A 56117-nucleotide genomic window follows, 5' to 3' on the forward strand; every position below is an offset into this window, starting at 1 on the left:
ACGACGCCCCGGAGGCCGCCGGGCTGCTCCCGCTGGCCCGGGCGCTCGACGTGTCGCCCTACCGGCTCAGCCGCGAGTTCCAGGCCCGCACCGGGGTGCCGCTCACCCGCTACCGCAACCGGCTGCGCGTCGCCCGGGCGCTGGACCGGATCGAGCAGGGGGACGTACGCCTGGCCGACCTCGCCGGCGAGCTGGGCTTCAGCGACCAGGCGCACCTGACCCGCACGGTCCGTGCCCACCTCGGCCACACGCCGGGCGAGCTGCGCCGGCTGCTCGGCTGACGTCGTCGCCTTTCGTCCGCCGGCCGCTGTTCGACGGAAAGTGCCGTGCGGTCGCCTCGGTGTCACCTGACGGCCATCGGCGCTCGCGAGGCTGCCCGGAGTCGACGAACCGGACTCCGGGGAGGAAACCGTGGCACTGTCCCGACGTACCATCCTGCTCAGCGGCGCGGCGCTCGGCGCCGCCGGCGCGGCAGCCGGCCTGCCGGTCGCGGCCGCCGCGTCGCCCGGCCCGCTGCGCCGCGACCCGTTCACGCTCGGGGTGGCCTCCGGCGACCCCGACCACGACGGCTTCGTGCTCTGGACCCGGCTCGCGCCGGAGCCGCTGGCCGAGGACAGCCTGGGCGGCGTGCCGTCCCGGGTGGTGCCGGTGTCCTTCGAGGTGGCCGCCGACGAGCGCTTCCGGCACGTCGTGCGGCGCGGCGTCCGGTTGGCCCGGCCGGAGTCGGCGCACAGCGTGCACGTCGAGCTGGACGGACTGCTCCCCGGGCGGGAGTACTTCTACCGGTTCCGGGCCGAGCGCTGGCTCTCCCCGGTCGGCCGCACCCGCACCGCCCCGGCGCCGTGGCTGATGCCGTCCGCGCTGGCCATGGGCTTCGTCTCCTGCTCGCAGTACGAGCACGGCTACTTCACCGCCTACCGCCGGCTGGCCGAGACCGAGCCGGAGCTGATCCTGCACCTCGGCGACTACCAGTACGAGTACGCCAAGGACACCTACACCGTGCCCGGCGGCAACGCGCGCGACCACGAGGGCCCGGAGACCCGGACGCTGGCGAACTACCGGCAGCGGCACGCCCAGTACAAGACCGACACCGACCTGCAGGCGGCGCACGCGGTCGCGCCCTGGGTGGTGGTCTTCGACGACCACGAGGTGGAGAACAATTGGGCCGACGAGGTGCCCGAGGCGCCCGACCCGGACTTCCTCACCCGGCGGGCGGCGGCGTTCCAGGCGTACTACGAGAACATGCCGCTGCGCCGCACCTCGATCCCACGCGGCATCGACATGCAGCTCTACCGGCGGGTGCGCTGGGGCCGGCTGGCCACGTTCCACATGCTCGACACCCGGCAGTACCGGGACGACCAGGCGTGCGGCGACGGCTACAAGGACTGCGCGGCGGCGTCCGACCCGGCCCGGTCGATCACCGGCGCCGCGCAGGAGGCGTGGCTGCTGGACGGTTTCCGCCGCTCCGAGGCCCGCTGGGACCTGCTCGGCCAGCAGGTCTTCTTCGCCCAGCGGGACAACAACGCCGGGCCGATGACGGTCACCAGCATGGACGCCTGGGACGGGTACGTCGCCTCGCGGGACCGGATCACCCGGGGCTGGGTGGCCGCCGGGGTGCGCAACCCGGTGGTGCTCACCGGCGACGTGCACGCCCACTGGGCGAGCGACCTGAAGCTGGACTACGCGGACCCGACGTCGCGCACGGTCGGCAGCGAGCTGGTCTGCTCCTCGATCACCTCGACCGGGGACGGCGCGGACTCGCCCACCGGCTCGCACCCGTGGCTGGCGTTCAACCCGCACCTGCGCTTCCAGAACAACCTGCGCGGGTACGTCCGCACCACGATCACCCCGAAGGACCTGACCGCGAACTTCGACGTGCTCCCGTACGTGAGCCGGCCCGACGCGCCGGCGTACACCCGGGCCACGTTCGTGGTCGAGGACCGGGTCCCCGGGTTGAACCTGACGTACGACCGGCCGCCGGCCGCGGCGCGGACCGTCGCTCCCGGGGCGGACCAGGGCCGGCAGACGGTGGAGGCGGAGACCGTCCGGCCGTGACGGGTCCGGCCGGGCCGGGGCGTCGTCCCGGCCCGGCCGGCTCAGCCGGCGAGGAACGAGAAGCGCACCTGGCGGTCCGGGTTGTCGCCGTTCGGGTCGACCAGGCAGATCGACTGCCAGGTGCCGAGCTGGAGCCGCCCGTCGAGCACCGGCAGCGTCGCGTACGGCGGCACGAACGCCGGGAGCACGTGGTCGCGGCCGTGCCCGGGTGAGCCGTGCCGGTGCCGCCACCGGTCGTCGGTGGGGAGCAGGTCGTCGAGCGCACGGAGCAGGTCGTCGTCCGACCCGGCGCCGGTCTCGATGATCGCCAGCCCGGCCGTGGCGTGCGGCACGAAGACGTGCAGCAGCCCGTCGCCGGCCCCGGCGACGAACCGCTCGGCCTCGGCCGTGATGTCCCGGACGGTCGGCCGGGACCCGGTCCGGACGCTGATCACCTCACTGCGCATACGGCGCATTCTGCCGCAGCGGCTCAGTTCCCGCCGCCACCAGCGCCACCGCAGTCGCCGCCGCCGCCACCGCCACCGTCGCCGGAGCCGTAGCTGGGCATGTCCCCACTCGTGCCGTGCGCGCCGGGTGGGACGTAGTCGAAGGCGTTGCCCCCGCCCGCCGCCTCCCGGTAGCCGGACCGGAAGCGGCGCTGGTGCCGGAGTTCACCGACGCCGCCGAGGACCAGCAGCACGCCACCGCCCAGGACGAAGATCCATTCCGGCCCCCACTCCGGGGTACGCGCGATCTCCCGTGCCAACCCCACCGCGGCGACGAGCGCCACGAGCACCCCCAGCGCCGTCATCACGCCGCCGACCAGAACCGGATCCCGCCGCATGCCGGCAGGGTAGCCGTGGACCGCCACGCGCGACCCGGCTAGCGCATCCGGTGATCGCACAAAGTTACTGGTGGGTACCTGTGTTCAGCGTCGCGTCTGGGGGAGGGAGACGTGACGACGAGCGCCACGAGGGGGCAGGATGGCGCTAGAGACCTATCCCACACAGAACCGAGGGAACGCCTGTGGCTACGGAACGCAAGCGCCCGGTGATCACCGCTGGTCTGCCGAGCCAGCTTCCGGACATCGACCCTGAAGAGACCAGCGAATGGGTCGAGTCGCTCGACGGTGTCATCGACGAGCGCGGAACCAAGCGCGCCCGGTACGTCATGCTGCGCCTGCTGGAGCGGGCCCGCGAGCGCCAGGTCGGGGTGCCGTCCCTGACCACCACCGACTACATCAACACGATCGCGCCGGAGCGGGAGCCGTGGTTCCCGGGTGACGAGCACATCGAGCGGCGGCTGCGGGCGTACATCCGCTGGAACGCCGCCATGCTGGTGCACCGGGCGCAGCGGCCGGAGATCGGCGTCGGCGGCCACATCTCCACGTTCGCCAGCTCCGCGTCGCTCTACGAGGTGGGCTTCAACCACTTCTTCCGGGGCAAGAACCACCCGGGCGGTGGTGACCAGATCTTCTACCAGGGTCACGCCTCCCCCGGCATGTACGCGCGGGCGTTCCTGGAGGGCCGGCTCAGCGAGAGCCAGCTCGACGGCTTCCGGCAGGAGCTGTCGCACCCCGGCGGCGGGCTGCCGTCGTACCCGCACCCGCGGCTGATGCCGGACTTCTGGGAGTTCCCCACCGTGTCCATGGGCCTCGGCCCGCTCAACGCGATCTACCAGGCGCGGTTCAACCGCTACCTGCACCACCGCGGCATCAAGGACACCTCCCAGCAGCACGTCTGGGCGTTCCTCGGCGACGGTGAGATGGACGAGGTCGAGTCGCTCGGCGCGATCGGCGTGGCCGCCCGCGAGGAGCTGGACAACCTCACCTTCGTGATCAACTGCAACCTCCAGCGCCTGGACGGACCGGTCCGCGGCAACGGCAAGGTCATGCAGGAGCTGGAGGCGTTCTTCCGGGGCGCCGGCTGGAACGTCATCAAGGTCGTCTGGGGCCGCGAGTGGGACCCGCTGCTCGCGGCGGACACCGACGGCGCGCTGGTCAACCTGATGAACACCACGCCCGACGGTGACTACCAGACCTACAAGGCGGAGTCCGGGGCGTACGTCCGGGAGCACTTCTTCGGCCGCGACCCGCGCACCCGCAAGATGGTCGAGCACCTCTCCGACGACGAGATCTGGAACCTCAAGCGGGGCGGTCACGACTACCGCAAGCTCTACGCGGCCTACAAGGCGGCGACGGAGCACACCGGCCAGCCGACGGTGATCCTCGCCAAGACGATCAAGGGCTGGACCCTGGGCTCGCACTTCGAGGGCCGCAACGCCACGCACCAGATGAAGAAGCTGACGCTGGAGGACCTGAAGCTCTTCCGCGACCGCCTCTACCTGGACATCCCGGACAAGCAGCTGGAGGAGAACCCCTACCTCCCGCCGTACTACACGCCGGGCGAGAAGTCGGACGAGATCGCGTACCTCAAGGACCGGCGGCAGCAGCTCGGCGGCTACCTGCCCACGCGCAACACCGCGCGCAAGACGCTGGCCGTCCCGGGCAGCGAGCGGTTCTCCGACGTCAAGCGCGGGTCGGGCAAGCAGAAGGTCGCCACCACGATGGCGTTCGTCCGCCTGCTCAAGGACATCATGAAGGACAAGGAGTTCGGCAAGCGCTGGGTGCCGATCATCCCGGACGAGGCCCGCACCTTCGGTATGGACTCGCTCTTCCCGACCCAGAAGATCTACTCGCCGCACGGCCAGCGCTACACCTCGGTGGACCGGGAGCTGTTCCTGTCCTACAAGGAGTCGACCACCGGGCAGATCCTGCACGAGGGCATCAACGAGGCCGGTTCGGTCGCCTCGTTCACCGCCGCCGGCACGGCGTACGCCACCCACGGCGAGCCGATGATCCCGCTGTACATCTTCTACTCGATGTTCGGCTTCCAGCGCACCGGCGACGGGTTCTGGGCGGCGGCGGACCAGATGGCGCGGGGCTTCGTGCTCGGCGCCACCGCCGGCCGGACCACGCTCAACGGTGAGGGCCTCCAGCACGAGGACGGCCACTCGCTGCTGCTCGCCGCCACCAACCCGGCGGTGGTCTCCTACGACGCGGCGTTCGCCTTCGAGCTGGCGCACATCATGGAGAACGGCCTGCACCGGATGTACGGCGAGGAGCAGGAGAACGTCTTCTACTACCTCACCGTCTACAACGAGCCGATCTTCCAGCCGGCCGAGCCGGAGGGCGTGGACGTCGAGGGCATCCTCAAGGGCATCTACCGCTACTCGCCGGCGCCGCAGGTCGGTGACGACGCGCCGAAGGCGAACATCCTCGCCTCCGGCACCGGCATGCAGTGGGCGCTCAAGGCCCAGCAGCTGCTCGCCGAGGACTGGGGCGTGTCCGCCGACGTGTGGTCGGTGACGTCCTGGACCGAGCTGCGCCGCGACGCGGTGCAGTGCGAGGAGCACAACCTGCTCAACCCGGGCGAGGAGCAGCGGGTGCCGTACATCGCGCGGAAGCTGGCCGACGCCGACGGCCCGAAGGTCGCGGTCAGCGACTGGATGCGCGCGGTGCCGGACCTGATCTCCCGCTGGGTGCCCGGTGACTACACCTCGCTCGGCACCGACGGCTTCGGCATGTCGGACACCCGGCACGCGCTGCGCCGCCACTTCCACGTCGACGCCGAGTCGATCGCGGTCGCCACGCTGCGCCAGCTCGCCCTGCGCGGCACGGTGCCGGCCCACGTGCCGGCCGACGCCGCCCGCAAGTACGCGCTGGACGACGTCACCGCCGCCCCGGTCGGCGAGACCGGCGGCGACAGCTGAAAGGAAGGGCCCCTTCTTAACGCCTCCGGTAGAGAAGGGGCCCCTTCTTAACACTTCGGGTACAGACGACGATGGTCCGGCGTCCCTGGCGGGGACGCCGGACCATCACCATCGCGGGCGACGCCGGGACGGGCTCGGTCAGCCGACGGCGGCCAGGTCGGTCAGCCGGGCCAGCGAGTCCTCCAGGTCGGCGCCGACCCGGCGCAGGCCGAGCCGCAGCAGGGCGGCCTTGACGGGGCCGGCGGGCCACCGCACGACGATCAGTCGTACGACGGTGCCACCGTCCTCCTCGTCCGCGGTCAGCTGGACGTAGATCTCGGTGCGCGCCTCGGCCCGGGCGCCCGCGCCCTTGGCCCGTTCGCGCCAGCCGATCAGGGTCGGCTCCTGGTAGGCGATCACCTCGGCCTCGTGCGCGGAGCCGCGTCCGGCCTGGACCAGTTGTCGCCGGCCGAATCCCTCCCCCGACAGGACCTCGGCCGCGCGGACCCCCGCCAGCCAGGCCGGCAGCTGCTCGGCCCGCTGCACGACGTCCCAGACCACTTCCACCGGCGCCGCCACGTGTGCGCTGCGTTCCACGAGGATCATGAGTATCTTTCCCCCACTTAAATCACATCCGCGATATTCGGCACTCTATGTGTAAATCGGACTTAAGCGGACGAGTTTGGAGAAGACACGCCGGAAACCCTTGTGCCGTCGACGCTTTCCGGCCTATAGCGCGGCGGTCGTCCGAGCCCTAGAGTCGCGAACACGCTTCACGTCTCGGGAGGGTGACTTGACGACCGCGCCGATGCCCGACTTCCCCGCCGGCTTCCGCTGGGGGGTGTCCACCTCCGCGTACCAGATCGAGGGGGCGACCACCGTCGACGGTCGCGGGCCGTCCATCTGGGACACGTTCGCCCGCGAGCCCGGCCGGATCGTCGACGGCACCACCGGCGACGAGGCGTGCGACCACCACCACCGGTACGCCGAGGACACCGCGCTGCTGGCCGGGCTGGGGGTGTCCGCGTACCGGTTCTCGATCTCCTGGCCCCGGATCCAGCCCACCGGCGCCGGTCCGGCCCTGACGGCCGGGCTGGACTTCTACGACCGGCTGGTGGACGGTCTGCTCGCAGCCGGCGTGGACCCGGTCGCCACGCTCTTCCACTGGGACCTGCCGCAGGCGCTGGAGGACGCCGGCGGCTGGCTGAACCGGGACACCGCCGCCCGCTTCGCCGAGTACGCCGACGTGACCGCGGCCCGCCTCGGCGACCGGGTGAAGCTCTGGATCACGCTCAACGAGCCGTTCATCCACATGAGCCTCGGCCACGGCATGGGCGTGCACGCGCCGGGCCGGGTGCTGCTCTTCGACGCCTTCCCGGTCGCGCACCACCAGCTCCTCGGGCACGGTCTCGCGGTCGCCGCGCTGCGGGCCCGCACCGCGAGCCCGGTGGCGATCGCCAACAACTACTCGCCGGTGCGGCCGGCCGGGGACGGCGACGCCGACCGGGCCGCCGCCGCGGCGTACGACGCGCTGCACAACCGGCTCTTCACCGACCCGCTGCTCGGTCTCGGCTACCCCGACGCGCCCGGCGTCGACCCGACCGTGGTCCGCGACGGCGACCTGGACGTCATCGCCGCGCCGATCGACGTACTCGGCGTGAACTACTACAACCCGACGGGCATCCGCGCGCCCGAGGAAGGGTCGCCGCTGCCGTTCGAGATCGTGCCGCTGGACGGTTACCCGCGCACCGCGTTCGACTGGCCGGTCGCCCCGGACGGGCTGCGTGAGCTGCTGCTCCAGCTCCGGGACCGGTACGGCGACGCGCTGCCGGAGATCCAGGTCACCGAGAGCGGGTGCGCGTACGACGACGCGCCCGACGCCCAGGGCCGGGTGAACGACCCGGAGCGGATCGCCTACCTGGACGGGCACGTGCGCGCGGTGCACGAGGCGATCGGCGCGGGCGTGCCGGTGACCGGGTACTTCGTCTGGTCGCTGCTGGACAACTGGGAGTGGGCCGAGGGGTTCACCAAGCGCTTCGGCCTGGTGCACGTCGACTACCCGACCCAGCGGCGCACGCCGAAGTCGTCGTACGCCTGGTTCCGTGACCTGGTGCGGCGATGACCACGGTGAACCCGACGCCGGCCTCGCTGCCGGCGGCGCTCGCCGAGCCGACGGTGCCGGTCCGACGGAGCTGGATCGCGCTGATCTTCGCGGCCAACCTGGGCGTCTGGATGGCGTTCTTCACCCCGATCCAGGTTCTGCTGCCGCAGCAGGTGGAACGGATCGCGCCGGGCGACAAGGAGGCCATGCTGGCGGTGGTGACCGGGCTCGGCGCACTCGCCGCGGTGCTGGCCAACCCGCTCGCCGGCGCGTTGTCGGACCGTACCTCGCTGCGGCTGGCCAACCGGCACTTCGGCCGCCGGCACGTCTGGACCGCGACCGGCGCGGTGGTCGGCGCGGCCGCTCTGATGCTGCTGGCCCGTCAGGACAGCATCGCCGGGGTGGCGGTGGCCTGGGTGGCCGCGCAGGTCTGCTTCAACGCCATGCTGGCCAGCCTCACCGCCGCGATCCCGGACCGGGTGCCGGTGGCCCAGCGCGGCGGCGTCTCGGGCTGGGTGGGCATCCCGCAGGCGCTCGGCCTGGTGCTGGGCGCGGTGCTGGTCACCGCCGTGGTGACCGGAAACGCGGCCGGGTACGCGGCGATCGCGCTCGCCGTGCTGCTGCTGTCGCTGCCGTTCGCGCTGCTCACCCAGGACGACCCGCTGCCGCGGGAGCACCGGTCGCCGGTGCGGCTGCGCGCCCTGCTCGCCTCGATGTGGATCAGCCCGCGCCGCCACCCCGACTTCGCCTGGGCCTGGTTCACCCGCTTCCTGGTGCAGACCGGCAACGCGCTCGGCACGCTCTACCTGCTCTACTTCCTCACCGACGGGGTGCGGGTGACCGACCCCGAGGGCTCGCTGCTGGTGCTGATCCTGCTCTACACGCTGGGCATGATGCTCACCGCCGTGGTCGCCGGGCGACTCTCCGACCGCTCCGGCCGGCGTAAGGTCTTCGTGATCGTGTCGGGGCTGATCATGGCGGTGGCGGCGACGCTGCTCGCCGTCGCGCCGGTCTGGCCGATGGCGATCGTGGCCGCGCTCCTGCTCGGCGCGGGCTACGGCGTCTACCTGGCGGTGGACGCCGCGTTGATCACCCAGGTGCTGCCGGCCGCCACCGACCGGGCCAAGGACCTCGGCGTGATCAACATTGCCAACTCGGCGCCCCAGGTGCTCGGTCCGGCGCTGTCCGCACCGATCGTCGTGCACCTCGGCGGCTACCCGACGCTGTACGCGGTGACCGCAGCGGTCACCCTGCTCGGCAGCGCCCTGGTGGTGAAGATCAGGGCGGTGCCCTGACCGGCCCCCTGCCGGAACACGGTCGCGGCCCGCCGTAGGCTGGGGGACGTGACGGTACGTGTACGCTTCGCCCCCTCCCCGACCGGAATGTTCCATGTCGGCGGCGCCCGCTCGGCGCTGCAGAACTGGATCTTCGCCAAGCAGCAGGGCGGGGTGTTCGTGCTCCGCGTCGAGGACACCGACGCGGCCCGCAACAAGCCCGAGTGGACCGAGGGCATCCTCTCCGCGCTCGACTGGATCGGCATCTCGCGGGGCAGCTACGAGGGCCCGTACTTCCAGTCCTCCTACGCCGGCGAGCACCGCGCCGCCGCCCAGCGCCTGTACGACGGCGGCCGGGCCTACTACTGCGACTGCACCCGCGAGGACGTGCAGGCGCGTACCGGTTCGCAGCACCGCGGCTACGACGGCTTCTGCCGCGACCGCGGCCTGGGGCCGGGCGAGGGCCGGGCACTGCGCTTCCGTACGCCGGACGAGGGCGAGACCGTGGTGGTCGACCTGATCCGGGGTGAGCCGACGTTCGAGAACAAGCTGATCGAGGACTTCGTCATCGCCCGTGGCGACGGGTCGCCGGTCTTCCTGCTCGCCAACGTGGTCGACGACATGACCATGGGGATCACCCACGTGATCCGGGCCGAGGAGCACCTGCCCAACACCCCGAAGCAGCAGTTGCTCTGGGACGCGCTCGGGGTCAAGCCGCCGATCTGGGCGCACGTGCCGGTGGTGGTCAACGAGAAGCGGCAGAAGCTGTCCAAGCGGCGCGACAAGGTCGCCCTGGAGGCGTACCGGGACGAGGGCTACCTCGCCGACGCGATGCGCAACTACCTGATGCTGCTCGGCTGGGCGCCGTCGGGCGACCGGGAGATCGTGCCCTGGTCGGTGATCGAGGACGAGTTCCGGCTCGACGAGGTCAACCCCTCCCCCGCCTTCTTCGACGAGAAGAAGCTGCGGGCCTTCAACGGGGAGTACATCCGGGCGCTGCCGGTGGAGGACTTCGTCGCCGCCTGCCAGCCGTGGCTCACCGGCACCGACACGATCGCCCCGCCGCCGTGGCAGCCGGCCGAGTTCGACCCGGCCGCGTTCGCCGCGGTGGCCCCGCTGGCGCAGACCCGGATCGCGGTCCTCAGCGAGATCGTGCCGAACGTCGACTTCCTCTTCCTGACCGACCCGCTGATCGACGAGGCGGCCTGGGCGAAGGCGATGAAGGAGGGCGCCGCCGAGCTGCTGGACGCCGCGATCGCCGCGTTCGACGCGCTCGACTCGTGGGACGCCGAGTCGCTAAAGGCCACGCTGGAGGCGGTCGGCGCGGAGCGCGGGCTGAAGCTGGGCAAGGCACAGGCGCCGGTCCGGGTCGCGGTCACCGGACGCACCGTCGGGCTGCCGCTGTTCGAGTCCCTGGAGGTGCTCGGCCGCGACCGCACGCTCACCCGGCTGCGCGCCGCCCGGGTACGCCTGGTCTGACCCGCCCGGCGCGGCCGCCCCGTGACGGTCGCTCCGCGGACGCCCCGACCGTGCCGTCCGGCGGGGCGGGCCTGGCGGCGCGGCCCGACGGGGTGGGCCCAGCGGCGCGGCCCGACGCGGCACGATCCCGCGGCGTGGCCCGGCTGGCCTGTGGGGAGCCGACCGGCGTGTCGTCCGCAGGCGTGTCGCGGCCGAGAGCCGATACAGGTGCGAGCGATATACCGCTGGGTCATATTTATGACTCAGCGGTATATCGCTCGCACGTTCGTCCTTCTTTCGCGGCCGTCACGCGCCGTGTTCGGCGTGCTCGCCCGGGTCAGCGACGGGTGGCGCGACGGCGCAGCACGAGCGCTCCGACCAGGAGCAGCCCCAGCACCACCACCGGGGCGACGGTCCAGAGCCAGCCCGTACCCCCGTCGTCGTCCCCGGCGGCGGCCGGGGACGGGCTCGCCGCGGACGGCGAGCCGGCGGACGGCGAGCCGGCGGCGGTGGATGCCGGCGCGGTGGTCGGCGTGGCGCTGCCGGGCGCGGCGCTCGCCGACGGCGGCTCGGCCGGCGTGCCCGTGGTCAGGGTGAACCGGATCTCCCCCTTGACCGGGTGTCCGTCGTCGGAGGCGAGCTGGTAGGTCACGATGTAGAGCCCCGCGGCGCCTGGCTGGAACGGCACGCTCACCCGCTTGCCGGCGAACGTCGGCGCGCCGCCCGCGGCGGCCACGTTGTCCGGCCCGGTGACGGTGACCTTCGTCGTGGCTTCCTTCGGTGTGGCCAGGAACCGCAACTCGATCCGCTTCGGCGCGGCGGCCAACCGGGCCCCGTTCTGCGGATCGCTGCCGGTCAGGGAGTTGTGCGCGGCGGCCGGGGCGGCCGGCAGCAGCAGCGACGCTCCCGCCGCCACCCCGAGGACCACCAGCCAGGTACGCGCCACACGGGCAACCGTGCCCCCCATGAACCCCTCCATCCGGGTAAGATCCGGCCGCTGATCATCGGCCGGCTATTGGTCGGTCTCAGCTCGCAGATAGTTCCAAATACTCTTCCACCAGCTGCAACCAGGCGACGTTCTGCGGAGTCTTTGAGGTGGACAGGTCCAGTGTGACCCGCAGCGGAAGCCAGCCATCGAACGGGGCGAGGAGGCGGCGATGGTCCGGAAGGTGAGACGGGTGTTGACCGTCCTGACCGGGGCGGCGGTGGCACTGGTGTGCTCGCTGGCCCTGGCCGGCCCGGCGCCGGCCCAGGCCGCGCCCAAGCCGAAGCTCGCCCCGGGCGGGGTGGACATCACCGGCGACCGGCTCGACCAGCCGCTGCGGCTGCGGGCCGACACCCGCCCGGCCGACGTGAACCTGATCGTCGACCAGGTCAAGTGGCTGGGCGCGACCGGTCAGCTGCGCGGTCCCGCCGCCAAGGACCTCGGTCCGAAGTACACGGTGGTGGTGCTCGTCGCCGGCACCCCGAAGAACACCTTCGACCTCTTCCCGCTGGCCAAGGGCGGTCCCCGGGTCTACCGGCCGGCCAAGCAGCCCGACCTGAGCCGCCCCCGGGCCGGCTGGTTCTTCGGGCGCCTCAACATGTCCGAGACGCTGCGCTCGGTCGGGGTGCCGCTGGCGCCCCGGTTCGACACGCTCTCCGGCGGCATCGGCGGCGGCGAGCGCGTGCTGCCGGAGGACGCGCTCGACCCGGTTGAGGACCTCGACACCGCCCTCGGCGAGTTGCAGCGGCTGCTGCTGCTCAACGTCGGCGTGGTGGTCGTCATCACGGCCGGGCTGGCCGGCATCGCGCTGCTGGTGCGTCGCCGCACCCGCTGAGCGTCGACTCAGACCGTCAGCACGACCTTGCCCCGGACGTGCCCCGCCTCGACGAGGCGGTGCGCCTCGGCCGCCTCGGCCAGCGGGAGCGTACGGGCCACGTGCACGGTCAGCCGGCCCGCGTCGACCAACCCGGCCAGCACCGCCAGGTCCGCCGCGGACGGCTTCACGAAGACGTAGGTGCCGCCGAGCCGGGTCACGTGCTCGGGATCGGCGGTGGACATCATCCGGGCCGGCCGGGTGATCAGCTCCGCGGAGACGTCCAGCGCGTCGCCGCCGAACAGGTCCAGCACCACATCCACCCCGTCCGGCGCCACCGCCCGGACCCGGTCCCGCAGACCGTCGCCGTAGGCGACCGGCTCCGCGCCCAGCGACCGGACGAAGTCGTGGTTGGCCTCGCTCGCCGTGCCGATCACCCGGTCCGCGCCGAGCGCCCGGGCCACCTGCACCGCGAGGTGCCCCACCCCACCGGACGCGCCGTGCACCAGCACGGTGTCACCGGCGCCCGTGCGGGCCAGCTGCAACGCCTGGTACGCGGTGAGCCCCGCCAGCGGCAGCCCGGCCGCCTCCGGCCAGGAGGCCCGCACCGGCTTGTCGGCCAGGCACCGCTCGGGGGCCGGGACCAGTTCGGCGTACGTGCCGTGCTGCACGTCGTCGCGGCGGACGTAGCCGATCACCTCGTCGCCGACGGCGAACCCGGCCACCGCCGGACCGACCGCCTCCACCACCCCGGCCGCGTCCCACCCCGGCACCAGTGGGAAGTGGCTCGGGAAGGCACCGGCCAGGTGCCCCTCGCGGACCTTCCAGTCGACCGGGTTCACCCCGGCCGCCCGCACCCGGACCAGGACCGTGTCCGGCCCCACCGGCGGGGTGGGCAGCTCGCGCGGAGTCAGCAGGTCGGCCGGCCCGTACGCGTCGATCGCGATCGCCTTCACCCCACCCACGCTAACCGCCGGACGGGGGTCGCGTGGTCAGCACCAGCGGCGCGGCGGCCGCTCCCGGCGCGTCGTGCGGTTGCCCGGGCGCACCGCGCCGTGCCGGTGGGCCCCGGCCCAGCCGGCCCGGTCGCTGCGGCAGCTGGGCACCGGTGTCGGATCGGCGGCGTGCGGCGACGGCTCGGCGGCGCGCTGACGCGGCATCACCGGCTCGTCGTCGGCGTGCTCGGGCCCCCGGCCGACCGCGGGCTCACCCGTGTGGGTCAGGCCCGTCCGGCGCGGGTGCCTGGCCGCCGCCGGCTGCTCGTGACCCGGCCGGCAGGGCTCGCCCTGGGCGCAGCCGTGCTCGGCCTCCCCGTGCGCCATCCCGGTCTCCTCCATCTCGCCGTCGCCCGCCGGGCGGAACGCCCCGACGCGCCCTGACACCGTACTGGCCCGGCCGGACGAGATCGTCAGCGCGTACCGGTGGAGATCGTCCGGGCGGGGCGGCCCCGTCCCCTCGGAGTGGAACCGCTGGTCACGGCGTGTCAGGCTGGGACGGTGAGCGAATCGGGCGGGACCGAGACGTCGGCGACGCTGCGCCGCATCGAGCGGGCGGCGGGTGGCCTGGCCACCGCCAGCGTGGCCCGGATGGACGAGACGCTGCCCTGGTTCCGGGAGCTGCCGGCCGACCAGCGCTCCTGGGTCATGCTGGTCGCCCAGGCCGGCGTGCGGTCACTGGTGCAGTGGCTGCGCCAGGGCGGCGGCGCGACCGACCGCACCCAGGAGGTCTCGGACGAGGTCTTCGCCGCCGCGCCGCAGGCGCTCGCCCGCTCGATCACCCTCCAACAGACCGTGGCGCTGATCAAGGTGACCATCGAGGTGGTCGAGGAGCAGGTGTCGGAACTGGCCGTGCCGGGCGAGGAGCAGTCGCTGCGGGAGGCGGTGCTGCGCTTCTCGCGGGAGATCGCGTTCGCCGCCGCCCGGGTCTACGCCCGCGCCGCCGAGAGCCGGGGCTCCTGGGACGCCCGGCTCCAGGCGTTGCTGGTCGACGCGCTGCTGCGCGGCGACTCGCCGGACGTGCTGGCCAGCCGGGCCGCCGCGCTGGGCTGGTCGGACGCGCCGCCGGTGGCGGTGGCGGTGGGCCGCTCGCCCGGCGGTGAGGTGGCGGCCGTGCTGCACACCGTCTATCGGCAGGCGAGGCGCATCGGCGTCGAGGTGATCGGCGGGGTGCACGGCGACCGCCTGGTCATCGTGCTCGGCGGGGCGGCCGACCCGCTGGCGGCGACCGAGAAGCTGCGGACCGCGTTCGGTGACGGGCCGGTGGTGGTCGGTCCGGCCGTGCCCAGCCTGGACGAGGCGACCGAGTCCGCCCGGGCCGCGCTGGCCGGGTTCCGGGCCGCGCCGGCCTGGCCGACCGCGCCGTGCCCGGTCGCCGCCGCCGAACTGCTGCCCGAGCGGGCCCTGGCCGGCGACGCCGAGGCCCGCCGCCGGTTGCGGCACGACGTGTACGCGACGCTGGCCCGCTCCGGCGGCGAACTGCTGGAGACGCTGGACGCGTTCTTCGCCGCGGGCGGCACGCTGGAGAGCGCCGCCCGGGCGCTGTTCGTGCACCCCAACACGGTGCGCTACCGGCTCAAGCGGATCGCCGAAGTGACCGGCTTCTCGCCGCTCGCCCCGCGGGACGCTTTCGCACTCCAGGTCGCGCTGACGGTCGGTAGGCTGGACCCGGTGGTACCGGCAGTCGCACCCGTCCCGAGCCAGACAGGGAGCCCAGGGGGCCGGAAAACCACCCAGAGCGGCGATGATCGCCACCGATCTTTGTAGGTTTCCTCTAAAGCTTCTAGTGCGGTTTCGTGCCGTGCGTTACAGCGCGACCCGCGAGTATCCGTCAGAGTCGTACACGTGCTCGCCGTACTCTCCCCCGGACAGGGCTCGCAGAAGCCCGGCTTCCTGACCCCCTGGCTCGACCTCGCCGACGTCGAGGCGCGCCTGCGCTGGTGGTCGGCGCTGGCCGGCGTCGACCTCGTCCACCTGGGCACCCGGGCGGACGCGGACGAGATCAAGGACACCGCCCGCACCCAGCCGCTGCTGGTGGCCGCCGCGCTGCTCGCCGCCGAGCACCTGCCGATGCACGACGTCGGGCTGGTCGCCGGGCACAGCGTGGGTGAGCTGGGCGCCGCCGCCCTGGCCGGGGTGCTGCCCGCCGAGGCGGCCGTGACCCTCGCCGGCGTACGCGGCCGGGAGATGGCCGCCGCCTGCGCGCTCGAACCGACCGGGATGGCCGCCGTGCTCGGCGGCGACCCGGACGAGGTGCTCGCCGCGCTCCAGGCGCACGGGCTGCACCCGGCCAACCGCAACGGCGCCGGTCAGATCGTCGCCGCCGGCGCGGTCGGCGGGCTGGAGAAGCTGGCCGCCGAGCCGCCGGCCCGGGCCCGGATCATCCGGCTCCAGGTGGCCGGCGCGTTCCACACGCCGTACATGGCCCCGGCCGAGGCCGCCCTGGCCGGGGTGGCCGCCGGCGTGGCCGTGGCCGACCCGACCCGGATCCTCCTGTCGAACCTGGACGGCGCCCCGGTCGGGCACGGCCGGGAGACGGTGCTCCGCCTGGTCCGGCAGGTGACCGCCCCGGTCCGCTGGGACCTGTGCATGCGCTCCCTGGCCGACCTCGGCGTCACCGGAGTGGTCGAGCTGCCGCCGGCCGGCACCCTGGCCGGCCTGGTGAAGCGGGAGCTCAAGGGCGAGGGCGCGCCGGAGATCGTCACCCTGAACACCCCCGACGACCTGCCCGCCGCGCGCGCCCTGATCGCCCGGCACGGCGGCGTCGCCGCCCGACCCCCGGCGCCCCGCCTCCGGGTGGTGGTCTCCCCCGCCGCCGGAGTCTTCCGGCCGGTCGCCGAGCTGGCCGAGGGCGCCGAGCTGCGCGCCGGCCAGGTCGTCGGCCACGTCACCGGCCGGCAGGGGCCGGTCGAGGTGACCGCGCACGACAGCGGGCCGCTCACCGAGTGGCTCGCGCACCACGAGGACCCGGTCGCCCCGGGCCAGCCCCTCGTCCGCATCGGAGGATCGCACTAGATGGCCGGCAGCCGGATCGCCGCGATGGGGCACTACCAGCCCTCCCGCGTGGTCACCAACGACGAACTCGCGCAGATGGTCGACACCAACGACGAGTGGATCCGGGATCGGGTGGGCATCGTCACCCGGCGGATCGCCGGCGACGAGACGGTGGCCGACATGGCCACCGCCGCGGCCGGCAAGGCGCTGGCCAACTCCGGCCTCACCGCCGCCGACATCGACCTGGTCGTGGTGGCGACCTGCACGTCCGTGGACCGCAGCCCGAACGTGGCCTGCCGGGTCGCAGCCAAGCTGGGCATCAGCGCGCCGGGTGCGTACGACGTCAACACCGCCTGCTCCGGCTTCGCGTACGCGCTGGGCACGGTGGACCACGCGATCCGGGCCGGCGCGGCGCGCAACGCGATCGTCGTCGGCGCGGAGAAGCTCTCCGACTTCACCGACTGGACCGACCGCTCGACCTGCATCATCTTCGGCGACGGCGCCGGCGCGGCGGTGGTCACCGCGACCGCCGACGACGAGCCGGCCGGGATCGGGCCGGTGGTCTGGGGTTCCGCGCCGGAGAAGAGCGACGCGGTCCGGATCGAGGGCTGGCGGCCGTACATCGCCCAGGAGGGACAGTCGGTGTTCCGCTGGGCCACCACCGCGCTGGCCCCGCTCGCGCTGCAGGCCTGTGAGCGGGCCGGGGTGGACCCGTCCGAGCTGGCCGCGTTCGTGCCGCACCAGGCGAACGCCCGGATCATCGACGGCATCGCCAAGCGGCTGAACATCCCGGACGCGATCATCGCCAAGGACATCGTCGAGTCCGGCAACACCTCGGCGGCGAGCATCCCGCTGGCCCTGTCGAAGATGGTCGAGCGGCGCGAGGTGCCCTCGGGCGCCCCGGTGCTGCTGTTCGGCTTCGGCGGCGGCCTGACCTACGCCGGTCAGGTCGTCCGCTGCCCCTGAAGACCCCCTCGGGCGCGCACGCGCTCCAGGTGCGGTGACCGGCGACGCCGGGCACCGAGAACCCCCCGATGAGAGGAACCAACCGCAATGACCCGTGACGAGATCACCGCCGGCCTCGCCGAGATCCTCGAAGAGGTTGCCGGGGTGAACCCGGACGACGTGGCCGAGGGGAAGTCCTTCACCGACGACCTCGACGTCGACTCGCTCTCCATGGTGGAGGTCGTGGTGGCCGCCGAGGAGAAGTTCGGCGTCAAGATCCCGGACAACGAGGTGCAGAACCTGAAGACCGTCGGGGACGCGGTCAGCTACATCGAGGCGCAGTCCTGATCATGAGTCGCCCCGACGTCGTCGTCACCGGGCTCGGCGCGACGACCCCGCTCGGCGGGGACGTCGCGTCGACCTGGGACGCCATGCTCGCCGGCCGCTCCGGGGTGAGTGCGCTCACCCAGGAGTGGGCCGCGCAACTGCCCGTCCGGATCGCCGCCCAGCTGGCGGTCGACCCGGCCGAGGTGCTGGACCGGGTGAAGCTGCGCCGGCTGGACCGCTCGGAGGCGATCGCCATCATCGCCGCGCGGCAGGCCTGGGCGGACGCCGGGCTGGCCGACGCCGGGCCCGACCCGGAGCGGCTGGCGGTCAGCGTCGGCTCCGGCATCGGCGGCGCCACCACCCTGCTCGCCCAGGACGACGTCCTGGAGGCGTCCGGCCCGCGGCGGGTCTCCCCGCACACCATCCCGATGCTGATGCCCAACGGTCCGGCCGCCTGGGTCGGGCTGGAGATGGGCGCCAAGGCCGGGGTGCACTCGGTCGCCAGCGCGTGCGCGACCGGCGCGGAGGCGATCGCGCTCGGCCTGGACATCATCCGCGCCGGCCGGGCCGACGTGGTGGTGGCCGGCGGCACCGAGGCGGTCATCCACCCGCTGCCGATCGCCGGCTTCAGTTCGATGCGGGCCATGTCGACCCGCAACGAGGAGCCGGAGCGGGCCTCCCGGCCGTGGGACAAGGGCCGGGACGGCTTCGTGCTCGGTGAGGGCGCGGGCGTGGTGGTCCTGGAGCGGGCCGAACACGCCGCCGCCCGCGGCGCCCGGGTGTACGCGCGCCTGGCCGGCGCCGGGATCACCTCGGACGCGTACGACATCGTGCAGCCGCACGCCGAGGGCGAGGGCGCGATCCGGGCCATCGCCCGGGCGGTCGCCGACGCGGACGTGGCCCGGACGGACATCGTGCACGTCAACGCGCACGCCACCTCGACCCCGGTGGGCGACATGCTGGAGATCGGCGCGCTGCGGCAGTCGCTCGGCGACCACCCGGTGCTCACCGCCACCAAGTCGATGACCGGGCACCTGCTCGGCGCGGCGGGGGCGCTGGAGTCGATCGCCACCATCCTGGCCATCCGGGACGGCGTGATCCCGCCGACGATCAACCTGGACGACCCGGACGAGGGCCTGAGCCTGGACGTGGCCGCGCACAAGGCGCGTCACCTGGAGATCCCGGCCGCGCTGAACAACGCGTTCGGCTTCGGCGGTCACAACGTGGCGCTGGTCTTCACCCGCCCCTGAGCCGCCCTGATGTGGGGAAGGGCCCCTTCTAGGGGCCCTTCCCCACATCAGGCGCGGTTGCGCGGATGCTGCCGCGCGGTCCGCTCGTTGCCGCGCCGGTAGTTGCCGGTCCACCGGGCCATCACCAGCTGCGGGTCGTCCTCGACCTCGGCCAGGAACTGCGCGGCCCGACCGCCCCGTAGCGTGCCGGCGACCCGCCCGTGGTGCGTGATCACCACCGTGCCGTCGGCGCGCTCGACGTAGCGGAAACCGTGTGCGGGCTCTCCCATGGGCGCTCACCCTGCCAGCCGGGCGGTCGGTGCCGCATCCGGTTTCCGCCGCCGGGGGTGTTAAGCGGGGCCCCCTCCTCTACCGGAGGCGTTAACAGGGGGCCCCTCCTTACACCTCAGGCGCCGCAGGTGGTGGCGGGGAGGCCGGGGACCGGGACCGGGGACCGGCCGGTCGGGCGGGCCTTGCCGGCGAGCACCGCGGCCAGCGCGGTCATCGAGGCCCGGGTCGACGAGTAGGTGGCCAGCACCGTCGGCGACTTCGCCCCGGACAGCACGTACGGGGTGTCCATCGCCACCGTCACGTCGGCGCCGGCCCGCAGGTCCTTCGCCCCGTCGCCGTAGCCGACCAGGTGCACCACGGTGCCGCCGGACGGCACCACCTTCACCCCGGCGGCGGTGAGCGCCTCGGTCAGCACGGCCCGGGTGCGGTCCCGGCCGCCGGAGGAGGTGACGCTGACCGGCCCGGGCACCGCGCCGCCGCACCGGCCGCGCAGCACGGTCACCGCGGCGGCGGCCAGGTCGGCGGCGGCCTTGCGGTGGCCGGCGTCGTCCAGCGTCCCGAGCGCCGGCTGGGCGTGGCCGGCCAGCCGGAACTTCATGGTCAGCACCCGGGTGACCGCCTCGACCAGGCGGGTGCGGGGCAGCGAGCCGTCCGTCAGCGCGGCGCGCAGCCCGTCGTACGCCTGGCCCACGTTCGGGGTCATCAGGATCAGGTCGTTGCCGGCGTTGAGCGCCCGCACCGCGGCCTCGCCCGGCGACCACTTCTTCGCCGGCGCCATGTTCATCCCGTCGGTGATCACCACGCCGCGGAAGCCGAGCTGACCGCGGAGCACGTCGGTGAGCAGCTTGCGGGAGAAGGTGGCCGGGGTGCCCGGGTCGACGGCCTTGACGTTCAGGTGGGCGGACATGACCGCCATCGCGCCGGCGTCGATTCCGGCGCGGAAGGGCGGGAACGCGGTCCGGTCGAGCACCGCCCGGGACTGGCCGACCACCGGCAGCTCGGTGTGCGAGTCGGCGGCGCTGAGGCCGTGCCCGGGGAAGTGCTTGACGGCTGCCGCGACACCCTCGGCCTGCAGCCCGCGTACCGCGCCGGCCACCTGCGGCGACGCGGTCGCCGGGTCGGCGCCGAAGGAACGCGAGCCGATCACCGTGCTGCGGGTGGCCAGCACGTCGGCGACCGGGGCGAAGTCCATGTTGATCCCCATCGCGGCCAGCTCCGCGCCGGCGGCCCGCCAGGCCGCCTCGGTCAGCGCCGGGTTGCCGGCCGCGCCGGCGGCGAGCGGGCTGGGCAGCTGGGTCACGCCGTCGGTGATCCGGGTGACCACGCCGTACTCCTGGTCGGTGCCGACCAGGAAGGGCGCGGCGCCGGCGGGCAGCTTCCCGGCGGCGGCGCGCAGCCCGTCGGTCAGCGCGCGGACCTGCTTCGGGTTGTCGACGTTGGTGGTGGCCTGGTTGCCCGAGGTCGGGTCGTCGGCGCTGAAGCCGACCAGGATCACGCCGCCGAGGCGGTACTTCGCGACCATCTCGGCCGGGGTGTCGACGCCGGCCAGGGCCCGGTTGCCGGCGGCCGACCCGGCGGACACGTCGGTCGCCGAGCTGCCGTAGGCGTAGGGCATCAGCACCTGCCCGACCAGGTCCTCGTCGGAGAGCGTGGCGACCAGGGCGGCGGCCCGGGCGGCCGGGTCGTCGGCGCTGGGGGTCGGCGCGGCCGACGACGGCGCCGCTGTCGACGGCGTCGGGCGGGGCCGGTCCGGCCCGTCCGAGCAGCCGGAGACGACCAGCGCGGTCAGTGCGGCGAGCGCGACGGCGGAGCGTCGCGGGGAAATCGACACGCGCCCCACCGTATCGGGGCAACTCGGCCGGCGTCACCCCACCCGGGTGAGCAGCGTCACCGGCGCGCCGTCGCCGGCGTACCGGTAGGGCTCCAGCTCGGCGTCCCAGGCGGTGCCGAGCGCCTTGTCGAGCGCGTGCGCGAGCGCCTCCGGCGCGCGGGCGGCGGCCATCAGGGCGCGCAGCCGGTCCTCGCCGAGCTGGATGTCGCCGGCCGCCCCGACGGTGGCCCGGAACAGGCCCCGGCCCGGGACGTACATGAAGCGCTCGCCGTCGACGCCGGGACCGGGCTCCTCGGTCACCTCGAAACGGATCATGGGCCACTGCCGGAGGGCAGCGGCCAGCTCGGCGCCCGTCCCCGGGCTGCCGGTCCAGCCGCACTCGGCGCGTCGGGCGCCCGGATCGACGGGCTGCGCCGTCCAGTGCAGGTTGACCGGCGCGGCGAGGACGCGCGCGATCGCCCACTCGACGTGCGAGCACACGGCGAGCGGGGTCGAGTGGACGTATACGACGCCACGCGTTGGCACGGTGACCTCCCGGTGAGCCGAGGTGCGTCTTCCCCTACGACCTCGTCACCCGAGTGGTCCCTGGCACACATGATGACCGCTGTGACAGGTGGTGCGCCAGCGAATCGGAAAATTCGCCGTGGCCGGGCGGCGGGAAATACCCGGGCGGCTGACCCGGTTGTGCACCCTGACGGCGCGACGACCAGCCAGGCGTCGGGTTCGTGTACAGTTCTCTGGGCGGTTCTGTGCCGCCGCACGTCTTCGCGGGCCGGCGCTCACCCCGGGCGTCACTCGCACAGCCCCCGGACGGATCCCGTCCCCACCGTACGTCTGCAAGGAGTACCTCCGTGGCGAGCAACACCTCTAAGACCGCGCGCGCGTCAGTCCGGGCCGGCCAGGCTGGCCAGGGTGGCGCCCTCAGCGTGCTGGGCGAGTTCAAGTACCTGATCCCGCTCAACGGCGGCAAGCACGCCTACGTGCGCAACCTGACCAACGGCAAGACCGCGCACCTGCGCACCGACTCCGACGCCTTCGTCGAGGAGATCCGCGTGCTGGCCGCCGCCGGCCACGCCGCCAAGATCCGCGCCGAGATCAACGGCCTTGCCGCGGCCCACCCGGGCCACGGTTGGGACGCCACCGAGAAGCGTCTCGTCGAGGCCGGCGTCTTCGAGGGCTGAGCGCCCTCACCCGCACCACCGGACCGCCCGTCGGGGATCACCCCGGCGGGCGGTTCCGCGTCTCCTCCTCCGGCAGCAGGGTGACCTCGCCGGTGGCCAGGTCGTAGAGCGCGCCCACCACGGCCAGCTCCCCCGCCGCCACCGGCCCGGCGAGCAGGTCGTCGGCGCGCAGCGCGGCCACCGTGCGCCGGACGTGGCGGCGGATCGCCAGCGGATGGGCGGCCGGGTCGTCCACGCCGACCTCGACCACCGCCGGCGCGATCCGGTCCACCACGTACGCCAGCGCGCCGGCGGGCCGCCGCCCGGTGCGCAGCGCGTCGACCGCCGAGCCCACCGCGCCGCAGCGCTCGTGGCCGAGCACCATCACCAGCCGTACGCCGAGCTGGCCCACCACGTACTCGATCGAGCCGCACACCGCCCGGTCCAGGACGTGCGCGCCGGTGCGGATCACACAGATCGACCCGAACGTCTGGTCGAAGATCGCCTCCAGCGGCACCCGGGAGTCGATGCAGCCCAGCAGCACCGCGTACGGCTGCTGGTCGCCGGAGGCCACCGCCGCGGCCGCCGTCACGTCGTGCCCGTGCAGCGGCTGGCCGCTGACGAACCGGCGGTTGCCGGTGAGCAGTTCGGCCAGGGCGGCCCGGGGGCTGCGGGCGGCGGGGGTGGCGGGCATGTCTCCAGCCTGGTCACCGTTCCGACCGGGCGGGGCCGGACGTCGAATCTTCTCCCCACCCCGGTTGCCGTGGTGTCATGGCGGGTAACGCCGGTGTTACCGCCGGGTCACTCCGGTGCGTGCGCCGGTCGGCCCGGGGGAGGTGGACGATGCCGGAGCATCGGGAACTGCGGCTCTCCGACGACGTGCGCCTGCACGTCACGGTCAGCGGACCGGTCGACGCCGAGGTCACCGTCGTCCTGCTGCACGGCTGGACGCTGGACGGGCGCAGCTGGCACCACCAGGTCGCCGAGCTGCGTGAGCGCTTCGCCGACCGGGTGCGCCTGGTGACCTACGACGCGCGCGGCCACGGCCGGTCGAGCTGCCTGGCGTTGCGCGACGCCACGCTGGCGCAGCTCGGCGACGACCTGGCGGCGGTGGTCGACGAGATCGTCCCGTCCGGGCCGGTCGTGCTGGTCGGGCACTCGATGGGTGGGATGACCGTGATGGAGTACGCCCATCGCCACCCCGACCGGTTCGCCGCACGCACCGCCGGCCTGGTCTTCGTCTCGACCACCGCCGAGGGGCACACGCACACGGTCTACGGGCTCTCGCCCCGCATCGCCCGGTTGATCCGCCTCGCCGAGACCACCGGCGCCGGGGTGCTGGCCCGCTGCGGCGGCTGGCGGCCCCCGCACGCGCTGCTGCGGGCGCTGCGCCCGAGCATCCGCTGGATGCTCTTCGGCGACCGCTGCGACCCGGCGGACATCCGGCTGGTCACCTCGGCGGTGGCGCACGCCACGCTGCGGTCGATCGGCGGGTTCCGCGCCTCGATCGGCGCCCAGCACCGGCTGGAGACGCTGACCGCGCTGGGCGGGCTGCCGGCGGCGGCGCTGGTCGGCGACCGGGACCGGCTCACCCCGCCGCCCTGCGCCGAGTCCATCGCGGCGGCGCTGCCGACCGCCGAGCTGACCGTCTGCCCCGGCGCCGGTCACATGTTGATGATGGAACGGCCGGACGCTGTCAACGCGGCCGTCGCCGGGGTGCTGGACCGGGTCCTCGCGGCGCCGGGCGCGGGTGGGGGCGACCCCGCCGCCGTCGCCGCCGTCACACCCTGACGGCCACCGTCGCGGTGCCACGCCGGGCCGCGGTGCGACGGCCCGGAAAACGGGTGGGAACGACCGGATAACGGGCAACCGCCGTGGACGCGGCCCCGGCCGGCGGCATGGCCCCGACGTCCGCGTTGCCGGCGGCCCGTACCCTCATTCAGCCCGTCGTGCCGTCCGACCCCAGGAGCACCGCGTTGACCGACCAGACCACGCTGGACCGGGAGATCGCCGCCGAGCAGCGGCATCTCGACCGGGTGTACGCCCGGCTGGCCGAACTGCGCCGGTCCGCGGCCGACGCCGAGCGGGAGGGGTACCGGCTGGCCCGGGTGGGCACCTTCGGCGCCCTGGTCGAGCGGGACGCGATGGTCTTCCACGCCGCCCAGCGGCGGCACGTGCTGGACGCCGAGCACGAGGGGCTGGTCTTCGGCCGGCTGGACCTGCGCACCGGGCAGGTGCTGCACGTGGGCCGGCTGGGCGTGCGCGCCGAGGACGCGGAGACGCTGGTGGTGGACTGGCGGGCGCCGGCCGCGGCGGCGTTCTACCAGGCCACGCCCGCCGAGCCGCGCGGCGTCGTCCGCCGGCGCACGATCCAGTCGGCCGCGGAGAAGGTCACCCGGATCGAGGACGACCTGCTCGATCCGGAGGCGGCCCCGGCGGACATGGCGGTGGTCGGCGACGGCGCGCTGCTGGCCACGCTGTCCCGGGCCACCGGCCGGGGCATGCGGGACATCGTCGCCACCATCCAGCGGGAGCAGGACGAGGCGATCCGCTCCCCCGCCGGCGGCGTCACGATCGTCTCCGGCGGCCCGGGCACCGGCAAGACGGCGGTGGCGCTGCACCGGGCCGCGTACCTGCTCTACTCCGACCGGGCCCGCTACGCCGGCGGCGGCATCCTGGTGGTCGGGCCGTCCGGCGTCTTCGTCGAGTACATCGCCTCGGTGCTGCCCTCGCTCGGCGAGGAGACGGCCACGCTGCACTCGCTGGGCTCGCTCTTCCCGGGGATGTCGGCGACCCGGACCGATCCGCCGGAGGTGGCCGCGGTGAAGGGGTCGCTGCGGATGCGCCGGGTGCTGGAGCGGGCGGTGCGGGACGCGGTGCCGGACTCCCCGGCGGAGTTGCGCCTGCTCTACCGCGGTGAGCTGCTGCGGCTGGAGCGGCCGGCGCTGGACGGCATCCGGGACCGGACGCTGACCCGGGGCGCGCGCCGCAACGAGGTGCGCCGGTCGGCGTTCGACGCGGTGCTCGCCGCGCTCTACGCGCAGGCCCGCACGCTGCGGGTGGGCCGGTTGCCGGAGCAGCCCGCGTTCGAGGACGAGATCATCGAGCGGCCGGAGTTCCGGGAGTTCCTCAAGGCCTGGTGGCCCCGGTTGCACCCGCGCCACGTGCTGGGGTGGCTCGCCCGCCCGGACCGGCTGCGCCGCTACGCCGGCGGGATCCTCTCCTCGGCCGAGATCCGGTCGCTCACCGAGGCGTACCGGTCGCTGGACGCCGACGGGCCGACCGTCGCCGACGTCGCGCTGCTGGACGAGCTGGACGCGTTGCTCGGCACTCCGGTGCGGCGGGCGAAGCCGAAGCGGGACCCCTACCAGCTGGCCGGCGGCGTCCGCGAGCTGAGCACGCACGCCGACCGGCAGCGCGCCGCCCGGGCGGCGGCCCGGGAGCGTCCGGTGGACTACCGCGACTACGCCCACGTGGTGGTGGACGAGTCGCAGGACGTCTCGCCGATGCAGTGGCGGATGATCGGGCGCCGGGGCCGGCTGGCGTCCTGGACGGTGGTCGGCGACCCGGCGCAGACCGCCTGGACCGGCGACCCGCAGGAGCTGGACCGGGCCCGCGACCAGGCGCTGGGCCGGCGTAAGCGGCACCGCTACGAGCTGACCACCAACTACCGCAACTCGGCGGAGATCTTCGCGGTGGCGGCGGCGGAGATCCGCCGGCTGTATCCGGACCTGACGCTGCCCGACGCGGTGCGTTCCACCGGCGTGCCGCCGGTCGAGCGTACGGTGCCCGCCGCCGAGCTGCCGGCGAGCACCGTCGAGGCGGCCCGGGTCCTGCTGGGCGAGGTGGAGGGCACCGTCGGCGTGATCACGCCGGTGCCGCGCCGGGACGAGGTGGCCGGCTGGCTGGACGGCCTCGGCGCCGGCCGGCTCCAGGTCGTGACCAGCCTGCAGGCCAAGGGCATGGAGTACGACGGCGTGGTGCTGGTCGCGCCGAGCGAGATCCGGGCCGACCCCGGCTCGGGGGTGCGCACGCTCTACGTCGCGTTGTCCCGGGCCACCCAGCGCCTCACCACGCTCGACCCGACCGGGTGATCCACCCTCACTTGCACACATAGCGATGTGAACATACATTGGGCCTGGCCGGGGTGCGGGAGGGAAGGGTGTGTGCGTGGGCGCAGGTCATGACCACAGCGGTGCGGTGACCAACGCGGCGCACCGCCACCGGGGCCGGCTCTGGGCGGCGTTCGCGCTGCTCACCGCCCTCATGCTGGTCGAGGCGGTGGCCGCCTTCGCGACCGGTTCGCTCGCGCTGCTCTCCGACGCCGGGCACATGTTCACCGACGTGCTCGGCATCGGCATGGCACTGGCCGCGATCACCGCCACCCGGCGCGCCACCACCGATCCGCAGCGCACGTTCGGCCTCTACCGGCTGGAGGTCCTCGCGGCGCTGGCGAACGCGGTGCTGCTCGGCGCGGTCGCGGTCTACGTCCTGGTCGAGGCGGTACGCCGGTTCGGTGACCCGCCGGAGGTGCTGGCCGGCCCGATGCTCGTGGTGGCGGTGCTCGGCCTGCTCGCCAACGTCGGCGCCTTCGCGCTGCTGCGCTCCGGGGCGCAGGAGAGCATCAACCTGCGCGGCGCGTACCTGGAGGTGCTCGGCGACCTGCTCGGCTCGCTCGGGGTGATCGGCGCCGCGCTGGTCATCGCGGTCACCGACTGGTGGTGGGCCGACCCGTTGGTGGCCGTGGCGATCGGTCTGTTCATCCTGCCCCGCACCTGGCGGCTCGGCCGGGCGGCGGTGCGGATCCTGGTGCAGGCCGCGCCGGAACACCTCCAGGTGACCGCGGTGCACGACCGGCTGGCCGCCGTGCCGGGCGTGGCGGAGGTGCACGACCTGCACGTCTGGACGCTGACCTCGGGCATGGAGGTGGCCTCGGCGCACCTGACCACCGATCCCGGCGCCGAGGTCGCCACCGTGCTGGCCGCCGCCCGGGCCGCCCTGCACGAGGACTTCTCGATCGATCACGCCACGTTGCAGATCGAACCCGGAGCGTCGGCCGGAGCGTGCGGCCCGACCGAGTGGTAATTAGGGCAAACTTAAATCTCGGCCGCTATTGTGGCGTAATGCCGGCTTTGCCGGGATCACCGCTCCGGGCGACGGAGCCGGCCCCGGGCAACGCCGGTAGGCTCGGTCGCGGCCACACCGCGGGCGCCATCCCGGCGCCGGTGGAGCGGCCGTCGCCTAATCGCCCGCAGGGCGAGCCGGGGAACCACGTACGTGGGGTGCATCCGCGTCAGCGGTAGGGATCTTCCGTCCCGAACCCGTCAGCTAACCCGGTCGGCGGTTGACGGAAGGACATGTGAATGCCCCCAGTGGCACCTGTACGACGGACGGCCGCCCGGATGGCGGCCCTGCTCGTCGCGATGCTGACCCTCGGCGTCGTGACCGTGCCGGCCTCCCCCGCCGCGGCGACGTGGTCGGCCTCCCCGACCGGCCTGCGCGCCGCCCCCGGCGGTGACGACGAGGGCGGCACGCCCGAACTGCGCGCCCAACTCGACGCGGCCAGCAAGGGCTGGCTGGAGGCCAAGGCCGCGCTGAGCCGGTCGGTGGCCCGGCAGAAGCAGCTCACCGAGCGACTCGACGCGGTCGGCGCCGAACTGGCCGTACGCGACGCCAAGGTCGGCGAGATCGCCGAGGTGGCGTACCGCACCGGCCGGATGGGCACCGCCGCGGCCCTGCTCGGCAGCAGCAGCCCGGAGGGCTTCATGGACCGGGCGGCGGCGCTGGAGCAGGTCGCCGCGCACGAGGACCGGACGCTGCGCGACCTGATCACCACCCGGGACGAGGCGACCCGGACCCGCGCCGCGCTCGACGGCGAGATCCGGGAGCAGCGCAAGCAGGTCACGGTGATGGCCAAGCGCAAGCAGCAGGCCGAGCGGGCGCTGGAGGTGGCGAACGACCGGCCGTCCGCCGGCAGCGGCGGCGTCCGGGGCACCTCGACGGCGAACGCGACGCCGGCCAAGCGCAACTCCGACGGCTCCTGGCCGGCGGAGTCGTGCAGCGTCAACGACCCGACGCCGGCCGACGGCTGCATCACCCCGCGCACCCTGCACGCGCTCAACCAGGCCAAGGCCGCCGGCTTCACCCGGTACGTCTCCTGCCACCGGCCCAGCGGCTCCGGCGAGCACCCGAAGGGACGCGCCTGCGACTTCGCCGCCCAGAAGAACGGCTTCGGCGGGGTGGCCAGCGGCGGCGACAGGACGTACGGCAACAACCTGGCCGCGTACTTCGTGCGCAACGCCGACCCGCTCGCCGTGCTCTACGTGATCTGGTTCAAGCAGATCTGGCTGCCCAGCAGCGGCTGGAAGTCCTACAGCGGCGGCAACGGCGACCCGTCCAGCGACCACACCAACCACGTGCACCTGTCGGTCTACTGAGCACTACGCTCCCCGACGTACCCCGGGCGTCGTCGCGCGGCCCACGACGTGGGCCGCGCGACGGCCGACGATCGGTGGCATGAGACGACTCTCCCCCGGCGGACGCAAGGCGCTGCTCACCGCGCACCTGGTCACCTCGCTCGGCTGGCTCGGCGTCGACCTGGGGCTGCTCGCGCTGGGCGTGGCCGGGCTGCGCGGCGCCGACCCGGAGGTCGTCTACCCCGCCGCGGCCTTGCTGGTCACCTGGCTGTTCGCGCCGCTGAGCGTCGCGGTCTGGCTGATCGGGGTGGCCAGCGCGCTGCTCACCCCGTGGGGGCTGCTGCGGTGGCGGTGGGTGCTGGTGAAGTTCGCGCTCACCACCGTGATGCTCGGGCTGGTGCTGCTCCTGCTGACGCCCCGGGTCCGGCACCTCGGCGCGCTGGCCGGCGCAGCCGACGCGCACCTGCGGACCGACCTGGTGGTGCCGCCCGCCGTCTCCACCACGCTGCTGCTCGTCGCCACCGTGCTGTCCACCTGGAAGCCGTGGGGGCGGCTGCGCCCGCCCGCCCGCCGGCCGGCCCCGGCGGGGCGGGCCGGCTGAGTCAGGCCGGCCGGCCCTCCAGGGTCGCGCCCAGACGGGCCGCGAGGCCCAGGTGGGCGGCACGGGCCTGGCGGAACGCGTAGCCGAACAGCGGGGCCGGCGCGGTGAGGGTGATCTCCACGTCGATCCGCACCACGCCGTCGGGCTCGTCGCGCAGCCGGGTGTGGTTGCGAACCGTCGTCGCCGGCTGCTGCCGGGCCACGGTGACCACCTCGTCCTCGGTGGCGACCAGCACGTCCGCCTGGTAGGTCACCGGGAAGTGCAGCGGGCCCAGCTCCAGCCGGTCGGTGATCGCATAGCTGGCCAGCGCTCCGGGCCGCGACGGCACCTGCCGGACCCGCACGATCAGCGGATGCAGCTCGCCCTGCCGGCTCAGGTCGCCGAGCAGGGCCACCGCGTCCGCCCGGGTGCACCGGGCCTGCACGGTGTAGCTGAAGCTGTCGCTGCTCTGCAACCGATCCCCCTCGCCGTCGTGGGTCGCGACGATCGTCCCGTACCGGAGCCGGGCTGGCAACGGGTCGAAGGTCCCCAGGCCGGAGGGGGGTCGAGGGCGGCGCTCAGGCGCCGGGCAGCACCTCGGGGGCGTCGTCGGCGAACCAGGGCTCGGGCGCGCCGAAGAGGCCGAGCAGGCCGGTCACCCAGAGCTGCCGGTGCACGAACCGGCTCGGCTCGGTGACCACGAGCTTGACGCCGCTGACCTCGCACGTCTGGAAGCCGGCGACCATGGCGCTGATGCCGACGGAGTCGATGAACGTCACGAGCCGCATGTTGAGCTCGATCCGGGCGGGACGGGCCTTCGCGAGCACCTCGGCGATCGCTTCCCGCACCTCGTACGCGGTGTCGACGTCGATCTCCCCACGGGGCGCGATCTGGACGACACCACCCGGACGCACCGACTTCACGATCGACAGGCTCACGCGAGCACCTCCACTCGCCCGTACGGGCGCCTCATCAGTACGCGGGCCGCGACCGAGAGTATTCCTCCGACGGCCCCCGTCGCCACCCCCCGGGATGAGCAATTCGCGGAGTGGGCACACCTGGGCGAACCCAATCCGGACCTCCGGGTTCCAATTTCCCCTTCGACGCGGACCACGACCGGCCGAACGACCGGGCCGGACCGGCCGATCCGCCGACCCAGGGTAGCGGGCCCGCGCACCTCGCGCGGACACCCGGTCCCCGACACGTTCTCCACGGTTCGTCCGGTTCGCCCCGACGGCGGCCCGGGCCGCGGTCGGGACGGGTTTGGCGCGCACGCCGACGGGGCACAGCCCACGGGGAGTGAACCGTGACGCGCCGGATGAACACCGGAGTCCGAAGTGGCCGCCGGGCTTCGGCACCCGAGGAGGTAGAACGATGTTCGGATCCAGCCTGATGGACCGCCGCAGCAAGCCCGAGCGGGTCGCGGACCAGGCGTGGCAGCACCTGCTCTCCGCCGTCGGCTCCGCCGGTGACAGCGTGCGGGACGCCACCCGGGCGGCCCGTCGCAACTCCTCCGGCCTGGCCGACGACGCCACCGACCTGGTCGGCACCGCCGCCGACGAGGCGCGCCGGCGGGCCAGCCTCGCCTTCGACGCGCTCGCCGGCCGCCGGCCCGCGCTGCCCTGGACGCTGCTGATCGCCGCGGCCCTGGCCGGCGCCGCCGTCGGCTGGGCCGCCGGCACCGCCGCCCGCGCCGCCGGCAGCCGGGACCGGGTCGCCGACGAGATCGAGTTCGTCGACGTCGACCGGCCCAACTCCCCCGCCGGCCTGGACGGCTGACCGGGGCCGTACGAGCCGGCCGGTGGCCGCCCCCCGACCCCCGGGGGCGGCCACCGGCGTCTCCACCACCCGGCGGGGCGTTCCTCGCCCGGATCGGGTGAGGGCGGGTCACCCGGTCCGCGCCCAGGATCGGTGGTGCGGGAGTACGTGCCCGCGTCGCCGACCGACGGGGAGGAAAGCCGGATGGCCACCGAGACGACCACGCGTACGGACCGGGACATCCAGTCCGCCGTGCTCGACGAGCTGACCTGGGAACCCCGGGTGGGCCCCGACGAGATCGGGGTGACCGTCACCGACGGCGTGGTGACGTTGACCGGGCGGGTCGACAGTTACGCCAAGAAGTGGGCCGCCGAGCGGGCCGCGCACCGGGTGGCCCGGGTCCGCGCGGTCGCCAACGACCTCGCCGTCCGGATCGACACCGCCGCCGGCCGGGAGGATCCGCAGATCGCCGTCGCCGCCGCCCGCGCCCTGGAGTGGGACGCCTTCGTGCCGGTCGAGGCGCTGCACGTCACGGTGGCCGACGGCTGGGTCACCCTGCACGGCGAGGTCGAGTGGGAGTACCAGCGACGCGCCGCCGAACGGTCCGTCGCCCGGCTCACCGGCGTACGCGGGCTGAGCAACGGGATCACCGTCCGGCCGGCGGTCCGCGCGGACGGGCGGGACCTGGCCGAGCAGATCGTGGACGCGCTGGCCCGCAACGGCGCGACCGAGGCCGAGCAGGTCGGCGTCCGGGTCCACGGCGACACCGTCCTGCTGGAGGGCCAGGTCCACTCCGGGCCCGAACGCGACGAGATCGAGCGGGTGGTCTGGAACGCCCCCGGCATCCGGGAGGTGCACAACCACCTGTCCGTCCGGCGGTGAGCCGGCGAACCACCCGGCCCGGGTGAGCCCGGCTCACCCGGGCACGGGCCAGGGTGGGAGGCATGAGTGATCCGAACGGGCTGATCACACCCGGGCAGGTAGCGCCCGGGTTCACCCTGCCGGCGTCGCCGGACGGGCGGGAGGTGGGCCCCGGACAGTTCCCTGGCCGTCCGGTGGTGCTGGCCTTCTATCCCGCCGACTGGACCCCGGTCTGCGGCGACCAGATGGCCCTCTACCAGGCCGCCCTGCCCGAGCTGGAGCGGTACGACGCGGTGCTGCTCGGCATCTCGGTGGACAGCGTCGACTCGCACCGGGCGTTCGCGGAGAGCCGGGGCATCCGCTTCCCGCTGCTGGCCGACTTCGAGCCCAAGGGCGAGGTGTCCCGCCGCTACGGCGCGTACGCGCCGCGCGGGCAGTCGGACCGGGCGCTCGTGGTGATCGACCCCGACGGCCGGGTGGCCTGGAGCCACCTCTCCCCGCCCGAGGTCAACCCGGGCGTGGACGGCATCCTCGACGCCCTGGAGCAGCTGGGCACGGATCGGCGGGTGAGCACCCGATGACGACGCCGTTGCAGGTCACCACCGCCCGACTGCGGATCCCGGTGTCCGAGCGCGACCACGTCCGTGGGCCGGCCGACGCGCCGGTCACCATCGTCGAGTACGGCGACTTCCAGTGCCGGTTCTGCGGCGCCGCGTACCCGAACCTGGCCGAGGTGCTGCGCCAGCGGGCCGACGTGGTGCGGTTGGCGTACCGCCACTTCCCGATCACCAACGTCCACCCGTACGCGGAGAGCGCGGCGGAGGCCGCCGAGGCGGCCGGCGAGCGGGGCCGGTTCTGGGAGATGCACGACTGGCTCTTCGAGCACCAGGACCAGCTCGACCCGGTGCACCTGTCGCTCGGCGTCGAGCAGCTCGGACTGCCGCCCGAGGAGGTCGGCGCGGAGGTGGGTCGGCAGGCCCACGCGGACCGGGTCCGGCAGGACTTCGTGGGCGGCATCCGCAGCGGGGTGAACGGCACCCCGACGCTGTTCGTCAACGACGTCCGACACGACGGCGGCTACGAGCTGGCCGAGCTGCTGGCCGTGGTGGACGCCGCCGCGAACGCCTGACCGGTCAGATCAACCGCAGCTCGCGCGCCCGCCGGACGGCCTCCCGCCGGCGGGTCGCGTCGAGCTTGCGGTAGATGTTGCGGACGTGCGTCTTGACGGTGTTGACCGACAGCGACAGCTCGGCGGCGATCTCCACGTTGGACAGGATGCTCTGCAGGTAGCGCAGGATGGTCAGCTCCCGCTCGGTGAGCGGTTCGTCCAGGGCCCGCGCCGAGGCGTCCGGGGGCGCCTCGGGCCGGTGCGCGTCCACGTCGCGGAGAAGGTCGCTCACCGTCGCCCAGTAGGCCGTCCCGGAGTCCAGGTGCGTGGCGAGCAGGTCGCGGACGTCCGGCTCGGCCCGGGTGAACACGCGCCGGCAGCCCTCCGGCTCGGCCAGCGCCAGCACCTCCTCCAGCAGCCGTCCGGCCCGCCGCCCGTCGCCGGCCGACCCGGCCGACGCCGCCTCCAGCAGCCCGGCGCCCAGCCGCACCGGCAGCGGCCAGTCCGCCGCCTCGGGCGCGGTCCAGTCGGGCAACGCCCGCTCGGCCCCGCGGGCGTCGCCGGCCCGCAGCCGCAGCCGGGCGGACGCCAGCGCCAGCGCGGGATCGGGTGATCCGCCGTCGCCGACCACGTCCAGCAGCGCGCGGGCGCCCTCCAGGTCACCGACCGCCGCGCGGAGCTGGGCCTCGGCGGCGGCCAGCCACGCGCCCAGCTCCGGCCCGGGCGCCCCGGCCCGGGCGGCGGCGAGGGTACGCAGCGCCGCCGCCGGCTCCCCGCCGTCGGCCAGCAATCCGGCCCGGCAGAGCGCGGCCAGCGCCGCCGCGCCGGGCTCCGCGCCCGCCGGCCCGGCCAGCGCCAGGTGCGCGGCGGCCTCCGCCGGCCGGTCTCGCTGCCAGCAGACCAGCGCCAACGCCAGGTACGCGTGGCCGCAGTCCCGTCGGGACGACCAGCCCTGGCAGGGCGGCATCGCCAGCGCCTCCCGGGCGTGCTCCTCGGCGGCCCGCAGCGCGCCCCGGGTTGCCTCCAGCAGCGCCGAGCGGCTGGCGCAGAGCAGCTCGATCCGGGGCCGGCCGGCCCGCCGCGCCGCCACGAGCGCCGTCCCGAGCCGCGCGCCCGCCGTCGTCAACGCCCCCTCGGCCAGCGCCACCAGCCCCAGCGCGGCATCGGCGACAGCCCGTACGTCGTCCTCCTCGCCGTTCCCGGCGCGCGGGTCGGCGGCGGGCACCCCGACCCCGGGCGCGCCGGCCTCGGGCCTGCCGACCGGGGTTCCGACGGTGGTGCGCAGGCGGTCGGCGGCCCGGCGTACCTCCTCGTGGTCGCCGGCGAGCCGGGCCAGGCCCAGCTCCACCGCGGCGGCCAGCCGCCGGAACCGGTCCCGACGGGGTTCCGGCAGGTCGACCGCGTGCGCGACCGCCCGCCGCAACTGCCCGTCCGCGGCGGCCGGGTCCCCGGCGTACGCCCGCTCGGCCGCCGCGGCCAGCGCCAGCTCGGGATCCCGCCGCACCGCCTCGGCCGGCGGCTCGGGCGGGGCCGGGGCGGCGGGGGCCGGGGCCGGCTCGTCCGGGGCCAGCTCGGGCCAGCGCGTCAGCAGCAGCGTGGTGGCGTCGTCCCACTCGGCGGCGGCCAGCGCGTGGCGCAGCGCCTCGGCCGGTCGGCCGTGGGCCGCGCACCAGCCGGCCGCCCGCCGGTGCAGCTCGCGCACCTCCTCGGCGGGGAGCCGGTCCAGTTCGTCGCGGAGCAGGTCGGCCAGCAGCGGGTGCGGCCGGTACCAGGGCGGCTCGCCGCCGTCGCGCTGGACGAAACCGCCCTCCCGGGCCGCCTCGGCGAGCAGGTGCCCGGCGTCGGCCCGGCCGGTCAGCGCGGCGGCGAGGTCGGCGCGGACCGCGACCGTCACCGCGCAGCGGCGCAGGACGTCGCGGGCGGCCGGGTCCAGCGGCGTGAGCACCTCGTCGCGCAGGTACGCGGCGACGTCCGGCCGGTCGCCGCCGAAGCGCTCCACCGCGCGGGCGGGGTCGGCCCCGGCGCCCAGCGACAGCGCGGCGAAACGCAGCCCCGCCGGCCAGCCGGCGGTCCGCTCGGCGAGCCGGGGCACCGCCTCGGGCGGCACCGGCACCCCGTGCGCGACCAGCAGATCGGCGACCTCGTCGGTGCGGAACGCCAGCTCGTCCGGACCGATCGTGGTGAGGTCACCGGCCAGCCGCCAGCGGTGCAGGGCCAGCGGCGGCTCGTGCCGGGCGCCGGCCACCAGCCGCAGCCGCCCGTCGCCGTGGCGGAGCAGGAACTCCAGCCCGGCCAGCGCCGCCGGGTCGGTCACCCGGTGCAGGTCGTCCAGGACCAGCAGCACCGGCCGCTCCCGCGTGGCGAGCGCGGCGGCGAGCGTCTCGAGCTGCTCCGGCCGGGGCGGCGCGTCCGGCACCGGCGGCGGCCCCTCGTCCGGCTCCTCGGCGACGGCCGCGCGCAGCGCGGCGGCCAGGTACGCCCAGAGCCGCCCGGTGGTGTCGCCCTCCGCCACGGTCACCCAGACCGGCGCCGGGCCGTCCCGCTCCCCGCGCGCCCAACCGGACAGCACCGTCGTCTTGCCCCAGCCGGCCGGGGCCAGGACCAGCGTGACCGGCCCGCCCGCGCCCCGCTCCAGCCGGTCCAGCAGGCGTGGGCGGAGCACCACCGGCTCGGGCGGCACGGGTGGGTTCAGCCGGGACGCCAGCAGCGGCGCGGCGGCGTCGGTGGTGAGCGGTTCCGGCGTACCGAAGACCTCCGTCGTGGCGTCGGTCGGCGCGGTGGCGAACCGGACCTGGTCGGCCTCCTCCGGCATGCGTCCCCTCCCCCGTCGGCACGGGGGGCGGTTACCCGGACCGGGCCGGTTCACCCCTTCGGGGCGAACCCGCCTCACCCGGACCACCCCCACCCTGGGGGTACGCGGGCGGCCGGCCATTCAGCTCCGGCCGCCCGGCGACCCACGACCTCGGGAGGGCAGGTGGCGCGGACCGGACGGTGGGCCGGCGGCGCGCTCGCGCTGGCGGCCGGTGGCGCGAACGTCCTGGCGCGTCGGCGCGCACGCCGGCCCGGCACGGACCCTCGGCCCGGGCGCTGGCAGGTGGTGACCGTGACCGGTCGGCCCGACCAGGTGCTGCCACCCGGGCGGTGGCCCGAGCCGTTGCGTCGGCTCGACGGCGCGGTGGAGGTCCACGCGCGTCCGGCCCCGGGTGGACGCGGCACCGAACTGGCGGTACGCCCGCTGGGCGGGGAGCCGACGCTGCCCGGGTTCGCCGCGCACCTCGTCGGCGACGACCCGGGCCGGTTCCTGCGCCAGGTGCTGCGGGAGACGAAGCAGCTCCTGGAGACCGGGGAGGTGCTGCGGGCGGACCGCTCGCCGCTGGACCGGCCCGGGGCCGCCGGGTGAGGGCGCTCTGCTGGGAGGGCGCGGACGCGCTCGCGGTGCGCCGGGTCCCCGACCCCGAGCTGCGCAACGCCCACGACATGATCGTCCGGGTACGTCGCAGCGTGACCTGCGGCGGCGACCTGCCGCTGCTGGCCGGGCGGATACCGGAGGCGGCCGCCGGCGAGGTGCTCGGCCACGAGTTCGTCGGCGACGTGGTCGAGGTCGGGCCGGACGTGCGGCGACACCGGGTCGCGGACCGGGTGGTGGTCGGCGCGTCGGTGGCCTGCGGGGCGTGCTGGTTCTGTCGGCAGGGTCTGCTGGCCTGCTGCGACAACGGGACGTCCGGCGGGGCGGCCGAGCCGGAGTGGGGTCCGCCCACCGCCGGCTGCTACGGCCGGCCGGCCCGGCTCGGCGGTTTCGCCGGTGGTCACGCCGAGTTCGTCCGGGTGCCGTACGCCGACGTGGGCGCGTTCGCCGTACCCGCGGGCGTGGACGACGACCGGGCGGTGTTCGCCGCGGACGCCGCCCCGTCCGCCTGGCACGGGGCGGAGCTGGGCGGCATCGGCCCCGGCGACGTGGTCGCCGTCTGGGGCGCGGGCGCGGTGGGCCAGCTCACCGCCGGGGCGGCAGTGGCGCGCGGCGCGGCCCGGGTGGTCGTGGTCGACGAGCACGACGACCGGCTGCGGATGGTGACCCGGAATCCGGGCGTCGAGGCGCTCAACCACCGGTACGTGGACGTCCTCGCCGAGCTGCGGGAACGCAGCGGCGGCCGGGGACCGGACGTGTGCGTGGACGCGGCGGGTCCGCCGGCCGGGCCGACGCGGTGGCCGACCGGCGAGCCGGACGGCGGGGTGGCGCTGCGCGAGGCGGTGCACGCCTGCCGCAAGGGCGGCACGGTGGTGGTGCTCGACGGCGGGGCCGGGTTCGTCGACCGGTTCCCGGTCGGCGCGGTGGCGGAGAAGGGTCTGGTGGTGCGCGGCGGCCGACGCGCCGGGCCGGGCGCCATCCCCGAGCTGCTGGACCGGATGGCCCGGGACGAGCTGGTGACCGAGCACCTGGCCACCCACCGGCTGCCGCTGGAGCGGGGCGCCGACGGGTACGCGTTGTTCCGGGACCGGGCCGACGGCTGCGTCCGGGTGGTCTTCACCCCGTGATCCGGGCGGGCGCGGATGGCACACTCGGCGGATGCGCGCAGACCGTCCGTACGACCTCGTCCTGTTCGGCGCCACCGGCTTCACCGGCGGCCTGACCGCGGAGTACCTGGCCCGGCACGCGCCGGACCGGCTGCGCTGGGCGCTCGCCGGGCGCAACCCGGCCAAGCTCGCCGCCGTCCGCGACCGGCTGGCCGCGATCGACCCCGGCCTGGCGGACCTGCCCCTGCTCACCGCGGACGTGACCGACCCGGCGTCGCTGCGGGCGGTGGCGGAGAGCGCCCGGGTGGTCGCCAGCACCGTCGGTCCGTACGTGCACCACGGCGCCCCGCTGGTGGCCGCCTGCGCCGGCGCCGGCACCGACTACCTCGACATCACCGGCGAGCCGGAGTTCGTCGACCTCATGTACGTGCGGCACCACGCCGAGGCGGTGCGCACCGGCGCGCGCCTGGTGCACGCCTGCGGCTTCGACTCGATCCCGCACGACCTGGGCGTCTGGTACACGGTCAAGCAGCTTCCCACCGACGGCCCGGTCACGGTCGACGGCTACGTGCGGGCCGGTGGCCGCTTCTCCGCCGGCACGTACCACTCGGCGCTGACCGCGTTCGCCCGCACCGGCGAGGCGAGCCGGGCGGCCCGGGCCCGCCGGGCGGTGGAGCCGCGACCGGAGGGGCGGCGGGTGCGGGCGGTGCCCGGCAAGGTGGGCCGGGTCCGCGAGTTCGACCAGTGGGCGGTCCCGCTGCCCACCATCGACCCGCAGGTCGTCCGCCGGTCCGCGGCGGCCCGCCCGGAGTACGGCCCGGACTTCCGCTACCGGCACTTCGCGGCGGTGAAGCGGCTGCCCACCGTGCTGGTGGCCGGTGCCGGCCTGGCCGGTGTGCTCGGGCTGGTCAAGGTGCCGCCGACCCGACGCTGGCTGCTCGGTCGGCTCGCCTCCGGCCAGGGGCCGAGCGCCGAGCAGCGGGCGAAGTCCTGGTTCCGGGTGCGGTTCGTGGGCGCCGGCGGCGGCCGGCGGGTGGTGACCGAGGTGGCCGGCGGCGACCCCGGCTACGACGAGACCGCCAAGATGCTCGCCGAGTCGGCGCTCTGCCTGGCGTTCGACGACCTGCCGGAGACCGCCGGCCAGGTCACCCCGGTGGCCGCGATGGGCGACGCGTTGCTGGACCGGCTGGTCCGGGCCGGGATCACGTTCCGCACCCTGCCCGAGGGACGTTGACCCTCGACCTGGTCGAGGTCACAGGATGACGGCCGTGGAGAGCGAGCTTCGCAGCATCGGTGAGCTGGCCCGGGCCAGCGGGTTGACGATCAGCGCCCTGCGGTTCTACGACCGTTCCGGGGTGCTGACGCCGGCCCGGGTGGACCCGGTGACCGGCTACCGCTGGTACACCGGCGACCAGGTGGCGCCGGCGCGCCTGGTGGCCGGGCTGCGGCGGGTCGGCATGCCGCTGGCCGGGATCGCCGAGGCGCTGCGGCACCGGCACCGGCCGGCCGAGGTGCACCGCCTGCTCGACGCGCACCTGCGGCGGCTGGAGGACGGCCTCACCGACGCGCGACGCGAGCTCTCCCGGATCCGTCGACTGATCGACCCGGAGGAGACCACCGTGACCACCCGACTCGTGCTGTCCCGCGCCGCCCTGTCCGAGGCGGTGGACGCCGTACGCTTCGCCGTCGGCGCCGATCCGGAGCTGCCGGCCCTGTCCGGCGTGCTGCTGGCGGTCGAGCCGGACGGCGTGCACCTGTCCGCCACCGACCGGTTCCGGATGGCCGTGGCCCGGGTCGACGCCACGGTCGACGGCCCGGCGGTGACCGCGCTGCTGCCGGTGGCCGCCGTCGACGAACTGCGCGCCGCGCTGGACACCGACGCCGGGCCGACCGTGGCGGCCGAGGTCGCCGCGGACCGGGTGACCGTCTCGGTCGGGGACCGGCCGGTGACCGCCGTCCCGCTGCCGTACGACTTCCCGGACGTCCGCCGGCTGCTGCGCGCGCGGGTCGGCGACGCGCCCGCGTACCGGATCCCGGTGGACGGCGCGGCGCTGCGCGCGGCGCTCACCGCGGCCGACGTCCCGGTCTGTCACCGGGCGCACGACGGGGTCGCGCACGAGGTGGTGGCCCTGGGCCTGGACGGCCGGGGCGAGCTGCGCCTGGTCGACCCGGAGGCCGCGCCGGTCGCGGACGGGTTGCGGGTCGGGGTGAACCGGGAGTACCTGCTCGACGCGCTGGACGCCGGCGGCGGGCAGCTCGTGCTGGAGCTGGACGGGCCGATCACCCCGCTGGCGGTGCGCCGGGCCGACGACGCGCACGCGTTCTCCGTCCTCATGCCCGTGCGCCTGTAGACCGGGCGGGCCCGGGCCGGCGGGGCCGCGACGGTAGCATCTGGGGGTCCCACCTGACTGCCTGGACGGAGGCGTACGAGCAGCATGCTCGACATGGAGTTGATCCGGAAGGATCGCGAGGCGGTGGCGACCGCGCTGGCGAAGCGTCTGGATCCCGCCGAGGTCACCCGGGCGCTGGACGACATCCAGCGGCTCGACCAGGAACGACGCGCGCTGATCACGGAGATCGACGCCGAGCGGCAGCGCCGCAAGGCCGAGGCGCGCGCGTACGCGGAGGCGAAGCGGTCCGGCACCACGCCGCAGCCGGTCGCCCCGGAGGCCGAGCGCAAGCAGCTCGCGGAGCTGGAGTCCCAGCTCGACGAGGTGCAGTCCCGGCTCCGCTCGGCGATGAGCGAGCTGCCCAACCTGCCCGCCGACGACGTGGTCGCCGGGGGCAAGGAGGCCAACCGGGTGGTGCGGACGTTCGGTGAGCCGCCGGCCATCGAGAAGGTGCGCGACCACGTGGAGCTGAGCCGCGCGCTCGGCCTGGTCGACCACGAGCGGGGCGTGAAGCTCGGCGGCTCGGGCTTCTGGATGTACACCGGCATGGGCGCCCGGCTGGAGTGGGCGCTGGTCAACTGGCTGATCGAGCAGAACATCCAGGCCGGCTACGAGTTCCTGCTCCCGCCGCACCTGCTGCTGGACACCGCCGGCTTCGCCGCCGGGCAGTTCCCGAAGTTCTACGACGACGTCTACCACCTGGACCGGCAGTCGGCCCCGCGCGGGCAGTTCCTGCTGCCCACGTCGGAGACGGCGATCCTCGGCGCCTACCAGGACGAGATCCTGGAGACGGGCCGGCTGCCGGTCAAGGCGTTCGCCTACACCCCGTGCTACCGCCGCGAGGCGGCCGGCTCGCACTCGGACGAGCGCGGCACGGTGCGCGGCCACCAGTTCAACAAGGTGGAGATCTTCCAGTTCACGCTGCCGGAGCAGGCGGGCGAGGCGCTGGAGGCGATGGTCGGGCACGTCGAGGGCCTGGTCGACAAGCTCGGTCTGCACTTCCAGACCAGCCTGCTCGCCGCCGGTGACGCGAGCGCCTCGATGAAGAAGACGCTCGACGTCGAGGTGTGGATGCCGAGCACCGGCAAGTACAAGGAGGTGTCGTCGGTCTCCTGGGCCGGTGACTACCAGGCCCGCCGGGCGGCCATCCGCTACCGCGAGCCGGGCGCGAAGCAGACCCGGTTCGTGCACACGCTCAACGGTTCGGCGCTGGCCACCAGCCGGCTGTTCCCGGCCATCCTGGAGCAGTGCCAGCAGCCCGACGGCTCGGTCGTGGTCCCCGAGGTGCTGCGCGACAAGCTCGGCACCGACCGCCTCACCCCGCGCTGACCCGCCCCCGCTCCCCCGCCCCCACCTCTCCCCCGCGATCTTGCACTTCCGGCCCGTGAGAAGTCCGCTTCACCCCTTCCGCCCGGGCACCAACTGCAAGATCGCGGGGGCGGGGGCGGCGGGTGAGGGTGGTGAGGAGGAGCAGCAGGGTCAGGAGGGCCGTGAGGACGGCGGGGCCCAGAGTGTCGACGGCGCCCACCAGTGCCTGCTGCGCCCGGGCGGCGGTGCGGATCACCGGGTCGGTGAAGGCGTCGCGGCGGCCCAGGGCGAGGCGCACCTCGTACCAGCCGTACCAGGCGACGTAACCGCCGGCGACCAGCAGCACCAGGCCGCTCAGGCGCGGCGCCCACGCGCCGGCGCCGCGCAGCCCGGCCACCACCCGCCCGCGCAGCAACGCCACGGCCAGCGCGGCCACACCGACCACCAGGGCCATCCCGAGGGCGTACGCGCCGAACAGCGCCAGCCCGCGCAGCGGCGACCCGGCCCGCAGGCTGGTCACCACGATCGCCAGGAACGGCGCGATGGCGCAGGTCAGCGACGTGAGCGCGTACGCCGCGCCGAACAGTGCCATGGACGGCCAGGTGCGGGTGAGCCGGGGCGCGGTGGTGAACGGACGGGGCGCGGGCAACCGCCGGCCGGCGAGCAGCCAGCAGCCGGCCAGCGCCAGGAGCACGCCGAGGGTCACGGTCAGCCAGGGCAACCGGGGCCGCAGCCAGTCCGCCGCCGGCGCCACGGCCAGCCCGAACGCGCCGAAGACCAGCACGTACCCGAGGGTCAGCCCGGCCGTCGCGGTGAGCGCGCGGCCGACCGCGCCGCGGCCGTCGCCGGGACCGGCCACCAGCAACGACAGGTACGCGGGCAGCATCGCGAAGCCGCACGGGTTGACCGCGCCGAGCATGCCGGCGGTCAGCGCGAGCAGCAGCGCGCCGGTCATCCCCGGGCCAGCGTCTCGACCTGCCGGGTGAGCGACTCGCCGTCGAGGAAGCCCTGGTGGACCACCTTGCCGTCCCGGTCGAGGATGACGAACGTGCTCTGCTCGACCACCTTGAAGCGGCGCCACACCGCGCCGGCGCGGTCGTCGAGCTGCGGGGTGCCGGCCAGGTCGAACTCGGTGACGAACTCCTTCATCGCCTTCTGTTGGCCGAGCCCGGCGACGCCGACGATCGGCACCGTGTCCCGGTAGGTCGGGGCGATCTCGGCGACGGTCCACGCCTGGCTGGCGCAGGTGGCGCACCAGGGGGCCCAGAACCAGAGCACCACCGGCCGCCCGGCCAGGGCGGCGGCGGAGAACGCCGTACCGTCGAGGGTCTTCGCGTCGAACGCCAGCGTCCTCGGCACCCGGGCCGGCGCGGTCGGCGACGGGGCGGTCGACGACGGGCCGGCCGACGCGCTCGCGGCGGTCGTCGGCGCGGCGGCGGACGGGGCGGCCACCGCACCGACCGACGCGGTCCGCTCGGGACCGACCGCGCAGGCCGCCGTGGCGGTGAGCGTGGCGGCCAGCACGGCGGCGGCCCCGAGACGACGAACGGTGGGTGATGCCATCGACGCTCCTGACGTGGTCGTCACTCCGCCTTGACCAGCCGGAGCGCGAGTTCGGGACAGACCTTGACCGCCTTGAGCGCGCCCTCGCGCAGCCAGGTCGGCACCGGGGTGGCGGGGAAGGCGGGGAAGCCGTTGCCGTCGAGCCGGATGAAGTCCGGCACCACGTGCGCGCAGAGTCCGTGCCCGTCGCAGCGGGACCAGTCCAGGGTGAGCTTCTGCGGGTTGCCGTCGGGCGCGCCGGGCAGGCCCATCGTGCCCTTGACCCGTTTGCCGCAGCCCTCCCCGGTGGCGTGCAGCCGCAGGTCGTCGGCGAACACCTCCATGGCGGAGAGCGCGAACCGGGCGGTGCCGTCCGGATGGCTGCACGCGCCGCGCCCCTTCACGTCGCCGGCGGCGGCCCGGACGAGCTCGACCGGGGCGCTGCCGGAGACGGCGAGGTCGACGGAGCGGGCCAGGTCGGGCAGCCCCATCTTGCACGGGCCGCACTGCCCGGCGGACTCACCGGCCAGGTAGCGGACCACCTGGGCGGCCTCACCCAACGGGCAGGTGTCGATGCCGAGCGGCACGATGATGCCGGCGCCGAGCGTGCCGCCCACCGCGGCCAGTCCCTTGCGGGAGACCTCGGCCCGCTCCGCCGCCTCGGCGGTGATCCACTTGCCGTGGTAGCCGCCCATCAGGATGCCCGGCCCGGGCGGCACCTCGCACAGGTCGAGGATCTCGCGCAGCGGGGTGCCGGCCGCGCACTCCACCACGGCCGGCCGCTTCGCCGATCCGGTGACGGTGAGCAGCACGGTGCCCGGCTCGTCGTCGGTGCCGAGCGCGGCGTACTCGTACGGGCCGATCCGGGCGGCGACCGCGAGCTGGGCGTACGTCTCGGCGTTGGAGAGCAGGGTGGGCAGCCCGCCGACGCCGGAGTCGCTGGAGCGCTTCTTGGTGCCGGGCGGGATGTGCGGCAGGCCGTTGATGCCGTTGACCAGCGCGCCGCCCTCACCGGAGATGAACCGGTGCGGCACGGTGACGATGGTGGTCGGCACCGGCATCCGCCGCTCCTGCAACGCCTCGGTCAGCGAGGGCCGGCCCACGTCGTCGTCGGCCACCCCGATCACGATCTCGTCGGCGTCCAGCGCGAACGCGGCCAGCGCGGCGCCGTCCAGGACGAGGTGCGGCGCCCGGGTGAGCAGCACCTTGTCCTTCCAGCTGGCCGGCTCGCCCTCGCTGGCGTTGACCACCACCACGGCGGACAGGTTCTGCCGCTCGCAGGACTCCAGCACCGCGCGCAGCTTGCGGGCGAACGGGAAGCCCGCGCCGCCCTTGCCCTTGAGGTCGATCGCCTCGGCGAGCCGCAGCAGCGCCGCCGGCTCCATCGGACCGATCGGGCCGTGCACCTCCTCGTGGGCGAGCAGGTCGAGCCGGCCGAACTCGGCGAAGCCGGCGGTCAGGCGGGGTTCACCGACGCAGGCGACCGGGGGGACGGTCGTCCGCATCATCGGGCCTCACCCCGCAGCCCGGCCCAGTACGCGCCGTCGACCGCGTCCGCGTCGGCCCGCTTGCGCCGGCCGGAACGGCTCTCCTTGGTGGCCCGCAGGGCCCGGCGGGAGGCCAGGTCGACAAGCGTGGGGGTGTCGTCGACGAACTCGTCGTCGGCGGCGTAGCGGGCCGGCGGGCGCCAGTAGTCCGGCTCCTCCGGCACGTCCTCCTCGTCCCGGTAGCGCCGTCCGGAACCGCTGCGCGGCTCAGCGGTGACCGGGGTGCCGGAGATCGGTCCGGCCGAGATCGGCTCGCCGGAGACCGGGCGGCTCTCCCAGCGGCGCGGGCTGTCCCACGGCTCCTCCGCCTCGTCCGTCGGACGCGGCGGGGCCGAGTAGCGGGCCACCTCGGCGGGGGTGGCGTACCGGCCGTTGTCCGGCGGGGCCGAGTGGCGTCCGCCGGTGTCCGGCGGGGCGGAGTGCCGGCCGCCGCTCTCCGGCGGGGCCGAGTACTGCGCGACCATGTCCTCGTCGGCCCGGGACCGGCGGCTCACCCGCTCCTCGTCGTCCCGGCGGCGGCGACGGGACCGCTCCCCGTCCCGCCGGCCGACCGGCTCCAACTCCTCGGTGTTCCGCCGGACGGCGGGCACCCGCTCGGAGTCCCGGCCGCGGCGTACCGGCTCGCGCTCGTCGTCCCCGCGCCGCGAGGTGCGCCGCGCGGCCGGGACCTCCTGCGTCCGGACGCGGCGTTCCGGCGCGTCCGTCTCCCCGCCGCGCCGCCGGGCGGCGGCCGCGCGCACCGGCTCGCGCAGCGATCCGGGTTCCGGCACCACCGGTACGGCGAACCGCTCGGGGTCCCGCCGGCGGGCGGTGCCGGCCGGCGCGGTCCAGGTGGCGGTCGCCTCGGCCCAGCGGCCCCGGCCGGCGCCGCTCTCCTCCTTGTCGGCGGCCTTCTTGCGGCCGAGCGCGGCGAACACGCCGGTGCGCTCCTCGCCCTTGCCCGCCATCGCCTTGTTCAGCGCGGCGGCCTGGTGCTGCTCGCGGCTGCGCTTGCCGAGGTGGACGGAGACGCGCACCAGCAGTGCCATCACCACGAGCAGCACGCAGGCGAGGTAGCTGAGCACCACCCAACCGGCCGCCGTCCGGCCCGCGTTGAGCCCGTGCAGCAGCGCGAACGGCCAGGACACGTACGCCATCGAGTGCAGCGCCCGCCAGAACCACTTCGGACCGACGCCGGCGAACCGGACCCGGATCAGGCCGGTCCAGAGCACGCTGACCATCAGCAGCGCGGCGACGGTGCCGAGCCCGACGTAGAGGCCGCTGCCGCCGACGAACGGCACCACCGCGTCGGTGGGCCCGGCCCGCCCGATCGCGATCTTGGTGATGACGTGGAACAGCAGCCCGGCCACGCCGAGCACGCCGGTGGCGCGGTGCGCCGACTGGAGCAGCACCCGGTGCCGGATGAGCAGCACCAGCCGGTCGGTGGCGAGCAGCCCCAGCATCACGGTGAGGCTCAGTGAGACCAGGGCGACCACCCCGGCGAAGAACTCGGTGAAGAAGAATCCGTACGAGTACATGAGGCCGCCGGCGCCGGCGAGCTCGACACCCGCCCACGCGAGGCCGAGCGCGGAGGCGGTCAGCGCCACCATCGCGGACTTCGACATGGTCCGGACACCACGGCTGGTGGTGGTGGTCCGGACGGTCATCGCCTTCTCGTTCTGCTGTGCCCGGGCCATCTGCTCCTCGATCGTCTCGCGGCGGCGCCCCCACCGGCCGACCCTGCTCCCACCTCAGGTACGGAGCGACGCCCCGGACGGATCACCTCCGGTAAGGAATTTCTCGGCCGATTCCTCGAACCGTCCCGACCGGGCGCGCGTGTAGCACCCAACGCAACGACGGATGCCCATGCATTGACAGTCCTTGCAACACACTCGTAACCTTGCGGAAAATTTCAGCGCCGGTTGCAAGAAGCCGGCACTGACGCCCTCCCCAGGCTCCACTCCCCCGCACCCCCGCACCCCGCAGGAGTCCTGATGCATCGACGCCGATGCCGCGCCGCGGCCCTCGTCCTGGGCCTGGCCGCGAGCCTGCTCGTCCCGACCACAGTGGCGGCTCCCCCGGCCGCCGCCGCGACCCCCGGAAGCAAGAAGGTCATCGTCCAGCTCTTCGAGTGGAACTGGACGTCGGTGGCCAGCGAGTGCACCAGCACGCTCGGCCCCAAGGGCTACGGCTACGTCCAGGTGTCCCCGCCGCAGGAACACGTCAACAGCAGCCCGTGGTGGGTGTCCTACCAGCCGGTCAGCTACCGGATCGAGTCCCGCAAGGGCACCCGGGCCCAGTTCCAGTCCATGGTGAACACCTGCCACAACGCCGGCGTCAAGGTGATCGTCGACGCCGTGGTCAACCACATGTCCGGGCAGGAGAACGGCGGCACCGGCTGGGCCGGGACGTCGTACGGCCACTACAACTACCCGGGCGTCTACTCGTCGCAGGACTTCCACTACTGCGGCCGCAACGGCAACAACGACATCGCCAACTACAACGACCGGTACGAGGTGCAGAACTGCGAGCTGGTCAACCTCGCCGACCTCAAGACCGAGTCGGACTACGTCCGCACCCGGCTGGCCACGTACCTCAACGACCTGCTCTCGCTCGGCGTCGACGGGTTCCGGCTGGACGGCAGCAAGCACATGCCGGCCGCCGACATCGCGGCGATCAAGGCCAAGCTGTCCCGGCCGGCGTACCTGGTGCAGGAGGTCATCTACGGCGCGGGTGAGCCGGTCCAGCCGACCGAGTACACCGGCAACGGCGACGTGCACGAGTTCCGGTACGGCAAGGACCTGGCCCGGATGTTCAACAACGAGCGGCTGGCGTACCTGCGCAACTTCGGCGAGTCCTGGGGCTACCTGTCGAGCGCGAAGGCGGTGGTCTTCACCGACAACCACGACACCCAGCGCGAGGGCGGCGTGCTCACCTACCGCGACCGCGGCGAGTACGCCCTGGCCAACGCCTTCATGCTGGCCTGGCCGTACGGCACCCCGGCGGTGATGTCGAGCTTCACGTACTCCGGTCGGGACCAGGGTCCCCCGTCGGACGGCAGCAACAAGGTCACCAACACCACCTGCTACTCGGGCTGGGAGTGCGAGCACCGCTGGCCGGTCATCGCCAACATGGTCGGCTTCCGCAACGCCACCGAGGGCGCCGGCGTCACCAACTGGTACGACAACGGCTACCAGCACATCGCGTTCAGCCGGGCCGGCAAGGGCTACCTGACCGTCAACGACGAGGACTCCGCGATCAGCGGCCGGTCGTACTACACCGGCCTGCCGGCCGGACGCTACTGCGACGTCATCCACGGCACGTTCAGCAACGGCTCGTGCAGCGGACCGGTGATCACCGTGGACTCGGCGGGCTGGTTCGCGGCCACCGTCAACGCGCACGACGCGATCGCCATCCACGTCGGCGCGAAACTGAGCTGACCTCACCCGGAAGCCCCCGTGCCGCACTTCGCGGTACGGGGGCTTCCGTTCGGTTACAGTCAGTTTCGTGCTGTTCGACCGGTTCTCCGCGCGCCGGCCTCCCGGCTGGCTGCTCGCCGCGCTCGGCGTACCGCTGCTGCTGGTCGTCGCGCTGCTGGTGGGCCGCGCGCTCACCGCCGGCGCTCCGCCGCCCGCGCCGACCGTCGCCGCGCCGCCGACGTCCCCGACGGCCTCACCGAGCCCGTCGCCGCTGGAGTCCGTCCCGCCCGCCGCGCCCGCACCGACCGACCTCCCGGTGATCACCTACGACCCGGCGCCCCGCGGCTTCCCGGCCGATCCGGCCCCGGCCGACACCAGCCCGCTCGGCGAAGGGCTGCGCCCGGACCGGAACGTGGCCGCCTACGACGCGCCCGGCGGACGGCCGCTGGCCTTCCTCGCCCCGACCATCAGCGGGGTCCGGCTGACCGTGCCGATCGTCGAACGCCGGGCCGGCTGGACCGCGGTGCTGCTCCCCTCGGCCAACCGCACCGTCGGCTGGCTGCCGTCCGGCGGCTGGACCACCGTGGCGCTGCGCGACCAGATCGTGGTGGAGCGCCGCACGCACCGGCTCACCTGGAACCGGGACGGGCGTGCGGTGCGCTCCTGGCCGGTCAGCCTCGGCATGTCCGGCCAGCTCACCCCGCTCGGTCGCACGTTCGTGCTGGGTCGCACCCCACCCCCGCAGGACGTCTACGGCGGCGTCGACATCTTCGCCCTCGGCGCGATCCCCGACGACCCGGACGCGGTGCCGACCGGGTTGCGCGGCGCCCACATCGGACTGCACAGCTGGTACAACGACGACACGCTCGGCGAGAACGTCACCAACGGCTGCATCCGGCTGACCCGCAGCGCCCAGCGCCAACTCCTCGCCGAACTGGAACCCGGCACCGGCCTCGTGGTCGTCGACCGCCTCCCCTGACCGCCCGGCCGTGCAAGGAAGGGCCCCTTCTTAACACTCCCTGTTAAGAAGGGGCCCTTCCTCTACCGGAGGCGTTAATAGGGGGCCCTTCCTTCTACCCGAGCAGCCAGCCGTTGGCCTCGGCCACCCGGACCGCGTCGGCCCGGTTGCGGGCCCCGGTCTTGCCGATGGCGGACGAGAGGTGGTTGCGGACCGTCCCCTCGGACAGGTGCAGCGTCGCGGCCAGCTCGGCCACCGTGCCGCCGCCCCGGGCCGTGCGCAGCACCTCGGTCTCCCGCTCGGTGAGCGGACTCGACCCGGTGGCCAGCGTCTCGGCGGCCAGCGTCGGGTCGACCACCCGCAGGCCGGCGTGCACCCGGCGCACCGCGTCGGCGAGCTGCCGGGCCGGGGTGTCCTTGACCACGAAGCCGTTCGCGCCCGCCTCCATCGCCCGGCGCAGGTAGCCGGGCCGACCGAACGTGGTCACCACCAGCACCCGGCAGGCGGGCAGCGCGCCGCGCAGCGCGGCCGCGGCGGCCACCCCGTCCAGGCCGGGCATCTCCACGTCGAGCAACGCCACGTCGGGGCGGGTACGCAGCGCCTCCGGCACCACCTCGTCGCCCCGGCTCACCTCGGCCACCACGGTCAGGTCCGGCTCCAGCGACAGCAGCGCGGCCAGCGCGCCGCGCACCAGCGCCTGGTCGTCGGCGAGCAGCAGTCGGATCGGCTCGGTCACCCGCGGTCCCTCCCGTTCGTGTCCGGCACCGCGACCCGGAGCAGGAAACCGCGCCCGCCGGGCGCTCGGGCCACCGTCACGGTCGCGTCCAACCGGGCCGCCCGCTCCCGCAGCCCGACCAGCCCGTGCCCGGCGCCCGCCGATTCGCCGGCCGGTCCCCGACCGTCGTCGCGGACCTCCACCGCCGCCGGGTCCACCCGGATCACACAGCGCCGCGCGCCGCTGTGCCGCACCGCGTTCGTCACCCCCTCGCGGACCGTCCAGCCGAACAGCTCGTCCCGGTCCGTCGGCAGCTCCGGCACCGTCTCCGGCAGCTCCGCGACGATGCCCGCGGCGGCCAGCGCCGACCGGGCTCCGGCCAGTTCGGACGCCAGGTCCACCCCGCGGTACGCCCCGACGGTGCCCCGCACGTCGGCCAGCGCCTCCCGGGCCAGCCGCTCCAAGTCGGCGATCTCGGTCGCCGCCCGGGCCGGGTCCAGCTCCAGCAGCCGGCCGGCCAGCTCGGCCTTGACCGCCACCACGGTCAGCGAGTGCCCGAGGATGTCGTGCAGGTCGCGGGCCGTCCGCGCGCGTTCCTCGGCCACCGCGAGCCGGCGGATCTCCTGCTGCGCGGCCTGGAGTTCGGCGTTGCGCTGGGCCAGCCGGCTCACGCCGAACATGGCGAACGAGGCGAGCAGCACCGCGAAGACGACGGTGCTCTCCGCCTCCCAGCCCGGCACGAGGCGCGAGGTCACCGGCGGGGTCGCGGCGGCCAGCGCCACCACGACCAGCGACTCCACCGGCGGCAGCAGGAACACCGCGGCGGCGGCCACGAAGACCAGCGTGGCCAGCCAGTCGCCGCCGGTGCCCGGGATGCCGACCAGGCCGAGCGCGAGCAGCAGCGCGATCAGCAGCCGGGCCCGTCCCGGCGGGACCGGGCGGTGCTGCTGCCGGCAGGCCCGACCCCACTCGAAGATCAGCACGTACGCGACGCCGAAGGCGATGACCGAGGCGAGCCCGAGCACCCGCCGCCACAGCTCCGGCTGGTGCAGGGCGGTGACGAACGGGATGTTGAGGAAGAAGAGCCAGACCGCCGCGAGCAGCCAGCCGGTGAACCGCCAGTGGCGGTTCACCGGCCGGACCCGGTCGGGCGTCGACGTCACGCCGACCACGCTAGACCCCGCTCAGACCCGGGTGGTGTCCCGGCGGAACAGCCGGGCCGCGCCGAGGCCGAAGAACGCGGTCCAGGCGGCCACGTTGGCGACCGCCGCCCAGTCCACCCCGGTGCCGGTCAGCGGCGCGCGGGCGAGCTGACCGACCCCGTACACCGGGGTGAACGTGGCGATCTGCCGCATCACGTCGGGCAGCAGATCGAGGGGAACGAACAGGCCGCCCAGCATGGCCAGGATGGCCAGCGCCGGGCCCATGAACTGCATGACGTTCTCGGCCGGGGCGAGGTAGCCGACGAAGAGGCCGAACGCGGCGAAGACCAGCGAGCCGATCCAGGCGGTGAGGCCGGACTCCAACCAGACGTGCGCCGGCAGCCGGACTCCGGAGGCGGCGCCGACGGCGAACTCGACGAGCACGCCGAGCAGCCCGAGCACCATCGCGGTGGCCACCTTGGTCGCCACGTACGCGGCGGGACGCAACGGGGTCAGCCGCAGCTGCCGGCTCCAGCCCAGCGCGCGCTCGGTGGCCACGGCGGCGCCGGCGCTGGTGGTGGCGACCATGGCCGCGTACACGGCCAGGCTGATCATGATCCAACCGGTGACCGGCAGGCCGTTGTCCAGCTTCTCGCCGCGCGAGGGCAGTCCGAACAGGAGGAAGAACACCGCCGGCATGACCAGGATGAACATCAGCGTGCGGCGGTTGCGCAGCACCCGGCGGATCTCGATGGCGAGCACCGGGGTGCAGAAGCCACCGAGCGCGGGGGGCCGGCGGTCGGCCCGGCGGGGCTCGGTGGTGGTGGGCGAGGAGGTGGCGGTCATGGCGATGCTCCCGGGAAGGTCGGTGTCAGGCGGCGGTGAGGGCGAGGAACGCGTCCTCGAGGTTGCGGGAGGTGATCTCCAGGTCCCGGGCGTCGGTCCGGGTCAGCAGGTGCCGGGCGACCACGTCGGAGTCCTCGCTGTGCACCAGGATCGCGTCGCCGCGTACCTCGACCGAGCGCACGCCGGGCAGCGCGGCGAGCGCGGCCTGGTCGGCGCCGGCCAGCGTGGCCCGCACCACCCGGCCGGCGGCCAGGTTCTTGATCTCCGCGGTGGTCCCGTCGGCCACCACCCGCCCCTGGCGGACCAGCACGATCCGGTCCGCGTACGCGTCCGCCTCGTCCAGGTAGTGGGTGGCGAACAGGACGGTACGGCCGGAGCGGGCGTCGGCCCGGATCGCCTGCCAGAAGTCGCGCCGCCCCTCGACGTCCATGCCGGTGGTCGGCTCGTCCAGCACCATCAGGTCCGGATCCGGCAGCAGCGCCAGCGCGAACCGCAGTCGCTGCTGCTGGCCGCCCGAGCACCGACCCACCGGCCGGTCGGCGATCTCGGCGATGCCGGCCCGCTCCAGCACCTCGGTGACCGGTCGGGTGTGGCCGTAGAAGTGCGCGGTCATCCGTACCGTCTCGGTGACGGTGAGGTCCTTGAGCAGGCCGCCGGTCTGCATCACGGCGGCGACCCGGCCGAGCCGGACGGCGTCGGCCGGGGTGCCGCCGAAGAGCCGGACGGCGCCCGCGTCCGGGCGGGCCAGCCCGAGCAGCATGTCCACCGTGGTGGTCTTGCCGGCGCCGTTGGGGCCGAGGAAGGCCACCACCTCACCGGGGGTGATCCGCAGGCTGAGCCCGTCGACGGCGGTCACCGGGCCGAAGGTCTTGGTGAGTCCGGCCAGTTCGACGGCCGGTGCGGTGTCGGTCATGTCCACGATGCTCCGGCCCGCGACGCACCGGACCCGGGAGCAGCCGTCACCTTCCGCCCGTGACATTTGTCAGGGCGGCCCGGGCGGCGGGGCCGCCACCCGGGCGCGCCTGGTCAGTGTGCGACGCCCTCGCGGGCGCGGCGGGGCAGCAGGAACGCGCCGGCGATCGTCACCAGCAGCAGGCCCAGCTCCGCGACGAGGGTGACCCGCACGGCGTGGCCGACCCCCGCCGTCGCGACGTCGAAGAAGACGGTGCCGAGCAGGGCCACGCCGAGCGCGCCGCCGAGCTGCTGGACGGCGGTGAGCGTGCCGGAGGCCGAGCCGGTCTCCTCCTCGTCCACCCCGGAGAGCACGATGTCGAAGAAGGGCGCCATCACCAACCCCATCCCGAAGCCGACCGCGAGCAGCGCGGGCGTCAGCCGCCACGGGGTGACGTCGTCGCCGACCAGACGCAGGGTGAGCAGCATCCCGGCCACGCCGGCCACCACCACCCCCAGGCCGAGGTGGATCAGCCGCCGGCCGAGACGCCGCGCCAGGCCGGCGCCGGCCAGCACGAACGCGAGCACCATGCCGAGCGCCTGCGGGACCGAGGCCAGGCCGGTGCGCAGCGGTGACCAGCCCAGGCCGAGCTGGAGATAGAGGCTGAACACCAGCGAGAAGCCGGTCAGCGCGGTGAAGAACGCCAGGCCCGCGACCAGCCCGCCGGTGAACGCGCGGCGACGGAACAGCGTCGGCACGACCAGCGGGTCGCGGCCGGCGCGCTGGCGGGCCAGCTCGTAGCGGGCGAAGAGCGCGAGGACCAGGACCGCGCCGACCGGCATGGCCAGCGTCCACCAGGGCCAGCCCAGTTCCCGTCCCTGCACCAGTGGATGGACCAGCAGCACCGCGCCGAGCGAGACGAGCAGGACGCCGGGCAGGTCGAGGCGGGTGGCCCGGGTGGCCCGGGACTCGGGCAGGAAGCAGAGCGCGCCGAGCGCGGCGAGCAGGCCGAGCGGCACGTTGATCAGGAAGATGGCCCGCCAGCCGGTGCCGGCCAGGTCGGCGTCGACCAACCACCCGGCCAGGATCGGACCGCCGACCGCGGAGAGGCCCATCACCGGGCCGAAGGCGCCGAAGGCGGCGGCCAGCTCGTTCGCCGAGAACATCTCCTTGATCAGGCCGAGCCCCTGCGGGAGGAGCAGGGCGCCGAAGAGGCCCTGCACGACGCGGGCGGTGATCAGCGTGCCGGGGCCGGCGGCCAGCGCGCACAGGGCCGAGGCGGCGGTGAAGCCGAGCACCCCGACCAGGAACATCCGGCGCCGGCCGTACAGGTCGCCGAGCCGGCCGCCGGTGACCAGGCCGACGGCCATGGCCAGGGTGTAGCCGGCGCCGAGCCACTGGATGACGGCGGGCGAGCCGCCGAGGTCGGCCCGGATCGCCGGGCCGGCGAGGTTGGTGACCAGCACGTCGAGCAGGTCCATCACCTCGGCGCTGAGGATCACCGCGAGCGCGATCCAGCGCCAGCGGTGGCCGGTGGTGGGCGCGCCCGCCCGCTCCGGCGTCGCGGTTTCGATGGTCATGGCTCCCCCGATCGAGTCGAACAGTGTTCGCTGTCGAACACCGTTCTAGCAACGAACGGCGTTCGCGGCAAGTACGATGTTCGAGTCCCGACCGCCGGAGGTGTCCGTGAGCGACCAGCCCGCCCCGCCGTGGCGTACCCGCGCCCGCAGCCGGCCGGCCCCCCGCCGCCCGCTCAGCCAGCAGGCGGTGGTGGACACCGCGCTCGCCCTGATCAACCGCGAAGGGCTGGGCGCGCTGAGCATGCGGCGGGTCGCCCAGGAGCTGGGCACCGGGCCGGCGTCGCTCTACGCCCACGTCTCCGGCAAGGAGGAGCTGCTCGAACTGCTGGTCGACCGGGCCAGCGCCGACATCGTGGTCCCGGCGCCGGACCCGGCGCGGTGGGCCGAGCAGATCCGCGAGGTCGCGTGGCAGGCGTACCGGGTGTACGCCACCCACACCAACCTGGCCCTCGCCTCGCTCGCCACCATCCCCACCGGCCCGAACGCACTGCGTGTCACCGAGGGGATGCTGGAGATCCTGCTGGCCGGCGGCGTGCCGCCCCAGCGGGCGGCCTGGTTCCTGGACCGGCTCTTCCTCTACATCGCCGGCGACGCCTACGAGGGCGCGCTGTACGCGGAGAAGGCCCGCGCCGCCGGGCAGGACCCGCCCACGTGGTGGGCGAACATGCACCGGCAGCTCCGGGCGTACTACCAGGGCCTGCCCGCGCCGACGTACCCGCGCATCCTGGGCCACCTGGACGAGCTGATGGCCGGCGGTGGGGACGAGCGCTTCGGCTTCGGCCTGGACCTGCTGATCGACGGGCTGGCCGCGACGGCGCCGGCCGGGAGTGAGGGCCACCGGGCCGGGTAACCCGCGGCATGGGTGTACCGACGGGACGGGTCGACACGATCGTGCTCATCCACGGGCTCTGGATGACCTCACGCAGCTGGGAGCACTGGGCCGAGCGCTATGGCGCGGCTTCCGAGTGCTCACCCCGGCCTGGCCCGGCATGGACCGGGAGCCGGCCGAGCTGCGCGCCGACCCCACCCCGATCGCCGGGCAGCGGATCGCCACGATCGTCGACCACTACGCGGCGATCATCCGCGAGCTGCCCCGCCCGCCGATCGTCATGGGGCACTCGTTCGGCGGCCTGATCGCCCAACTGCTGCTCGACCGCCGCCTCGGCGCGGCCGTCGTCGGCGTGCACCCCGCGCCGGTCAAGGGCGTGCTCAAGCTACCGCTGAGCACGCTGCGCTCCGGCTTCTCGATCCTGCACAACCCGGCCAACCGGCACCGCGCGGTGCCGTTCACCGCCGAGGACTTCCGGTACGCCTTCGGCAACACGATCAGCCAGGACCAGTCCGACGCCGCCTGGGAGCGGTACGCCGTCCCCGGCGCCGGGCACGTGCTGTTCGAGGGCTCGTTCGCCAACCTGGACCCGCACTCGGCCACCGAGATCGACCGCACGCGCGCCGACCGCGCCCCGCTGCTGATCACCGCCGGCGGCGAGGACCACGTCATCCCGCCGTCGCTGGCCGTCAGCCTGGCCAACCTCTACCGCAGCTCCACCGCGATCACCAGCTACCGGGAGTTCCCCGGCCGGTCACACTTCGTCGGCGGCGAACCGGGCTGGGAGGAGGAGGCGGACTTCGCGCTGGAGTGGGCGGTGGAGGCGGCGAACGAGTTCTCCCCGACCGTGGTCAGCGAGGCGCCTCGACACTGACCCGCGACGAATCGGAAAGCAGCAGGATATATCTCCGCCGGGAGAAATTGATATCATGGCACCGTTCGCCTGCCGGAGGAGGAAGCACACGGTGTCCCGAACCATCCTCGACGTCGATGACGATCTCCTGGCCGAGGCTGCCGAGATCCTCGGCACCGGCACCAAGAAGGCCACCGTCAACGCCGCACTGCAGGCAGTGGTCAACCGCGAGAAGCGGCGGGAGTTCGCCGACTGGCTCAAGAGCGGCGGCCTGCCGGACCTCACCGACCCGCAGCAGGCGACGAAGCACGAAGCGGCATGACGCGCGAGCACTATCTTCTCGACAAGTCCGCGCTGGCCAGATGGCCGAAGCCAGCTGTGGCGCCGGTGCTCGACGAGTTGTCCGATCGGGGTCTGCTGGCTGTCTGCGGCGCGATCGAGATCGAGGTCGTGCACAGCGCCCGCTCGGCCAAGGAGGCGCAACGGGTCCGATGGTTGCTGCGCGGATTCGACTGGCTTCCGATGCCTGACGACATCTGGGACAGAGCGATCGACGTACAGGTGAAGGCGCTGCACAAGCGCAGCCACCGGGCGCTCTCGATGGCCGATCTGCTGATCGCTGCCACCGCCGAACGACATGGTGCGACGGTGCTGCACTACGACGGCGACTTCGACCTGATCACGGCGATCACCG

55 protein-coding genes and 1 riboswitch (2 of these 56 running past the window's edge) are annotated in these 56117 nt (G+C 74.5%); of the genes, 33 read left to right on the forward strand and 22 right to left on the reverse strand.

Going from position 1 to position 56117, the window contains the following annotated elements; genetic code table 11:
• Positions 1-281, forward strand: partial view of an AraC family transcriptional regulator gene (locus ACN27B_RS01800; RefSeq protein WP_098746803.1) — the end only. Its footprint begins 490 nt before the window's first position; only the last 281 of its 771 coding nucleotides appear in the window; the start codon falls outside the window, past its left edge; its stop codon occupies positions 279-281.
• 130 nt (positions 282-411) lie between these two features.
• On the forward strand, positions 412-2055 hold the full coding sequence (locus tag ACN27B_RS01805) for an alkaline phosphatase D family protein (RefSeq protein WP_422743199.1): 1644 nt from the start codon (positions 412-414) through the stop codon (positions 2053-2055).
• 41 nt (positions 2056-2096) lie between these two features.
• Here the strand turns inward: ACN27B_RS01805 and ACN27B_RS01810 are convergent, their stop codons facing one another.
• Positions 2097-2501: a YjbQ family protein gene (locus ACN27B_RS01810; protein ID WP_172967946.1), complete on the reverse strand. Its 405-nt coding sequence runs from the start codon at positions 2499-2501 to the stop codon at positions 2097-2099.
• 23 nt (positions 2502-2524) lie between these two features.
• The gene (locus tag ACN27B_RS01815; protein WP_422743201.1) at positions 2525-2878 is read right to left on the reverse strand and encodes a hypothetical protein; all 354 of its coding nucleotides are present in this window, start codon (positions 2876-2878) and stop codon (positions 2525-2527) included.
• A 182-nt stretch (positions 2879-3060) separates the two neighbouring features.
• On the opposite strand from ACN27B_RS01815, the gene aceE reads away from it, so the two are divergent.
• Positions 3061-5805, forward strand: coding sequence for a pyruvate dehydrogenase (acetyl-transferring), homodimeric type (gene aceE / locus ACN27B_RS01820; RefSeq protein ID WP_099164136.1), 2745 nt, complete (start codon positions 3061-3063; stop codon positions 5803-5805).
• A 138-nt stretch (positions 5806-5943) separates the two neighbouring features.
• Here aceE and ACN27B_RS01825 read toward each other — a convergent pair whose 3' ends face one another.
• The gene (locus tag ACN27B_RS01825) at positions 5944-6390 is read right to left on the reverse strand and encodes an SRPBCC family protein (RefSeq protein WP_091572600.1); all 447 of its coding nucleotides are present in this window, start codon (positions 6388-6390) and stop codon (positions 5944-5946) included.
• Positions 6391-6592: 202 nt separating this feature from the next.
• Between ACN27B_RS01825 and ACN27B_RS01830 the strand changes: the two genes are divergently transcribed.
• Genes ACN27B_RS01830 through gltX form a run of 3 tightly spaced genes read left to right on the forward strand, consistent with a single transcriptional unit; the run spans position 6593 to position 10638 of the window.
• Positions 6593-7906 carry a GH1 family beta-glucosidase gene (locus ACN27B_RS01830; protein WP_422745812.1) on the forward strand — a complete coding sequence of 438 codons (1314 nt, stop codon included), beginning with the start codon at positions 6593-6595 and terminating at the stop codon, positions 7904-7906.
• A complete protein-coding gene (locus tag ACN27B_RS01835) occupies positions 7903-9180 on the forward strand; it encodes an MFS transporter (protein ID WP_099164134.1) in 1278 nt (425 codons plus the stop codon). Before ACN27B_RS01830 ends, ACN27B_RS01835 begins: the two co-directional genes overlap by 4 nt.
• A 48-nt stretch (positions 9181-9228) precedes the next feature.
• The gene (gene gltX / locus ACN27B_RS01840; RefSeq protein ID WP_396823749.1) at positions 9229-10638 is read left to right on the forward strand and encodes a glutamate--tRNA ligase; all 1410 of its coding nucleotides are present in this window, start codon (positions 9229-9231) and stop codon (positions 10636-10638) included.
• 316 nt (positions 10639-10954) lie between these two features.
• On the opposite strand, the gene ACN27B_RS01845 is transcribed toward gltX, so the two are convergent.
• The gene (locus ACN27B_RS01845) at positions 10955-11584 is read right to left on the reverse strand and encodes a copper resistance CopC family protein (protein WP_099164968.1); all 630 of its coding nucleotides are present in this window, start codon (positions 11582-11584) and stop codon (positions 10955-10957) included.
• 190 nt (positions 11585-11774) lie between these two features.
• Between ACN27B_RS01845 and ACN27B_RS01850 the strand changes: the two genes are divergently transcribed.
• On the forward strand, positions 11775-12437 hold the full coding sequence (locus tag ACN27B_RS01850) for a hypothetical protein (protein WP_099164132.1): 663 nt from the start codon (positions 11775-11777) through the stop codon (positions 12435-12437).
• 8 nt (positions 12438-12445) lie between these two features.
• Here the strand turns inward: ACN27B_RS01850 and ACN27B_RS01855 are convergent, their stop codons facing one another.
• The gene (locus ACN27B_RS01855; RefSeq protein WP_099164131.1) at positions 12446-13372 is read right to left on the reverse strand and encodes an NADP-dependent oxidoreductase; all 927 of its coding nucleotides are present in this window, start codon (positions 13370-13372) and stop codon (positions 12446-12448) included.
• Between the two features lie 36 nt (positions 13373-13408).
• A complete protein-coding gene (locus ACN27B_RS01860; protein ID WP_099164967.1) occupies positions 13409-13738 on the reverse strand; it encodes a hypothetical protein in 330 nt (109 codons plus the stop codon).
• 99 nt (positions 13739-13837) lie between these two features.
• Between ACN27B_RS01860 and ACN27B_RS01865 the strand changes: the two genes are divergently transcribed.
• The 5 genes from ACN27B_RS01865 (at position 13838) to fabF (ending at position 18927) form a co-directional block, all read left to right on the forward strand.
• Positions 13838-15178 (forward strand): PucR family transcriptional regulator, encoded by a 1341-nt coding sequence (locus tag ACN27B_RS01865; RefSeq protein WP_371682249.1) that lies wholly within the window; start codon positions 13838-13840, stop codon positions 15176-15178.
• Between the two features lie 78 nt (positions 15179-15256).
• On the forward strand, positions 15257-16426 hold the full coding sequence (locus tag ACN27B_RS01870) for an acyltransferase domain-containing protein (RefSeq protein WP_099164129.1): 1170 nt from the start codon (positions 15257-15259) through the stop codon (positions 16424-16426).
• Positions 16427-17371: a beta-ketoacyl-ACP synthase III gene (locus ACN27B_RS01875; RefSeq protein ID WP_091572567.1), complete on the forward strand. Its 945-nt coding sequence runs from the start codon at positions 16427-16429 to the stop codon at positions 17369-17371.
• A gap of 87 nt (positions 17372-17458) precedes the next feature.
• Positions 17459-17698 carry an acyl carrier protein gene (locus tag ACN27B_RS01880; protein WP_007072348.1) on the forward strand — a complete coding sequence of 80 codons (240 nt, stop codon included), beginning with the start codon at positions 17459-17461 and terminating at the stop codon, positions 17696-17698.
• Between the two features lie 2 nt (positions 17699-17700).
• Entirely contained in the window at positions 17701-18927 is a 1227-nt protein-coding gene (fabF, locus tag ACN27B_RS01885; RefSeq protein ID WP_099164128.1) for a beta-ketoacyl-ACP synthase II, read from the forward strand.
• A 47-nt stretch (positions 18928-18974) separates the two neighbouring features.
• On the opposite strand, the gene ACN27B_RS01890 is transcribed toward fabF, so the two are convergent.
• The 3 genes from ACN27B_RS01890 to ACN27B_RS01900 all read right to left on the reverse strand — a co-directional run bounded on the left by ACN27B_RS01890 (position 18975) and on the right by ACN27B_RS01900 (position 21553).
• Complete coding sequence (locus ACN27B_RS01890) at positions 18975-19196, reverse strand: hypothetical protein (protein ID WP_098746816.1); 222 nt, start codon at positions 19194-19196, stop codon at positions 18975-18977.
• Positions 19197-19312: 116 nt separating this feature from the next.
• Complete coding sequence (locus tag ACN27B_RS01895) at positions 19313-21037, reverse strand: glycoside hydrolase family 3 protein (protein ID WP_422743207.1); 1725 nt, start codon at positions 21035-21037, stop codon at positions 19313-19315.
• Between the two features lie 24 nt (positions 21038-21061).
• Complete coding sequence (locus ACN27B_RS01900; protein ID WP_091572550.1) at positions 21062-21553, reverse strand: DUF3145 domain-containing protein; 492 nt, start codon at positions 21551-21553, stop codon at positions 21062-21064.
• A gap of 326 nt (positions 21554-21879) precedes the next feature.
• Here ACN27B_RS01900 and ACN27B_RS01905 point away from each other — a divergent pair, with 326 nt between their 5' ends.
• Complete coding sequence (locus tag ACN27B_RS01905; protein ID WP_099164126.1) at positions 21880-22209, forward strand: hypothetical protein; 330 nt, start codon at positions 21880-21882, stop codon at positions 22207-22209.
• Positions 22210-22246: 37 nt separating this feature from the next.
• Here ACN27B_RS01905 and ACN27B_RS01910 read toward each other — a convergent pair whose 3' ends face one another.
• On the reverse strand, positions 22247-22882 hold the full coding sequence (locus ACN27B_RS01910) for a carbonic anhydrase (protein WP_099164125.1): 636 nt from the start codon (positions 22880-22882) through the stop codon (positions 22247-22249).
• 149 nt (positions 22883-23031) lie between these two features.
• Between ACN27B_RS01910 and ACN27B_RS01915 the strand changes: the two genes are divergently transcribed.
• The 5 genes from ACN27B_RS01915 (at position 23032) to ACN27B_RS01935 (ending at position 29205) form a co-directional block, all read left to right on the forward strand.
• The gene (locus ACN27B_RS01915; protein ID WP_099164124.1) at positions 23032-23979 is read left to right on the forward strand and encodes an alpha/beta fold hydrolase; all 948 of its coding nucleotides are present in this window, start codon (positions 23032-23034) and stop codon (positions 23977-23979) included.
• A gap of 185 nt (positions 23980-24164) precedes the next feature.
• Positions 24165-26282, forward strand: coding sequence for a HelD family protein (locus ACN27B_RS01920; RefSeq protein WP_099164966.1), 2118 nt, complete (start codon positions 24165-24167; stop codon positions 26280-26282).
• A gap of 76 nt (positions 26283-26358) precedes the next feature.
• The gene (locus tag ACN27B_RS01925; RefSeq protein ID WP_099164123.1) at positions 26359-27273 is read left to right on the forward strand and encodes a cation diffusion facilitator family transporter; all 915 of its coding nucleotides are present in this window, start codon (positions 26359-26361) and stop codon (positions 27271-27273) included.
• Between the two features lie 143 nt (positions 27274-27416).
• A riboswitch (cyclic di-AMP (ydaO/yuaA leader) is annotated at positions 27417-27547 on the forward strand.
• A 4-nt stretch (positions 27548-27551) separates the two neighbouring features.
• On the forward strand, positions 27552-28625 hold the full coding sequence (locus tag ACN27B_RS01930) for a coiled-coil domain-containing protein (RefSeq protein WP_422743211.1): 1074 nt from the start codon (positions 27552-27554) through the stop codon (positions 28623-28625).
• Positions 28626-28704: 79 nt separating this feature from the next.
• On the forward strand, positions 28705-29205 hold the full coding sequence (locus tag ACN27B_RS01935) for a hypothetical protein (protein ID WP_396823739.1): 501 nt from the start codon (positions 28705-28707) through the stop codon (positions 29203-29205).
• Position 29206: 1 nt separating this feature from the next.
• Here ACN27B_RS01935 and ACN27B_RS01940 read toward each other — a convergent pair whose 3' ends face one another.
• On the reverse strand, positions 29207-29719 hold the full coding sequence (locus ACN27B_RS01940; RefSeq protein ID WP_245666168.1) for an SRPBCC family protein: 513 nt from the start codon (positions 29717-29719) through the stop codon (positions 29207-29209).
• A 43-nt stretch (positions 29720-29762) separates the two neighbouring features.
• Positions 29763-30122 carry an STAS domain-containing protein gene (locus ACN27B_RS01945; protein WP_091572519.1) on the reverse strand — a complete coding sequence of 120 codons (360 nt, stop codon included), beginning with the start codon at positions 30120-30122 and terminating at the stop codon, positions 29763-29765.
• A 436-nt stretch (positions 30123-30558) separates the two neighbouring features.
• Here ACN27B_RS01945 and ACN27B_RS01950 point away from each other — a divergent pair, with 436 nt between their 5' ends.
• The 4 genes from ACN27B_RS01950 (at position 30559) to ACN27B_RS01965 (ending at position 32932) form a co-directional block, all read left to right on the forward strand.
• On the forward strand, positions 30559-30963 hold the full coding sequence (locus ACN27B_RS01950) for a hypothetical protein (protein WP_091572514.1): 405 nt from the start codon (positions 30559-30561) through the stop codon (positions 30961-30963).
• A gap of 183 nt (positions 30964-31146) precedes the next feature.
• Entirely contained in the window at positions 31147-31824 is a 678-nt protein-coding gene (locus tag ACN27B_RS01955; RefSeq protein ID WP_099164965.1) for a BON domain-containing protein, read from the forward strand.
• A 62-nt stretch (positions 31825-31886) separates the two neighbouring features.
• Positions 31887-32384, forward strand: a complete 498-nt coding sequence (locus ACN27B_RS01960; RefSeq protein WP_422743215.1) for a redoxin domain-containing protein — start codon at positions 31887-31889, stop codon at positions 32382-32384.
• Positions 32381-32932 (forward strand): DsbA family protein, encoded by a 552-nt coding sequence (locus ACN27B_RS01965; protein ID WP_098746821.1) that lies wholly within the window; start codon positions 32381-32383, stop codon positions 32930-32932. Before ACN27B_RS01960 ends, ACN27B_RS01965 begins: the two co-directional genes overlap by 4 nt.
• Before the next feature lie 4 nt (positions 32933-32936).
• Here ACN27B_RS01965 and ACN27B_RS01970 read toward each other — a convergent pair whose 3' ends face one another.
• Positions 32937-35723 carry a LuxR C-terminal-related transcriptional regulator gene (locus ACN27B_RS01970; RefSeq protein ID WP_422743217.1) on the reverse strand — a complete coding sequence of 929 codons (2787 nt, stop codon included), beginning with the start codon at positions 35721-35723 and terminating at the stop codon, positions 32937-32939.
• A 162-nt stretch (positions 35724-35885) separates the two neighbouring features.
• Here ACN27B_RS01970 and ACN27B_RS01975 point away from each other — a divergent pair, with 162 nt between their 5' ends.
• The 5 genes from ACN27B_RS01975 to serS all read left to right on the forward strand — a co-directional run bounded on the left by ACN27B_RS01975 (position 35886) and on the right by serS (position 41142).
• Positions 35886-36311 carry a hypothetical protein gene (locus ACN27B_RS01975; RefSeq protein WP_091572498.1) on the forward strand — a complete coding sequence of 142 codons (426 nt, stop codon included), beginning with the start codon at positions 35886-35888 and terminating at the stop codon, positions 36309-36311.
• The gene (locus ACN27B_RS01980) at positions 36308-37444 is read left to right on the forward strand and encodes an alcohol dehydrogenase catalytic domain-containing protein (protein WP_099164118.1); all 1137 of its coding nucleotides are present in this window, start codon (positions 36308-36310) and stop codon (positions 37442-37444) included. The genes ACN27B_RS01975 and ACN27B_RS01980 overlap by 4 nt, the downstream gene beginning before the upstream one ends.
• 31 nt (positions 37445-37475) lie before the next feature.
• Positions 37476-38657: a saccharopine dehydrogenase family protein gene (locus ACN27B_RS01985; protein WP_099164117.1), complete on the forward strand. Its 1182-nt coding sequence runs from the start codon at positions 37476-37478 to the stop codon at positions 38655-38657.
• A 25-nt stretch (positions 38658-38682) separates the two neighbouring features.
• On the forward strand, positions 38683-39774 hold the full coding sequence (locus ACN27B_RS01990) for a MerR family transcriptional regulator (RefSeq protein WP_422743220.1): 1092 nt from the start codon (positions 38683-38685) through the stop codon (positions 39772-39774).
• 84 nt (positions 39775-39858) lie between these two features.
• Positions 39859-41142 (forward strand): serine--tRNA ligase, encoded by a 1284-nt coding sequence (serS, locus tag ACN27B_RS01995; RefSeq protein WP_099164115.1) that lies wholly within the window; start codon positions 39859-39861, stop codon positions 41140-41142.
• On the opposite strand, the gene ACN27B_RS02000 is transcribed toward serS, so the two are convergent.
• The 4 genes from ACN27B_RS02000 to ACN27B_RS02015 are packed head-to-tail and all read right to left on the reverse strand — an operon-like array spanning position 41129 to position 45886.
• Positions 41129-42076, reverse strand: coding sequence for a cytochrome c biogenesis CcdA family protein (locus ACN27B_RS02000; RefSeq protein ID WP_099164114.1), 948 nt, complete (start codon positions 42074-42076; stop codon positions 41129-41131). The two genes, serS and ACN27B_RS02000, sit on opposite strands and share 14 nt — an antisense overlap.
• Positions 42073-42684 (reverse strand): TlpA family protein disulfide reductase, encoded by a 612-nt coding sequence (locus tag ACN27B_RS02005; RefSeq protein WP_099164113.1) that lies wholly within the window; start codon positions 42682-42684, stop codon positions 42073-42075. Before ACN27B_RS02005 ends, ACN27B_RS02000 begins: the two co-directional genes overlap by 4 nt.
• 20 nt (positions 42685-42704) lie before the next feature.
• Positions 42705-44171 carry an NADH-quinone oxidoreductase subunit NuoF family protein gene (locus ACN27B_RS02010; protein ID WP_099164112.1) on the reverse strand — a complete coding sequence of 489 codons (1467 nt, stop codon included), beginning with the start codon at positions 44169-44171 and terminating at the stop codon, positions 42705-42707.
• On the reverse strand, positions 44168-45886 hold the full coding sequence (locus tag ACN27B_RS02015; protein WP_422743223.1) for a hypothetical protein: 1719 nt from the start codon (positions 45884-45886) through the stop codon (positions 44168-44170). The genes ACN27B_RS02010 and ACN27B_RS02015 overlap by 4 nt, the downstream gene beginning before the upstream one ends.
• Before the next feature lie 297 nt (positions 45887-46183).
• Between ACN27B_RS02015 and ACN27B_RS02020 the strand changes: the two genes are divergently transcribed.
• Together ACN27B_RS02020 and ACN27B_RS02025 are read left to right on the forward strand one after the other, a co-directional pair.
• On the forward strand, positions 46184-47629 hold the full coding sequence (locus tag ACN27B_RS02020; protein WP_099164110.1) for an alpha-amylase: 1446 nt from the start codon (positions 46184-46186) through the stop codon (positions 47627-47629).
• Between the two features lie 67 nt (positions 47630-47696).
• Positions 47697-48587, forward strand: a complete 891-nt coding sequence (locus tag ACN27B_RS02025) for a L,D-transpeptidase (RefSeq protein ID WP_099164109.1) — start codon at positions 47697-47699, stop codon at positions 48585-48587.
• A gap of 94 nt (positions 48588-48681) precedes the next feature.
• Here ACN27B_RS02025 and ACN27B_RS02030 read toward each other — a convergent pair whose 3' ends face one another.
• From ACN27B_RS02030 to ACN27B_RS02050, 5 genes are all read right to left on the reverse strand, one after another.
• Positions 48682-49302, reverse strand: a complete 621-nt coding sequence (locus tag ACN27B_RS02030; protein ID WP_091572455.1) for a response regulator — start codon at positions 49300-49302, stop codon at positions 48682-48684.
• Positions 49299-50444 (reverse strand): sensor histidine kinase, encoded by a 1146-nt coding sequence (locus ACN27B_RS02035; RefSeq protein ID WP_422743226.1) that lies wholly within the window; start codon positions 50442-50444, stop codon positions 49299-49301. Before ACN27B_RS02035 ends, ACN27B_RS02030 begins: the two co-directional genes overlap by 4 nt.
• A 21-nt stretch (positions 50445-50465) precedes the next feature.
• Positions 50466-51269: an ABC transporter permease gene (locus ACN27B_RS02040; RefSeq protein WP_099164107.1), complete on the reverse strand. Its 804-nt coding sequence runs from the start codon at positions 51267-51269 to the stop codon at positions 50466-50468.
• 25 nt (positions 51270-51294) lie between these two features.
• Positions 51295-52182: an ABC transporter ATP-binding protein gene (locus tag ACN27B_RS02045; RefSeq protein ID WP_422743228.1), complete on the reverse strand. Its 888-nt coding sequence runs from the start codon at positions 52180-52182 to the stop codon at positions 51295-51297.
• A gap of 113 nt (positions 52183-52295) precedes the next feature.
• Entirely contained in the window at positions 52296-53741 is a 1446-nt protein-coding gene (locus tag ACN27B_RS02050) for an MFS transporter (protein WP_422743230.1), read from the reverse strand.
• Between the two features lie 106 nt (positions 53742-53847).
• On the opposite strand from ACN27B_RS02050, the gene ACN27B_RS02055 reads away from it, so the two are divergent.
• The 4 genes from ACN27B_RS02055 to ACN27B_RS02070 form a co-directional block, all read left to right on the forward strand.
• Positions 53848-54591, forward strand: a complete 744-nt coding sequence (locus ACN27B_RS02055; RefSeq protein WP_099164963.1) for a TetR/AcrR family transcriptional regulator — start codon at positions 53848-53850, stop codon at positions 54589-54591.
• A gap of 139 nt (positions 54592-54730) precedes the next feature.
• Positions 54731-55444, forward strand: coding sequence for an alpha/beta hydrolase (locus tag ACN27B_RS02060; protein WP_422743233.1), 714 nt, complete (start codon positions 54731-54733; stop codon positions 55442-55444).
• A 91-nt stretch (positions 55445-55535) separates the two neighbouring features.
• Entirely contained in the window at positions 55536-55745 is a 210-nt protein-coding gene (locus ACN27B_RS02065) for a type II toxin-antitoxin system VapB family antitoxin (RefSeq protein WP_099164104.1), read from the forward strand.
• Positions 55742-56117 carry the 5' portion of a PIN domain nuclease gene (locus ACN27B_RS02070; RefSeq protein WP_422743235.1) on the forward strand. Its footprint extends 44 nt past the window's final position, so 376 of the gene's 420 nt are visible here — the first part of the coding sequence; the start codon lies at positions 55742-55744; its stop codon lies off the right edge, out of view. Before ACN27B_RS02065 ends, ACN27B_RS02070 begins: the two co-directional genes overlap by 4 nt.

Origin of the sequence: Micromonospora sp. WMMD754, from assembly GCF_049315235.1 — a bacterium.
GTDB classification, from domain to species: domain Bacteria; phylum Actinomycetota; class Actinomycetes; order Mycobacteriales; family Micromonosporaceae; genus Micromonospora; species Micromonospora sediminicola.

Bases quoted from the DNA above. Each gene is read 5' to 3' on its own strand.
- ACN27B_RS01810 (WP_172967946.1), bottom strand. From the start codon at position 2,501: ATGCGCAGTGAGGTGATCAGCGTCCGGACCGGGTCCCGGCCGACCGTC.
- ACN27B_RS01815 (WP_422743201.1), bottom strand. From the start codon at position 2,878: ATGCGGCGGGATCCGGTTCTGGTCGGCGGCGTGATGACGGCGCTGGGG.
- ACN27B_RS01825 (WP_091572600.1), bottom strand. From the start codon at position 6,390: ATGATCCTCGTGGAACGCAGCGCACACGTGGCGGCGCCGGTGGAAGTG.
- ACN27B_RS01830 (WP_422745812.1), top strand. From the start codon at position 6,593: ATGCCCGACTTCCCCGCCGGCTTCCGCTGGGGGGTGTCCACCTCCGCG.
- ACN27B_RS01835 (WP_099164134.1), top strand. From the start codon at position 7,903: ATGACCACGGTGAACCCGACGCCGGCCTCGCTGCCGGCGGCGCTCGCC.
- ACN27B_RS01845 (WP_099164968.1), bottom strand. From the start codon at position 11,584: ATGGGGGGCACGGTTGCCCGTGTGGCGCGTACCTGGCTGGTGGTCCTC.
- ACN27B_RS01850 (WP_099164132.1), top strand. From the start codon at position 11,775: ATGGTCCGGAAGGTGAGACGGGTGTTGACCGTCCTGACCGGGGCGGCG.
- ACN27B_RS01860 (WP_099164967.1), bottom strand. From the start codon at position 13,738: ATGGCGCACGGGGAGGCCGAGCACGGCTGCGCCCAGGGCGAGCCCTGC.
- ACN27B_RS01875 (WP_091572567.1), top strand. From the start codon at position 16,427: ATGGCCGGCAGCCGGATCGCCGCGATGGGGCACTACCAGCCCTCCCGC.
- ACN27B_RS01880 (WP_007072348.1), top strand. From the start codon at position 17,459: ATGACCCGTGACGAGATCACCGCCGGCCTCGCCGAGATCCTCGAAGAG.
- fabF (WP_099164128.1), top strand. From the start codon at position 17,701: ATGAGTCGCCCCGACGTCGTCGTCACCGGGCTCGGCGCGACGACCCCG.
- ACN27B_RS01890 (WP_098746816.1), bottom strand. From the start codon at position 19,196: ATGGGAGAGCCCGCACACGGTTTCCGCTACGTCGAGCGCGCCGACGGC.
- ACN27B_RS01910 (WP_099164125.1), bottom strand. From the start codon at position 22,882: ATGCCCGCCACCCCCGCCGCCCGCAGCCCCCGGGCCGCCCTGGCCGAA.
- ACN27B_RS01915 (WP_099164124.1), top strand. From the start codon at position 23,032: ATGCCGGAGCATCGGGAACTGCGGCTCTCCGACGACGTGCGCCTGCAC.
- ACN27B_RS01930 (WP_422743211.1), top strand. From the start codon at position 27,552: ATGCCCCCAGTGGCACCTGTACGACGGACGGCCGCCCGGATGGCGGCC.
- ACN27B_RS01935 (WP_396823739.1), top strand. From the start codon at position 28,705: ATGAGACGACTCTCCCCCGGCGGACGCAAGGCGCTGCTCACCGCGCAC.
- ACN27B_RS01950 (WP_091572514.1), top strand. From the start codon at position 30,559: ATGTTCGGATCCAGCCTGATGGACCGCCGCAGCAAGCCCGAGCGGGTC.
- ACN27B_RS01955 (WP_099164965.1), top strand. From the start codon at position 31,147: ATGGCCACCGAGACGACCACGCGTACGGACCGGGACATCCAGTCCGCC.
- ACN27B_RS01960 (WP_422743215.1), top strand. From the start codon at position 31,887: ATGAGTGATCCGAACGGGCTGATCACACCCGGGCAGGTAGCGCCCGGG.
- ACN27B_RS01965 (WP_098746821.1), top strand. From the start codon at position 32,381: ATGACGACGCCGTTGCAGGTCACCACCGCCCGACTGCGGATCCCGGTG.
- ACN27B_RS01970 (WP_422743217.1), bottom strand. From the start codon at position 35,723: ATGCCGGAGGAGGCCGACCAGGTCCGGTTCGCCACCGCGCCGACCGAC.
- ACN27B_RS01985 (WP_099164117.1), top strand. From the start codon at position 37,476: ATGCGCGCAGACCGTCCGTACGACCTCGTCCTGTTCGGCGCCACCGGC.
- ACN27B_RS01990 (WP_422743220.1), top strand. From the start codon at position 38,683: ATGACGGCCGTGGAGAGCGAGCTTCGCAGCATCGGTGAGCTGGCCCGG.
- serS (WP_099164115.1), top strand. From the start codon at position 39,859: ATGCTCGACATGGAGTTGATCCGGAAGGATCGCGAGGCGGTGGCGACC.
- ACN27B_RS02000 (WP_099164114.1), bottom strand. From the start codon at position 42,076: ATGACCGGCGCGCTGCTGCTCGCGCTGACCGCCGGCATGCTCGGCGCG.
- ACN27B_RS02005 (WP_099164113.1), bottom strand. From the start codon at position 42,684: ATGGCATCACCCACCGTTCGTCGTCTCGGGGCCGCCGCCGTGCTGGCC.
- ACN27B_RS02010 (WP_099164112.1), bottom strand. From the start codon at position 44,171: ATGATGCGGACGACCGTCCCCCCGGTCGCCTGCGTCGGTGAACCCCGC.
- ACN27B_RS02015 (WP_422743223.1), bottom strand. From the start codon at position 45,886: ATGGCCCGGGCACAGCAGAACGAGAAGGCGATGACCGTCCGGACCACC.
- ACN27B_RS02020 (WP_099164110.1), top strand. From the start codon at position 46,184: ATGCATCGACGCCGATGCCGCGCCGCGGCCCTCGTCCTGGGCCTGGCC.
- ACN27B_RS02040 (WP_099164107.1), bottom strand. From the start codon at position 51,269: ATGACCGCCACCTCCTCGCCCACCACCACCGAGCCCCGCCGGGCCGAC.
- ACN27B_RS02045 (WP_422743228.1), bottom strand. From the start codon at position 52,182: ATGACCGACACCGCACCGGCCGTCGAACTGGCCGGACTCACCAAGACC.
- ACN27B_RS02050 (WP_422743230.1), bottom strand. From the start codon at position 53,741: ATGACCATCGAAACCGCGACGCCGGAGCGGGCGGGCGCGCCCACCACC.
- ACN27B_RS02060 (WP_422743233.1), top strand. From the start codon at position 54,731: ATGGACCGGGAGCCGGCCGAGCTGCGCGCCGACCCCACCCCGATCGCC.